The 57,671-nt window shown below is 54.4% G+C and carries 44 protein-coding genes and 1 tRNA gene (1 of these 45 running past the window's edge); 19 read left to right on the top strand and 26 right to left on the bottom strand.

Going from position 1 to position 57,671, the window contains the following annotated elements; translation table 11 throughout:
* Positions 1-57: the final stretch of a DUF1501 domain-containing protein gene (locus tag RID21_RS10750; RefSeq protein ID WP_350188782.1), read on the top strand. It extends 1,344 nt beyond the left edge of the window; 57 of the gene's 1,401 nt are visible here — the last part of the coding sequence; the start codon falls outside the window, past its left edge; the stop codon is at positions 55-57.
* 129 nt (positions 58-186) lie between these two features.
* The gene (gene queC / locus RID21_RS10745; RefSeq protein WP_350188780.1) at positions 187-882 is read left to right on the top strand and encodes a 7-cyano-7-deazaguanine synthase QueC; all 696 of its coding nucleotides are present in this window, start codon (positions 187-189) and stop codon (positions 880-882) included.
* 7 nt (positions 883-889) lie between these two features.
* On the opposite strand, the gene RID21_RS10740 is transcribed toward queC, so the two are convergent.
* Positions 890-1,846, bottom strand: a complete 957-nt coding sequence (locus tag RID21_RS10740) for a nitrilase family protein (RefSeq protein WP_350188778.1) — start codon at positions 1,844-1,846, stop codon at positions 890-892.
* Positions 1,847-1,930: 84 nt separating this feature from the next.
* Between RID21_RS10740 and RID21_RS10735 the strand changes: the two genes are divergently transcribed.
* Positions 1,931-3,415, top strand: coding sequence for a leucyl aminopeptidase (locus tag RID21_RS10735; protein WP_350188776.1), 1,485 nt, complete (start codon positions 1,931-1,933; stop codon positions 3,413-3,415).
* A gap of 17 nt (positions 3,416-3,432) precedes the next feature.
* Here RID21_RS10735 and RID21_RS10730 read toward each other — a convergent pair whose 3' ends face one another.
* Positions 3,433-4,881 carry a right-handed parallel beta-helix repeat-containing protein gene (locus RID21_RS10730; RefSeq protein WP_350188774.1) on the bottom strand — a complete coding sequence of 483 codons (1,449 nt, stop codon included), beginning with the start codon at positions 4,879-4,881 and terminating at the stop codon, positions 3,433-3,435.
* A gap of 97 nt (positions 4,882-4,978) precedes the next feature.
* The gene (locus tag RID21_RS10725; protein ID WP_350188772.1) at positions 4,979-5,710 is read right to left on the bottom strand and encodes a hypothetical protein; all 732 of its coding nucleotides are present in this window, start codon (positions 5,708-5,710) and stop codon (positions 4,979-4,981) included.
* A gap of 216 nt (positions 5,711-5,926) precedes the next feature.
* Between RID21_RS10725 and RID21_RS10720 the strand changes: the two genes are divergently transcribed.
* The 10 genes from RID21_RS10720 to RID21_RS10675 all read left to right on the top strand — a co-directional run bounded on the left by RID21_RS10720 (position 5,927) and on the right by RID21_RS10675 (position 15,041).
* Positions 5,927-6,832 (top strand): YihY/virulence factor BrkB family protein, encoded by a 906-nt coding sequence (locus RID21_RS10720; protein WP_350188770.1) that lies wholly within the window; start codon positions 5,927-5,929, stop codon positions 6,830-6,832.
* Between the two features lie 144 nt (positions 6,833-6,976).
* A complete protein-coding gene (locus RID21_RS10715; protein ID WP_155366819.1) occupies positions 6,977-8,356 on the top strand; it encodes a DUF1501 domain-containing protein in 1,380 nt (459 codons plus the stop codon).
* Positions 8,356-8,658: a hypothetical protein gene (locus RID21_RS10710; RefSeq protein ID WP_350188768.1), complete on the top strand. Its 303-nt coding sequence runs from the start codon at positions 8,356-8,358 to the stop codon at positions 8,656-8,658. The genes RID21_RS10715 and RID21_RS10710 overlap by 1 nt, the downstream gene beginning before the upstream one ends.
* A 54-nt stretch (positions 8,659-8,712) precedes the next feature.
* Positions 8,713-9,249, top strand: a complete 537-nt coding sequence (locus RID21_RS10705; protein ID WP_350188766.1) for a SelL-related redox protein — start codon at positions 8,713-8,715, stop codon at positions 9,247-9,249.
* Between the two features lie 129 nt (positions 9,250-9,378).
* Positions 9,379-10,419, top strand: coding sequence for an NAD-dependent epimerase/dehydratase family protein (locus tag RID21_RS10700; protein ID WP_350188764.1), 1,041 nt, complete (start codon positions 9,379-9,381; stop codon positions 10,417-10,419).
* Positions 10,420-10,468: 49 nt separating this feature from the next.
* Positions 10,469-11,530, top strand: coding sequence for a dihydrodipicolinate synthase family protein (locus RID21_RS10695; protein ID WP_350188762.1), 1,062 nt, complete (start codon positions 10,469-10,471; stop codon positions 11,528-11,530).
* Between the two features lie 217 nt (positions 11,531-11,747).
* Positions 11,748-12,131, top strand: a complete 384-nt coding sequence (locus tag RID21_RS10690) for a GlsB/YeaQ/YmgE family stress response membrane protein (protein ID WP_350188760.1) — start codon at positions 11,748-11,750, stop codon at positions 12,129-12,131.
* 161 nt (positions 12,132-12,292) lie between these two features.
* Positions 12,293-12,916, top strand: a complete 624-nt coding sequence (locus RID21_RS10685; protein ID WP_350188758.1) for a DUF3592 domain-containing protein — start codon at positions 12,293-12,295, stop codon at positions 12,914-12,916.
* Between the two features lie 132 nt (positions 12,917-13,048).
* Positions 13,049-13,133 (top strand) — tRNA-Leu (locus RID21_RS10680).
* A 309-nt stretch (positions 13,134-13,442) separates the two neighbouring features.
* Positions 13,443-15,041 carry a PAS domain-containing sensor histidine kinase gene (locus RID21_RS10675; RefSeq protein ID WP_350188756.1) on the top strand — a complete coding sequence of 533 codons (1,599 nt, stop codon included), beginning with the start codon at positions 13,443-13,445 and terminating at the stop codon, positions 15,039-15,041.
* Positions 15,042-15,081: 40 nt separating this feature from the next.
* Here RID21_RS10675 and RID21_RS10670 read toward each other — a convergent pair whose 3' ends face one another.
* Together RID21_RS10670 and RID21_RS10665 are read right to left on the bottom strand one after the other, a co-directional pair.
* Positions 15,082-16,773 carry a PAS domain-containing hybrid sensor histidine kinase/response regulator gene (locus RID21_RS10670; protein WP_350188754.1) on the bottom strand — a complete coding sequence of 564 codons (1,692 nt, stop codon included), beginning with the start codon at positions 16,771-16,773 and terminating at the stop codon, positions 15,082-15,084.
* 352 nt (positions 16,774-17,125) lie between these two features.
* Positions 17,126-17,767 (bottom strand): response regulator transcription factor, encoded by a 642-nt coding sequence (locus tag RID21_RS10665; RefSeq protein WP_350188752.1) that lies wholly within the window; start codon positions 17,765-17,767, stop codon positions 17,126-17,128.
* A gap of 847 nt (positions 17,768-18,614) precedes the next feature.
* Here RID21_RS10665 and RID21_RS10660 point away from each other — a divergent pair.
* The gene (locus RID21_RS10660; protein ID WP_350188750.1) at positions 18,615-19,208 is read left to right on the top strand and encodes a response regulator; all 594 of its coding nucleotides are present in this window, start codon (positions 18,615-18,617) and stop codon (positions 19,206-19,208) included.
* Between the two features lie 47 nt (positions 19,209-19,255).
* Here the strand turns inward: RID21_RS10660 and RID21_RS10655 are convergent, their stop codons facing one another.
* The 10 genes from RID21_RS10655 to RID21_RS10610 form a co-directional block, all read right to left on the bottom strand.
* On the bottom strand, positions 19,256-20,239 hold the full coding sequence (locus tag RID21_RS10655) for a nucleoside hydrolase (protein WP_502892611.1): 984 nt from the start codon (positions 20,237-20,239) through the stop codon (positions 19,256-19,258).
* A 120-nt stretch (positions 20,240-20,359) separates the two neighbouring features.
* The gene (locus tag RID21_RS10650; protein ID WP_350188746.1) at positions 20,360-21,154 is read right to left on the bottom strand and encodes a 3-keto-disaccharide hydrolase; all 795 of its coding nucleotides are present in this window, start codon (positions 21,152-21,154) and stop codon (positions 20,360-20,362) included.
* An 18-nt stretch (positions 21,155-21,172) separates the two neighbouring features.
* Positions 21,173-22,597 (bottom strand): neutral/alkaline non-lysosomal ceramidase N-terminal domain-containing protein, encoded by a 1,425-nt coding sequence (locus tag RID21_RS10645; protein WP_350188744.1) that lies wholly within the window; start codon positions 22,595-22,597, stop codon positions 21,173-21,175.
* 24 nt (positions 22,598-22,621) lie between these two features.
* Positions 22,622-23,938 (bottom strand): sulfatase-like hydrolase/transferase, encoded by a 1,317-nt coding sequence (locus RID21_RS10640; protein ID WP_350188742.1) that lies wholly within the window; start codon positions 23,936-23,938, stop codon positions 22,622-22,624.
* Positions 23,939-24,128: 190 nt separating this feature from the next.
* A complete protein-coding gene (locus RID21_RS10635) occupies positions 24,129-25,427 on the bottom strand; it encodes a DUF1501 domain-containing protein (protein ID WP_350188740.1) in 1,299 nt (432 codons plus the stop codon).
* A 52-nt stretch (positions 25,428-25,479) separates the two neighbouring features.
* Positions 25,480-28,725, bottom strand: a complete 3,246-nt coding sequence (locus RID21_RS10630) for a DUF1549 domain-containing protein (RefSeq protein ID WP_350188738.1) — start codon at positions 28,723-28,725, stop codon at positions 25,480-25,482.
* A gap of 137 nt (positions 28,726-28,862) precedes the next feature.
* Complete coding sequence (locus tag RID21_RS10625) at positions 28,863-29,630, bottom strand: 3-hydroxybutyrate dehydrogenase (RefSeq protein WP_350188736.1); 768 nt, start codon at positions 29,628-29,630, stop codon at positions 28,863-28,865.
* A 3-nt stretch (positions 29,631-29,633) separates the two neighbouring features.
* Positions 29,634-30,566: a 3-hydroxyacyl-CoA dehydrogenase family protein gene (locus RID21_RS10620; RefSeq protein ID WP_350188734.1), complete on the bottom strand. Its 933-nt coding sequence runs from the start codon at positions 30,564-30,566 to the stop codon at positions 29,634-29,636.
* 31 nt (positions 30,567-30,597) lie between these two features.
* Positions 30,598-31,797, bottom strand: a complete 1,200-nt coding sequence (locus RID21_RS10615; RefSeq protein ID WP_350188732.1) for an acetyl-CoA C-acetyltransferase — start codon at positions 31,795-31,797, stop codon at positions 30,598-30,600.
* Positions 31,794-33,833, bottom strand: a complete 2,040-nt coding sequence (locus tag RID21_RS10610) for an AMP-binding protein (protein WP_350188730.1) — start codon at positions 33,831-33,833, stop codon at positions 31,794-31,796. Before RID21_RS10610 ends, RID21_RS10615 begins: the two co-directional genes overlap by 4 nt.
* 324 nt (positions 33,834-34,157) lie before the next feature.
* Here RID21_RS10610 and RID21_RS10605 point away from each other — a divergent pair, with 324 nt between their 5' ends.
* Complete coding sequence (locus tag RID21_RS10605; protein WP_350188728.1) at positions 34,158-36,230, top strand: M20/M25/M40 family metallo-hydrolase; 2,073 nt, start codon at positions 34,158-34,160, stop codon at positions 36,228-36,230.
* An 11-nt stretch (positions 36,231-36,241) separates the two neighbouring features.
* Here RID21_RS10605 and RID21_RS10600 read toward each other — a convergent pair whose 3' ends face one another.
* Positions 36,242-37,375, bottom strand: coding sequence for a DUF481 domain-containing protein (locus tag RID21_RS10600; RefSeq protein WP_350188726.1), 1,134 nt, complete (start codon positions 37,373-37,375; stop codon positions 36,242-36,244).
* A gap of 621 nt (positions 37,376-37,996) precedes the next feature.
* On the opposite strand from RID21_RS10600, the gene RID21_RS10595 reads away from it, so the two are divergent.
* A complete protein-coding gene (locus RID21_RS10595) occupies positions 37,997-38,683 on the top strand; it encodes a hypothetical protein (RefSeq protein WP_350188724.1) in 687 nt (228 codons plus the stop codon).
* A 6-nt stretch (positions 38,684-38,689) separates the two neighbouring features.
* Here the strand turns inward: RID21_RS10595 and RID21_RS10590 are convergent, their stop codons facing one another.
* The 8 genes from RID21_RS10590 to RID21_RS10555 all read right to left on the bottom strand — a co-directional run bounded on the left by RID21_RS10590 (position 38,690) and on the right by RID21_RS10555 (position 50,930).
* Positions 38,690-41,605, bottom strand: a complete 2,916-nt coding sequence (locus tag RID21_RS10590) for an FG-GAP-like repeat-containing protein (protein WP_350188722.1) — start codon at positions 41,603-41,605, stop codon at positions 38,690-38,692.
* 116 nt (positions 41,606-41,721) lie between these two features.
* Positions 41,722-45,279, bottom strand: a complete 3,558-nt coding sequence (locus RID21_RS10585) for an efflux RND transporter permease subunit (RefSeq protein WP_350188720.1) — start codon at positions 45,277-45,279, stop codon at positions 41,722-41,724.
* A gap of 12 nt (positions 45,280-45,291) precedes the next feature.
* Complete coding sequence (locus RID21_RS10580; protein ID WP_350188718.1) at positions 45,292-46,590, bottom strand: efflux RND transporter periplasmic adaptor subunit; 1,299 nt, start codon at positions 46,588-46,590, stop codon at positions 45,292-45,294.
* A 60-nt stretch (positions 46,591-46,650) separates the two neighbouring features.
* Positions 46,651-47,106: a MarR family winged helix-turn-helix transcriptional regulator gene (locus RID21_RS10575; protein WP_145041781.1), complete on the bottom strand. Its 456-nt coding sequence runs from the start codon at positions 47,104-47,106 to the stop codon at positions 46,651-46,653.
* A 237-nt stretch (positions 47,107-47,343) separates the two neighbouring features.
* Entirely contained in the window at positions 47,344-48,579 is a 1,236-nt protein-coding gene (locus tag RID21_RS10570; protein WP_350188716.1) for a formylglycine-generating enzyme family protein, read from the bottom strand.
* 96 nt (positions 48,580-48,675) lie between these two features.
* Complete coding sequence (locus RID21_RS10565) at positions 48,676-50,013, bottom strand: HD domain-containing protein (protein ID WP_350188714.1); 1,338 nt, start codon at positions 50,011-50,013, stop codon at positions 48,676-48,678.
* A gap of 36 nt (positions 50,014-50,049) precedes the next feature.
* Entirely contained in the window at positions 50,050-50,712 is a 663-nt protein-coding gene (locus RID21_RS10560) for a nucleoside 2-deoxyribosyltransferase (RefSeq protein WP_350188712.1), read from the bottom strand.
* A gap of 2 nt (positions 50,713-50,714) precedes the next feature.
* Positions 50,715-50,930: a hypothetical protein gene (locus tag RID21_RS10555; RefSeq protein WP_350188710.1), complete on the bottom strand. Its 216-nt coding sequence runs from the start codon at positions 50,928-50,930 to the stop codon at positions 50,715-50,717.
* Between RID21_RS10555 and RID21_RS10550 the strand changes: the two genes are divergently transcribed.
* On the top strand, positions 50,929-53,040 hold the full coding sequence (locus RID21_RS10550; RefSeq protein ID WP_350188708.1) for a DUF2079 domain-containing protein: 2,112 nt from the start codon (positions 50,929-50,931) through the stop codon (positions 53,038-53,040). The genes RID21_RS10555 and RID21_RS10550 overlap by 2 nt on opposite strands.
* A 41-nt stretch (positions 53,041-53,081) precedes the next feature.
* Here RID21_RS10550 and RID21_RS10545 read toward each other — a convergent pair whose 3' ends face one another.
* Positions 53,082-53,255: a hypothetical protein gene (locus RID21_RS10545; protein ID WP_350188706.1), complete on the bottom strand. Its 174-nt coding sequence runs from the start codon at positions 53,253-53,255 to the stop codon at positions 53,082-53,084.
* A gap of 166 nt (positions 53,256-53,421) precedes the next feature.
* On the opposite strand from RID21_RS10545, the gene ettA reads away from it, so the two are divergent.
* Complete coding sequence (gene ettA, locus RID21_RS10540) at positions 53,422-55,095, top strand: energy-dependent translational throttle protein EttA (RefSeq protein ID WP_350188704.1); 1,674 nt, start codon at positions 53,422-53,424, stop codon at positions 55,093-55,095.
* A 118-nt stretch (positions 55,096-55,213) separates the two neighbouring features.
* On the opposite strand, the gene RID21_RS10535 is transcribed toward ettA, so the two are convergent.
* Positions 55,214-56,053: a hypothetical protein gene (locus RID21_RS10535; protein WP_350188702.1), complete on the bottom strand. Its 840-nt coding sequence runs from the start codon at positions 56,051-56,053 to the stop codon at positions 55,214-55,216.
* A gap of 360 nt (positions 56,054-56,413) precedes the next feature.
* On the opposite strand from RID21_RS10535, the gene RID21_RS10530 reads away from it, so the two are divergent.
* A complete protein-coding gene (locus RID21_RS10530) occupies positions 56,414-57,433 on the top strand; it encodes a Gfo/Idh/MocA family protein (protein ID WP_350188700.1) in 1,020 nt (339 codons plus the stop codon).
* Positions 57,434-57,671: the final 238 nt, after the last annotated feature.

Raw genomic sequence — 57,671 nt, 5'->3', positions numbered from 1 at the left:
CGGCTCGCCCGCCCCACGCCGGTCGCTGCCGGAGAACTGATCGAAGGCCTGTTCTAAGCCGGATTACGGAAATTCAACACGGGATCCAGAAATCAGGCGTGGATTTCAGCTCAGCGATTGCATCCATCTACCACTCCTGCTAGGTTTCACTTTTTAAGCGCACGATCCCTGCAGGAGTGTTTTTTTATGTCATCCGCTGCCCCCCGCGCTGTTGTGCTCGTCAGTGGCGGTCTCGATTCCGCGACCACGCTGGCCATCGCCGCCGATGCCGGTTTTGAACTGTATGCTCTCTCCTTTGACTACGGACAGCGGCACCGGCATGAGCTGGACGCCGCGAAAAAAGTCTGTCAGGCTTTCGATGCGCAACACTTCGTCACCTTCCCGCTGGACCTTCGTGTCTTCGGCGGCTCGGCACTCACCGCCGACATCGAAGTCCCCAAAGATCGCTCGGACGATGACCTGGAAGCCGGCATCCCCATTACCTACGTCCCGGCCCGGAACACGGTCTTCCTCTCGCTGGCACTCGCCTGGGCCGAAACATTGAATGCCTTCGACCTGTTCATCGGCGTGAATGCCGTCGATTACAGCGGCTACCCCGACTGCCGCCCCGAGTTCATCGAGTCCTTCGAGAAAATGGCCAACCTCGCCACCAAATCGGGAGTGGAACACAGCGGTACCTGGAAGGTGCATACGCCGCTGATTTCGCTGACCAAGGCCGAGATCATCAAAAAAGGGATGGAACTCGGCGTCGATTATGGCCTGACCCACAGCTGCTACGACCCACTGCCCGATGGCACGCCCTGCGGTCACTGTGACTCCTGCCAGCTCCGCGCCAAAGGCTTCGCGGAAGCCGGCTTTGATGATCCGGCGCTGAAATCATAATCCGTGCTCAACTGGAGGGCTTCAGCTCCCACCCTGGTTGGGTTACGGGAGGTTCCGCCGGTGGCTCCACGAGCTTGCCGTACAGATCGGGACGCCGGGCGCGGATGTAACGTCGCCCACTGGCCTGCGACAGTTTTTCCTCGGTGCACAATGCGATCGCGATGTCATCTCCGAGGTTCGTACACTCGGCGATGATCTCTCCAAACGGATCGAGAATCATCGAAAGCCCCGGCTTGACTTCCTGGTCATCCATGCCGACCGGGTTCGTGAAGATCGCATACACGCCGTTGTCATAAGACCGCGCGGGCAGCCAGCGCATCAGCCAGCCTTTCCCCTTGGGTCCCTGAAATTCCTGTCGCAGCCGTACTGGATCCCGGTCCCGGTTCTCCCACAGTTTCGGATCGACGAGTCCCCGCCCGGGCATCACCGACGGGAGGCAGCAGGTCACATGTGGCATAAAGATGATCTCGGCCCCCAGCATGGCTGTCATCCGCACGTTTTCGATCAGGTTATTGTCGTAGCAGATCAAGATCCCACAACGACAACCCCGCAAATCGAAGACCGCGTATTCACTGCCGGAAGAGAGATGCGAATTCACAAACGCATGCAGCTTGCGAAAGCGGGCCACCAGTTCATCCCCATCGACACAGACGTACGTGTTATACACGTCCCCCTCGTCCTCTTCGAACAGGCCGGCCAGAATGGGCACGCCAACTTCCCGGGAGATTGACATCAGTTCCTGTGTACTCGGCCCGGAAGGAACCGGTTCAGCCAGTGCCAACAGTTCTTCCTTGGAGAACGATTGCACGAATGTGTAAGCGGGGATACAACATTCATGGAAGCTGACAATCTCAGCCCCCTGGTCGACCGCCTGTTGAGCCAGCTCACGGATGCGCTGCAGATTATATGCCTTGTCTCCGTTACGATGTTCAAACTGGACGGCGGCGATCCTGATGTCTCTCATTGGGTTTTTCCTTCCGATTTGCTATGCTGTGAATTCACCCATCTTAATCTGATGTTTTCCAACGATAAAGGGATTTTAAAACTGATGGCGACACAATTGACGAATGACGCACTCTCCGCAATCGAAGCAGACTGGCTGATTATCCCCCTGGCCGAAGCAGCCCCGCTCCCCGCCGACGTGTCAAAACTGGACGAAGCGATCAGTGGTCAGATCAGCCGCCTGATCGAAGCTGAAGACTTCACGGGCAAACTGGCGTCGAACGCCACCCTGCTCGGATTAAGCGGAATCAAAACCCCACGCATCCTGCTGGCGGGACTGGGCCCCGCAAAAGACCTCTCGCTGGCAGCGCTGGAAAAATCCCTGATGACCGCCGCCCGTGCCATCTCAACCAAAAAAGAGATCCGCGCCGCGGTCCTGCTCCCCGAAGTATCAGAAAGCTCACTCTCCGCAGCCCAGATCGCCCGTCAGATCAGTACCGCCATGACCGTCGGTTCGGTGGGTCAGGATCTGTACCGGGCCGAACCTGGCCGCTTCCCCTTCCAGGAAGTGTCGATCGCGGGCGCGGACTCTGCTGAAATTCAACAGGCAATCACAGAGGGATCAATCCTGGGCGAAGCCGTTAACCTGGCACGCGAAGTGGTCAACCGTCCCGCCGGCGATATCTTTCCCGTCAGCTTTGCCGACAAGGTTGTGGCAGTCGCGAAGGAATGTGGTCTGGAAGCAGAGATCCTCGACGAAAAACAACTGGCAGACGAAAAGATGGGCTCCATGCTGGCCGTCGCCCAGGGCAGTGATCAGCCTCCCCGCCTGGCGATTCTGAAACATCAGGGTGGCGCTGCCTCCGCTCCCACACTGGCCCTGGTCGGAAAAGGAGTCACCTTCGACAGCGGCGGACTTTCACTCAAGCCCAGTGACGGCATGAAGACCATGAAATGCGACATGGGTGGCGCAGCCGCGGTCCTCGGTGCGATGACGGCCATTGCCCGCCTCAAGCTGCCCGTGAATGTCGTGGGCTACATGGGACTCGTGGAAAACATGGTCAACGGTTCGTCTTACAAACTGGGTGACGTCCTCAAAGCCCGGAACGGCAAGACCATCGAAGTCCTCAACACCGATGCCGAAGGACGCCTGGTTCTGGCCGACGTCCTCACGCTGGCCGTTGACCGCGGGGCCTCGAACCTGATCGATCTCGCCACGCTGACCGGTGCCTGTGTCGTCGCTCTGGGTGAAGATGTCACCGGCGTCTTCTCCAACACTCCAGCATGGTCACAGGCGGTCCAGGACGCAGCCAAAACCACCGGTGAATCGGTCTGGGAAATGCCCATGTTCCCCGAGTTTGGTGAGCAGCTTAAAAGCGATGTGGCAGACCTGAAAAACGTCGGTCTTCGCTGGGGTGGTGCGATCACCGCCGCCAAGTTCCTGGAAAACTTTGTCAGTGAAACCCCGTGGGTCCATCTCGATATCGCTGGCCCGGCCTTCGCTTCAGCCAATTTGCCTCACCGTGAAGGTGGCGCTACCGGCTGCATGGTACGCACACTGGTCGAAGTTGCCCGCGAATACAAAGGCTAAGCGAACGATAGCAGAGGCTACTCTTCGGATTCTCGTTCCAACGCCCCCAGATCGTTCAACGATGCTGCGGGGCGTTGTTTCATTCCCCGGGGACCTTTGAACTCCTGTTTTACGGGGAAATTTGCTTTCACGGCTTCCGGTAGGGCCCCCGCTTTATTCAGACAGGCGGACTTGGCAGTGAGGAAGAACAGGTTTTTCTCTTCGTCCTGAAATCCCGGATCGGCACCGGAATGAATTTCGTCTTCCGCACTGACCTTGCCGAAGCGAGTGGAATGCGCGGCTTTCCAGCCCCGTTTGATCCAGTTATGACTCAGACTCGCCGTCCCCGCTTCATCGAGAATCGCCAGGCTGCTGCCATCATGCGAGGTATAAAGAATGTTATTCCGGCAGTCCAGGTGTTCGCTCGCGGTTGACAGACGCACCAGCGTAGTGGACGCCCGCCGGGAAACCATCGTGTTGTTGTAGAGAAACAGGGTCCCCTTGCGATAATTGTCTTCGTCGCCACTGTCACCACCGTAGTGAATCATCTGCGTGTTCGAATCTTCTTCCCGTTTCACCAGCACGTTGCCATACACATACGTGGTCCGATAGCGGGGATCAAAGCGAATCGTATCGCTGCCCTCGGCATCGACCAGATCAAGCTGTCGGTTGCCGCTTTCGATCCAGTTGTAGCGCACGACCAGGCCGGCAGAGCGATCTTTGAGATTGTTCCCCAGGCAGTTTTCGCGAAGCGGACCGAGGTAGTTTCCCTGAAAGATCATCCCGGCTGCTTCAGTATAAACGTTGTGTTCGTAGTAGCTGTCGGCAATCCCGTTATGATAGATCGCACAGTTCTCAACGAGGATCTCTTTCGAGTCGGGGGCGATAAACAGACCGTTGCCGCAATCGTGCAGGAAGCAGTTGCGGATCGTAATGTGTTCCCCTTTTTCAATGAAGATCGCCGCGGCATTCTGAAAATACTTCTGCAGTCCGTCCGAACTGAAATAGAAGAAGGAGGGACGTGCACTGCGGATGTCGAGGTTCTCGATCACAATGTGCGCAGGCATCGTATCAGCAGGATCGCGGGCACCACCAATTTTGATGATGCCCCGCTGTTCGCCCCAATAGCGGAGCTGCGGTCGCGTGACGGCACGTCGACCATCGATGACAGGCAGGTCCCCTTTCTCGGAGGGAATGCCTTTGATCACGATCGGCTTCGCCTGGGTCCCCCGTCGACAGAGTACCCATTTACTCCGATAAGGCTGCGTCCGCCAGTGAATCTGGACCTCATCCCCCGGCGAGAGACTTTCCCAGGGAACTTTTTCCAGCAGGGTATACTTTTTATCGGGCCCCACTTCGAAGAGCTCCGCCTGACACTCCGTCGTCCTGGCAGAAACCAGAACTACGATGGAGAGAGTCAGCAGACAATTCAGAAGACGAACAGACAGAGAACCGGTTCCCTGCATTAGAGTTTCAGTTCGCTGCACGGCAAGGGTCCCTTCCCTTTCGGATCTGTTCTCAACTCAGGCCGGCACGTTCATTGTTGATAGACGGCCTGAGATTTCTGCTGCACTCCGCGTCTGCTTAGTGAACCTGAGCTGGTACCCACCGCACCGGACGGGCTCCCTGACCGGGCTGAGCCGAACTGGGAATGTTGGTCGGAGCATACAGCATGGAAGGCGGAACGGAAGACATGGGTTCTTCGGCAGCAGGTGCAGGCGCTGGTTTCTGAATGGCTCCCTTAGGTCCGTGATCGGGCGTAGGGGCAATCTTCTGAGGGACAACAGTTGCAGGCCCAGAGGGAGTACCGTGTCCTTCCGGTACGAATCCGCCGTGGTAGTCGCCTTGATAATCACCTTCATAGGTTTGTGGAGATTCATAGTACTGTCCCTGCCCTCCCTGCGGACCACACGTCGGGCAGTTGGACTGGGAAGAGAAGTTCGGCGTGGGGTACGATTCCATGGGATAGGTTTCCATGGGGCCTTCATCCCAGCCACCATAGCTGAAGGTTCCCGAAGCCAGTGTAGAAGGGAACTTCTTACCAAACCCATGCTTCTTGAAAGGACCGCAGGTATTGCAGCCACCGCAGGGATCACAGGTATTACACGGATCACAGGAATTACAGCATAGCTTTTGCATCCGCTGTGCGCGGTGCTTTGAAAGCGAACATCTGATATCATCCATGAAGTTGGTGGGGCCGTACATCTCACCACCGCAGACCATGCCGGTCGACGGATCGTAATAACCTGGTCCGGCGCAGCCGGTCAGAGGAAGACAGAATAAAATACCCACACTTAATTTCAGTAACGAATTCATTTGGAAAATCCGGTCAATCTCAGTTCGTAAAAGTGGTCGTCACTCGCGGAGTGACAGTCGCAGGATCCCCTGCAGAGAGAACCCTCTATCTCTGAGATCGACCTTTCCCAATGTTAACCTTTAATGATTATAGGAATTTTAACGATTTTTATTGTCGTTCAGCTGCCAGAGGTTCGCGTTGCCGTAAGCCGTTGTAATAGAACAGATTAAACAAACATGAACAAAACCGAACAACTTGATCTGAGCAAAATCGGCTTTCTCGCGATGTGGAAATTAGGAGGCCTGACTCCCTGGGATCTGGTCCGTCGCGCCTTTATCGGCTACAACCAGCACCGCCTTAGCGCCCAGAGCGCACAGTTCGCCTATTACGCCATCTTCACGCTCTTCCCTCTGCTGATGGTCCTGATTGGCTGTGTGGCTCAACTCCCCATCGAGGGCCTGATTCGCAGTATGGAGAATGCCATCAATATGGGACTGCCCCATGATCTCTCCCAAATCCTGTTCGACCAGATCGCCGACATCCAGAAGAAAACGACTTTCAGTCTGATCATGGGCGGGGTGGTCCTTCTATCCTGGGGGGGCATGCGCCTGTTCCTCACGATGGGTAAAGGACTGGATGCCGTGTTTGAAGTCGATCATCGCAGAAAGTTACTCAAAGCGGGCGGACTCTCCCTGTTGCTGACATTTTTTGTGCTGTTCCTGTTGTTACTTGCCATGATTCTGCTGGTGGTCGGCCCCGCGATGGCCCGCCTGCTGCTGTCCAATTTTGATATGCCCTGGCTGCACGTCCTGCTCTCAGCCGGTACCCGCTGGTCAGTTGCCTGCGGCTTCATGCTGATTTCGACCTCGGTCATTTACTGGGCCGTTCCCAGTGTCAGACTTCCCTGGAACATCATCACTCCGGGCAGCCTGTTTGTTGTTGTCAGCTGGGTGGTCATGTTGCTGGGCTTTCGTGAGTATGTCGAAAATTTTGCACACTACAACGAAACTTATGGCACCCTGGGGGGATTCATTGTGTTACTCGTCTGGTTGTATATGACCGGAGCGATTCTGATGATGGGGGCTGAAATCAACGGCGTCATTTATCGGGCGGCGAAAGAGAAGTCCGCAGCCATCAGCTGACCGTCCTGCTTCGCTGTTTGCCCTCTCCCCTGATTCCCGCTCTCTCACTTGAAACAGAGCGCTTCGTTATTGACGAAACCAGAGAGAGGATTCTAAAATACATCAACGTTCACTTATTTCTTAGTCGCGTTCTGGAGCGCAATTATGTTCCGTGTCGAGTTTGGCAAAAGCGGCAAATATTGTGACGGTCTCAGCCGTCGTCACTTCCTGCAGGTCGGTATGGCGGGCATGGGCTCGGCCAGCCTCTCACAGATCCTGCATGCGAAAGCAAACGCAGCTCAGAACGGCATCCCAAAGAAAGATACCTCCGTCATTCTGCTCTGGCTCGATGGCGGACCGAGCCACCTCGACACCTATGACATGAAGCCCGAAGCCCCCAGCGAATACAGGGGCATCTGGAATCCGATTCATACTAACGTCCCCGGCATGGACATTACCGAGTTGTTTCCGCTCCAGGCGAAATGTGCAGACAAGTTCTCGGTCGTTCGTTCTCTGCACCACAATACCGGCGACCACTTTACCGGCGGACACTGGATGCTCACCGGACGGGGAGGCGTCAGCGGTGGCAGCACACCCGGTCGGAATCCGTCTATCGCCTCGATGGCTACCAAGGTTCTCGGTCCGCGTGATCCGGGGATGCCGGCCTACGTCTCCGTCCCTTACGCGTCGAGCATCGGTTTGCGTCCCGGTTACTTCGGCGGCAACTTCCTGGGAGTCCAATACGATCCCTTCGAAACCGGCTCGGATCCCAACAACCAGAATTTCCAGGTCCAGAACCTGAGCCCCATCAACGGGCTCTCCCTCCAGCGGCTCAAAGACCGCAAAGACCTGCTCAAAACATTTGATCGCCTCCGCAGAGATGTGGACCAGTCGGGCATGCTCGATTCCATGGATCGTCTGGACCAGAAAGCTTACGACATGGTCACCGGCGAAAAAGCCCGCCGCGCCTTTGATCTGAAATCCGAAGACGAAAAGCTTCGCGATCAATACGGGCGCCACACCTGGGGACAGAGTGTCCTGCTGGCCCGCCGTCTGGTGGAAGCGGGAACCACCTTCGTCACCGTGCACTTCGGTGGCTGGGACCATCACTGGAACCTGCAGAGCGGGATGGAAAGTTATCTCCCCCGTGTCGACCAGGCCGTGAGCGCCCTGTTTGAAGACCTCGCACAACGCGGTCTCAGTGAAAAGGTGCTGGTCGTGTTGTGTGGTGAATTCAGCCGCACTCCCCGCATGAACGATGGCGGCAACGGTGGACCTCCATTAAGCCAGGGAACGCCCGGCCGCGACCACTGGGGCAACTCCATGTTCTGCCTGCTGGGCGGCGGAGGTGTCAAAGGGGGCCGGATTGTCGGCGCCACCAATCGTCTGGGGGATGCCCCTGCGGACCGTCCCGTCCGTCCCGGTCATATTCATCATACGATTTACCGTGTATTAGGCATGGATCCGGAAATGCACTTCCCGGATCACTCTGGAAGACCTACGATAGCCGTAGATCATGGTGAAGTGATCAGCGAACTCTTTTAGTGTCTCTACCAGTCAGTGTACCAGTGCCTCACGATTGTCCGAAATCTGATTCCCCAAACCACTCTGCTGGTCTGCGCCGGCGCTGGTCAGGCTTTCTGCTGGTAACCGGTGCCCTCAGCCTGGTCTGGTTCGTGGCACTCCCCCGCATCGCCCGGGTCCCGCAGATCCGTGCGAAAATAGAACACCTGGAAGCACACCAGATCGATCCCAGCGCGATGTACTACACCGATTTGGAAAAAGTCGAAGACACGGTGCAGCAAATCGATGACTTTCACCGCGAACATCCGAACGCGTTATGGTAAACTGGCACTCAGCAGTTAACTGAAACCCTCAGTGTCTAAGTAAAAGAGCGCATCATGGATCAGATCCCCTTTCAGGAAGCACTCGCGGCATTCCCTTCCTCCCGTGGCAGGACGCTGGCAGACCTCTCCAATGAGGCCCCCGTACTCGTCGTGTTCCTCAGGCACGGCGGCTGCCCTTTCTGCCGTGAGGTTCTGGCCCAACTGCAGTCCCTGTCCGCTGAACTCACAGAACGCGGCCTGCAACTTGCCATCGTCCATATGATGGAACCTCAACAGGCAAGCCAGTTGCTGGCCCGCTATCAACTGCAGGACGTCCACTCTTTCAGTGATCCGGAGCGCAAACTGTATGAGCTCTTCCAGGTCAAACGCGGCAGGCTTTCTGAAGTCGCCGGACCTGCAATCTGGTGGTCCGGCTTCAAGACGACAATCCTCTCCGGTCATCTGCCAGGCATCCCCGGTAAAGATGTGCAACAGCTGGGAGCAGCGCTGATTCTTGACAAGGGGCAGATCGTCGCCAGCCATTTTTCCCAGAACTCGGCTGATCAACCCGACTGGGATCAGCTGCTGGCCTGCGAACTCCCCCCGCATTGAGCCTTGTTTCGTGCACATTTCCAGTACGTTTCCATTTCCGGGAGAAACCTGCCATAATGCTTAGGAACCTTAAGTTATTGAACTCGATTTCATATCGCTCCCACACGACCACAAATACCCAGGGACACCATGCCTCAGGAATTTCCCGAAACAATTGAGAACGTCGCACAACTCGAAGAACTGCTCAGCCGCCCCACACCCGGCGTGATTGAAGCATTGCAACAGACTCCCGGCGATCTGATTCTGCTGGGCATCGCGGGCAAAATGGGACCAACGCTGGCACAGATGATCCTCCGCGCCGATAAAGCCGCCGGAATCACCCGGCGCGTAATCGGCGTCAGCCGCTTTTCGGATGAATCCAGCCGTCAGCCTCTGGAAGACCTCGGCATTGAAACGATCAAAGGAGATCTGCTCGATAGCGATTTCATCCAGAGTCTGCCTGACGTTCCCAACGTAATCTACATGGCGGGCATGAAATTCGGCGCCACGGGCAACGAATCGCTGACCTGGGCCATGAATACTTATCTTCCTGCCCTGGTCTGTAACAAGTATCGAAACAGCCGCATCACCGCATTTTCCACAGGCAATATCTACGGACTCGTCCCTGCAAACGGTTCGGGTTCGGTCGAAACCGATCAGCCCGATCCCGTGGGTGAGTATGCGATGAGTTGCCTGGGTCGCGAACGAATGTTCGAACATTTCAGCCGCACGCTGGAGATCCCGATGACGATCATCCGCCTGAACTACGCCACCGAGTGCCGCTACGGTGTACTTGTCGATCTCGCACTTCAGGTCTACCAGGAACAGACGATTGATGTTTCCATGGGTTACGTCAACGTGATCTGGCAGGGAGACGCGAATGCGATGACGCTTTGCTCGCTGCCCGATGCCACTACCCCACCGGCTTACCTGAATGTCGCCGGTCCGTGTATTCTCAAAGTGCGCGAGGTCTGCGAACGGTTTGGAGAACTCTTCGGAAAACCGGTGCACTTCACAGGCAGTGAAGCGCGGGACGCCCTGCTGAATAACGGCCAGTATGGTCATCAGAAGTACGGAGCCCCGCTGGTGGATGTCGAACAGATATTCGACTGGATCGCACACTGGATTCAAACCGACGGCCCCCTGCTGGGCAAGCCGACTCACTTTGAATCGCGTAGCGGCAAATTCTAAAGTCAGCTGACTATCACTTCCTCGCTTTGAATCAGGATGCAAACGAATTGTGACACCGTCCATCATTACGAAAACGCTCCAACAGGGAACCGCCATCCCGGCACATCCCCTGGCCCTGAATGCCTCCCGACAACTGGATGAACGCCGGCAAAGGGCACTTTCGCGCTATTACATCGCCAGTGGTGTGGGCGGACTGGCAGTCGGCGTGCATACGACACAGTTTGAAATACGCGAACCGGGTATCGATCTGTTTCAACCCGTTCTGGAACTGGCCAGCGAAGAGATGGACCGGGCCGATGCGACACGACGCGTTCCCCTGATTCGCGTCACAGGCATCTGTGGTCCCACCGATCAGGCCACACGGGAAGCCAGTATTGCACGAGAAGCCAGCTACCACTATGGTCTGCTCAGCCTGTCTGCTCTCAAGGAAGTGGATGAAGAGACGCTGATTCAACATTGTCGCGCCGTGGCTGAAATCATTCCCGTCTTCGGATTCTATCTGCAACCGGACGTGGGCGGACGACTGCTCCCTTACTCCTTCTGGCGGCGGTTCTGTGAGATTGAAAACGTGGCCGCGATTAAAATGGCCCCCTTCAACCGCTATCACACTCTGGACGTGATCCGCGCGGTGGCAGAATCGGGCCGCGAAGATATCGCCCTGTATACGGGGAATGATGACAACATCGTACTCGACCTGGTCACACCATTCCGTTTTCGTTCGGGAGAGAATGTCCTCGAACGCCGCATCCGGGGCGGCCTGCTCGGACACTGGGCTGTCTGGACCAGTCGGGCTGTGGAAATTCTCGATGAATGTCAACAGATCGCCTCCCGCGGTGAAGCCATTCCGCTTTCCATCATGCAGTTGAACACCGAAGTAACGGACTGCAACGCAGCCTTCTTTGACGTGGCTAACCGGTTCCAGGGTTGTATCCCCGGCATTCATGAAGTGCTGCGTCGTCAGGGGCTGCTGGAGGGAATCTGGTGCCTGAATCCCCAGGAAACCCTGGGCCCCGGACAGTTGGCTGAGATTGATCGGATCTATGAAGCTTACCCCCATCTGAATGATGATGCGTTCGTGGCTGAGCATCTGGACGATTGGCTCAGTGGTTAAGCTCAGTTAAAGTCAGCCACGTTTTGCGTCTCAAAAACGTAAATAACTTGAGCCAAATTCCAGTAAAACGGTTCGTAACCCAAGTTTCAGATCGGTCTTGACGATAATAACTATGTCGGGTAAGAAGAGCCTCTCCTCACCGGGCCAACCTGCTCATAGACACAATCCCCCCCTAAACACAAGATCTAAAAGCATTTAGCGACGAAGGACCGTCATAATGTTTGATGAGAACATGACTCAGATTCTGCAGGAAGCCGTCAACGAGATGTTAGTCTGGGTTGGCTTCGGCACGCTGGTAGGTCTGGCAGCTAAGGCGATCATGCCCGGAAAAGATCCAGGGGGTGCCGTCAGCACAATGTTAATGGGGATCGGCGGCAGTGTGGTCGGTTGTGGAACCCTGATGTTTTTCTGGGACGGAGCACGTGTCACGCCGATCAGTTCGATCGGTTTCCTGGCGGCCACCGGTGGTGCCTTCATTCTGCTGTTTTTCTATCGCATGCTGGCCGGTTCCTTTTTCGCTGAAGCCGAAGATGGCGAACGCTGGTTGCACCGTCGTCGCAGACGACGTCGTGCCCGTGGCCTGGCTGATGAGACCTATTAATCGGGGTCCAATCTGCCCGACGAGTATGAAAATTCGCCCATGTGATGTAGTGAAACGCATTGACAAAGACGCGAATGTCCACCAGAATCGTAAGCTGACATCTGCTCAGTCCCTTTGATCGCGAGTGGGCTGACGAGAGGCTACTCAGCTGAGGACGATTCATGAGAGCTTTAGCTCCCCACCCAGGAGATCCAAACTGGTTTCTACTGGCGAAAGCCCTGATTGGTGCCGCCATGGTCATCGGGGCACCGTTTCTGATCAAACCGACATTCAAGAAAATTAGCGAAGCCAGACAAAGCGCGAACTGGCCTCAGACGGAAGCGGAAATCACGCAATCTGAGGTCAAGACAGGTCAAAATCGTCGAAGACCTGCCTGGACACCAATCGTATCTTATCGCTATTCGGTTGATGGAAAAAACTATACAAGTTCAGACATCGCCTTCCGTAGTTTTGAGACTCCCATTCCCTCCCACGCCGAAGAGGTCGTTGATAAATACCCCGTGGGCTCAAAACACCCGGTATTTTATTCTCCGGAAGATCATTCCAAAGCGGTCCTGGAAAAAGGGTCAAACTGGCTCGTAAACCTGAGCCCATTGATCCCTTTGCTGCTACTGATCGGGGGAGGTTATATCGCCTATGACAACTCTATTTTTCTACGTTCTCGCTTGAGCAAACCGAAGAAAAAGAAGAAGAAAAAACGAGCGCCAACGAGCACATCTTCCTCTCCCGATTCGGCTTTGCAACGCCGCAGACGACGCATCAGGAAAAACCAGAACGGTGGTTAACCTCTATTTTTGATTGAGTAGAAAAGCAGCTGAATCTGACCAGACCGGTTATCGGCGGGGATCTCAGGTCCCTGTTTTTCCGGTTCTCGCTTGCAATACATAACCTAATAATCTATATACTCTTAAAGTCATGGCCGAGTGGCGGAATTGGCAGACGCACGGGACTTAAAATCCCGGGTCCGTAAAGGGCGTGCGGGTTCGAGTCCCGCCTCGGCTATTACTGTTTCTCTTTGCAGAACTGCTTTCTGCTTCCCCCACCTCAGGTGCTTCGCTTTCGCATTGACCTGCGCAGTGTCTGCCCTCTGCCGGTTACAGATACTCCTGCCCTCCCTGTTTCTATCTAACAGCGAAACCCAGTACATAAATCGGGGTTTATCTAAAAACCAAAACCAGACATAATCCTCCTGATAGCGACAGTTCATACAGACTTGAACATTTCCTGGCCTGAACTCCAGCTCCCTCTACATGAGGTACAGTGATCGGGTCGGTCAGCCCTTCAACACAACACAGAATGCGAGATCAGCACATGGATGTTGCTTTGACCACAATTCAGGATCTCAATTTTCTCCCCGAACTGCTTCAGCCTTCCACGCGCTTACAGATCAATGAAAAACTGCGACAGGAAATGCTGGAACATTGGGAGACAGAACGGTCTGCCCAGTTACAAATGATTCTGGATGTGAATCCGGACCTCTATTTTCATCTGAATTTACGAGGTGTCATTACCCGCTTCGTGAATGAAAAGAATCAGCACCACTTTCTGCCGGTCGAAACGGTACACCAGAGACATCTGCACGAGATCTTCCCCTCGTCTGTTGCCAGTCAGTTTGAAACGGCACAGCAGGAACTGATCCAGTCACAGGCCCCTGTCACTTTTGAATACGCGCTGGAAATAACACAGGCAATGCGCTGGTTCCAGGCTCGGCTGCTACCTTACCAGCCAGAAGAGACTCTGGTGATTATCCAGGACATCACACAAAGAAAAACCGCAGAAATTAAATTACAACACGTGCATGCCCGTCTGTCAGAAGCACAGCGACAAGCCCACATCGGCAGCTGGGAATGGGATACCCGGGAGAACACACTCTGGTGGTCGGAAGAGATCTATCGCATTCTGGGTCTGGGAGACTTCGATTTCCAACCCACAACGCAGACCTTCATGGAAATGGTGCATGCTGAAGACCGGAAGCTGGTCACCCGGGTGATCACCAACACTCTTGATAACAGGCTGCCGTTCAGTTTCGAGCATCGTATCGTGCGGCCACAGGGGGAGATTCGATACGTCCATCTTCAGGCAGGACTCAAACCGGATGCAACGGGTGAGAGTCAGCTGATGTACGGCACCATTCAGGACATCACCGAAAAAGTTGAGGCCAGCAGAATTGCCCAGGAATATCGTGATGAGCTGGCCCATGTCTCCCGTCTGGTCGTGAAAGGTGAACTCATCGCGGGGCTGTCACATGAACTGAATCAACCTCTCACAGCGATCGCCAATTACTGTGGTGCGATGAAAAGCCTGATGGAACAGGGAGAAGATGTCAGCCAACTCCGCGAAAAAATTGAAAGACAGGCACTGCGTTCCGGTGAGATTATCCGTAGACTGAAAGCATTTACTCAAAAACAGCCGCAACAAAGGTTCCTGTTTAATATTCACGACAGTATCCGCAGCGCTCTGCAGATCATCAACTACCAGATCCGACTCAAACAGATCGAAGTCAAAACCTGCTACAAGCATAAGTTTACGACCGTCTATGCTGACCGCGTGCAGATTGAACAGGTACTGGTCAACCTCTTTAAAAACGCGGTAGAAGCCATGGAACATTCCCCGGCTCCCCGCACGTTGACTATTTCAACGGCTTCCACAACCGACAGAATGATTCAGATATCCGTCTCAGATACCGGCTGCGGTGTTCCCGAAAGCTTCCGCAGTAAACTGTTTACTCCTTTCGCGACAAGCAAACAGTCCGGACTGGGAATCGGCCTGTCTCTCAGCCGCTCACTGATCCAGTCCGCGGAGGGAAAAATGTGGTTTCTTCCCAACCCCCGCAAAGGAGCAACCTTCTGTATCCAGTTGCCTGCCTGTCAGAAGCCCCTCGAACGTCCTCGCACTGAGCACAATCGGTAAATCAGAGCCGACGCTGCTCACGACTGAAACGACTTCCCGCTCAGTTATGATTCAGTTGCAGCATCGCCCGGGCGGGAAGGTAGCGTTGCACCATCTCATACAGGACATCGAATTTGACCGGTTTGCTGAGATAGTCTGTGCAGCCGGCAGCAAGGCATTTTTCCCGGTCGGCAACCAGGGCATGCGCCGTGATCGCAATCACGGGAACCGGTATTTCCTGTTCCCGTAAAATCCGTACTGCCTCATAACCGCTCATCACAGGCATCTGCATGTCCATCAGAATCAGATCGAAAGCAGCATTCTGTGCCACAGCGGTTCGAATTTGATCCACGGCTTCTTTTCCATTGGATGCCGTTTTGACATCCAACCCCATCTTGTTCAACAGGTATGTAAACAGACGACGGATCTCCGGCGTATCATCGACCAGCAAAATCTTCTCCGCATTACCACAGGACCGCTGGTCCATTTCAGGGCTTATGATGTCCTTCGTATTTGAGCCAGCAGTTTCGAACTGGAATCCCAGTCCGTGAGACAAGAGCTGATCTTCATCCGGTTCCAGATGCAACGTGACCGTGAAGACACTACCTCGGTCGAGTGTAGACTGTACGGTCAGATTGCCGCCCAGGATTTGTACCAGCTTGCGACTCAGAGTCAGTCCCAGTCCGGTGCCACCATAATTGCGCGATGTTGAACTGTCAGCCTGGGTAAACGGCTCGAAAATGGTTTTCAGTTTTTCAGCAGGGATTCCAATCCCCGTATCACTCACGCTGAGCTGTAGAATCCGATCCAGGGGTGACTGAACAGACATTCGCACATCCAGTTCAATATGCCCTGTATTAGTAAACTTGATGGCATTACTGATCAGATTCGCCAGGACCTGTTTCAAGCGACCCGGATCCGTCTGAATCGAATCGGGCAATGATTTCTGGTACCGCGTCTGGAGACTGAGCCCCTTCTGAGATGCCAGGGGCTGATATTCATCAATCACTTCCCTCAAGACCCGCAGCGGAGAGCAGTGGACTTTCCGGATGGCGAAGTCCCCCATTTCGATCTTGGAGAGATCCAGGATATCATTGATGACCTGCAGCAGATGCGCACCATTATTCTGAATAATCTCAATCAGTTCCTGCTGCTCCTGACCGGCGGAATGCTCTTTCAGGAGATCGGTGTATCCCAGGATGGCCGTCATCGGAGTGCGTATTTCGTGACTCATGTTCGCCAGAAATTCACTCTTAGCCTGATTGGCTCGATCAACGATGCTCATGGCGGATTTGAGCTGAAAATCCTTGCGTTTCATCTCTCTGCGAGACTGTTTGAGCCGCTCGACGTATTCATCCAGTTTGTTCTGCGACTTGCGCTGCTCGCTACAGTCTCGGAAAACACCGATAAATTGAATCTGGTCGTCGGGGTCGTCAACGGGCTTCAGGGTCAGTTCGGTCGCGAAACAGGAGTCATCCTTTCGCCTGGCCATTATATTCCGGGCAGTTCCGGATGCTGTTCCCAGTGATTCGACAATATAATGATCGAACTGTTCGAGACTGGATTCAGAAATCAGTTCTCGAATATTCTGCCCACTCGCGTCTTCGCGACTCCAGCCAAATAGATCGCTGATTGAATTGGTCGCCGCTAAAATGACGCCCCGCTCATCGACTGCGATGGAGACATCAATACTCAGTTGTAACAGCTGACTCGCAAATTGATCCACAACGGATCGACTTTGTCTGGATGTCATGACAGGCCCTTCTGTCTGGCAGAATGTTAATACGCTTTAGTTAGACATTTCCCCTTCAGATAATTCAGCTTGTGAAAGACCCCGATTTCTTGTCACTCACTGAGAGAGTTAAAATATGCTGATGTTCGGTTTATCGACTTTCGATCAGTCAAAATCGATGGGGGAATCCCCCCAATCCAGCTTCGGAATTTGTAGATCACGCCTCACTAATCGAGGGCAACAGATTAAAACCAGAGTGGTTAAGCAATGCTCCCAGCAGACAGGGAAAGCCATTAAATGGCTCAGTTAAGCCTGAACGATCAGGCAGATTATCCTACCGCGCAGTGGCTGGCGAAGTGTGGCAGAGTGGAACTCAGGCGTCGTTTCCGTCTTTCTGAAAACCGGGCATGTCTTTGATTTTGTATAGAATATGCACGATATCCGTCGCACTTGAAATGCCCAGCTTGTTCAACACATTGGCTTTATGTTTTTCCATGGTGCGGTAGCTGATGGACATCGCATTTGCAATCTGTTTTCCCGCCTGCCCATCTGCAATCAGGTGAAAGACCTGTTTTTCGCGTCGGGTTAAGTTGTCATAGAGTTCCAGATATTCCTGACTGTCCGCATCGGCAGGACCGCCTTCCTCATTGAGTTGTGATCTCGCGTATTCGATCGCTTTGATGCACTTCTCTTTCTCAAATGGCTTTTCCAGGTAGTCGCAGGCCCCGAGTTTGACTGCTGATACTGCTTTTTCAATATCTCCGTAGGCACTCATCATCACGACCGGATAGTACAGCCGCTGCTTGCGAATCAGCTCCATTGATTCAATGCCACAGATTTCGGGCATGACCAGATCGATCAGCACACAACCCGGAGTGGAATTCTCTTTCGATTCCAGAAATGCATAGACGTTGTGATACGTTTTTACTTCATAACCTGATGTGGAAAGTAGTGTTGCAATAGAATCCAGCACGTCAAGATCATCATCGATCACATACACAACAAAATCGCTCATTCGTGCCTCTAAAAGTGTGTCTGTTCAAAGTTGTCCTGGCATTTAATAGAGAGTCGTAGAATCAAGCCGTTCAATATCTACCTGAACGGGGAATGTATTTCTATCAATGACTCTCATTCACAAGCCACAGATCTCAGTTACTCTTATAATTCCATTTAGAAAGCAAAAGCGCTTTCACAGACGGAGCGAATTAATAGACTCCCCCGCTGTAAACACATGAGTCCGTTTTCCTTACTTTTCTATCTCTATGTCTATAATAAATACGTGATGGTTAGTCGCTGGGTGACTGTGTTTTCTACAAGTTATTTAATTTGAGATACTTGCCAGTTTTTTTCAACAGATCAAGTAGTACCGATTTCCAGTGTGGTTCTGTATCCAGGAATTGATGAACACAACTAGAACCAACTGAATGTAGAGGGGAGAAATACCGAGGAAACGATCCGTCGTCTCGAACTTCAGTTCTTTTCAAAATGCGGCTGAAACATAGCGTCTATCGCCCGCGGGCACGCTGATGATCAGCTTGAGAGCAGCCCTGATAACAGGAATGCTGGCTAAAACAGGTATGACCGGCTCAATTTAGCTGGTATCAGAATCGATTTGTCTTGGAATAAGATAAAGGAGTGAAACAGGCCCAATTACGTATAAATATAGCACCTAACAACACCCTATTCCACCTGTTCTACCTATACACAACTTCAAATTCAATAAGGAGGTGAATACTCTATCTGGAATTGGGTAATATCCCCCATTTTTATTTTATTTCTATAAGGCGATAGATGATTAAGTGAAAGACCCCCAAATCAAGTAGCTGACAGCGAATGATTTTAATTCACAGCAGGAATCGAAAATGAAAATACTGATTGTCGATGAAATCGGGTTCATACGTCAGAGTTTGAACCAGAAACTCTCCCGCCACAATTTTGACACGGTATCCGCAGAGAGTGGGGAAGAAGCGCTCGCCATTCTTAAAACAGATTTTTCTGTCGACGCCGTGCTCACCAGCCTCTTCCTGCCCTCCATGAATGCCATCGATCTCTACAAAGCCGCCTCCAAAATTGAACGTTTCAATGATGAAGGGATCATCCCCCCGCTCAACTTCTTTCTGATGGTCACCCGGGAGCATGGAACATCCTCTCCCCGCATGAAAGAACTGACCAGGGACGCGCTCGCGATCGGGTTTAAAGATATGTTGATCAAACCCATTGATACGGAACTGCTCGTCAACAAATTGCGTGGTTCCATGCGCTCTTCAGAACCACCGCCGGAAATTGCAGAGCCGGAACCAGTTGTTGCCGCCAGCACAACAGAAGAGACTCGACAGAGTACTCAGCGCATCGATGGCCTGGCAGTCATGCAGAACAGTCTGCATGCGCTGAAAAAAGAGATGTGTGAATCCATCGACATTCTACTGGAAGAAGTGAACCGCAAAGTCAGCAAATGACGGGAGGAGTGCCTGGAGTCTCTGCTCCCGGCCCCCTGGTTCAGACATCAAGGCGCGCATCGGGCAGGAGGCTGGCTGACCAGATCCCGCAATACTTCTCGCACGCGGATCGCCTGTTCGGGATTCATTTCCAGGTAACGATCGCGGCCCAGTTCTTCCGGCTGGAATTTCAAAAAACCGTCGTCTTCCACGGTCACCCGTCCCGGCTGTGACAACGTGAAATATCCGTCATCCGGCCGAACCGCATAGAGCACACTGGTCAGATCCCAGCTGGGACGATCGTGCTCGGGACCGCTGTGCAACAGATAGGCTTCCCGCACGATATGATGTGAGCGATAGCTGAAGTCTCGCGCGATGCTTTCCCGCGGATATCGAACCGCGATGCCAATTTCGAAACCACTCCAGATCACGGGAACTTCCCGGGGCCACTGGTTGACGAAACGCTGCATCGACTTGATTCCGTTGCGAATATTGGCTTCCAGGAAGTGCTGATTGCCGTCAATCGGTTCAAACGCGCCAGCCATCACGGATACCAAACTCACTTTCTGGCGGATCAGTTCCTTCCCACTCAGAGGGCTGATTTCATCGGCCTTTGATTCCACCAGATCTGCCAGATTCGCTGCCAGACCGACCTGAATCAAGACCACCGAATGATCCGGCTGTGCCATCAGCGTCTTGCGTAGAACAGTCACCGCATCTGGTAAATCTTCATTGGAGCGAACATCATGTGGATAGCGCCACTCTTCTTCGTCCTTTTCATTTACCAGCTTCAGGTAACGGCTCTCGCGACGTTGTGCATCCCGGGTCACTCCAATCGGAATCTCACCCCGCCCGTAAAACGTATTTACAGCATCTGTGAAGGGTCCGGTCAACGGGTTGATCTTGGAGATTGTGACAGCCAGAAGTTCGCATTCCCCTCGATCGGCCAGTGTATGCAGCATGGCCAGTGCCAGCACATCATCCACGTCTCCAGAAATATCGGTATCAAAAATGACCCGCACCGGCTCTCGGGCAACGCTCACTTCAGACATGATCAGCAGCGCCAGTACGATTCCACAAATTGATCTCAGACTCATTTCGTTAACCATTCACTTCAGCAATTAAGAATACGTTTCCACCGGGAGCAACCAGAAGGATGAAGCAAGGCCTGCTTACTTCTGCTTCTGCTGTTGCCGGGCCCGGTTCTCCATGATCCGCTGCAGCTTCAGCTGCTCAGCCGCCAGGGCCTCATCAGAAACAGCAGCCGGCTTGACCGGACTGCGTTCCAGCGATTCATTATCGGGAATCGTACGGAGTTTGAGACCGCGATACCAGACCGGATCACCATGATCCTGCAGATAAAGTGCACCGCCTCGGTCCGTCAGTTGAGCGCCCCGGTTTGCCAGCAGTTCCACATGCCAGGCATAACGGGGATCGGTGTAATCGAAGTCGATTACTTTCTTCCCGTTCAACCAGTGTTGAATGACGGACCCTTTACAGACAATTCGCCCCTGGTTCCACTCGCCAACCGGACGCGTCGCATCCTGTGAAGGAGGCATACAGAAGTAAAGCGAGGCGGCACTCGTGCGGGGATTTTTCCCATCTGCGTGTTTCTGATTATCCAGAACCTGATACTCATATTGTCCGGGCCGATAGTACACGCCGCTGTTACTTCCTTTGCCGACTTTCCACTCAAACTTAAGTTCGAAGTCGTCCGGCAGAGGTTGCTGCTTCAAAGTCAGACTTCCCCCTTTACCGGCTCGGGCAATCACCCCTTCCTGAACTTCCCAGTTGCCACTCTGGTCCCAGTTCTTCAAATCTTTGCCATTGAACAGTAACTCAAAGCCCTGCTCCTGTTCCTGCTTCGTCAGTTGATTGGGTGAACCGGGCTCTGCTGCGCACCCCCAGGTACAAAACTGAAAGAGGCACAAACAGGTTAAGATCGCGCTGGGTTGCAATAAATTCATCTCGATTCCTCAAACTGATTATTCTTGTTTCTGATCCACTTGTTTCAACATCGACAGTACCTGTTCGGTGATTTTGACCGAAGCATCCACTTCAAGATAGCTCCAGCTCGATCGCCAGGTTTCATAGCCTTGCAGGATGTGTTGTTCCGGTGTCGGCAGATAACCGTTATAGCCGTTGGCCAGGGCAATCACAAAGGTTGGTTTGAGCGGACTTTTCTGTTTGATTTCCAGGCCGATCTCTGCAAACACTTCGCAGGGAATCGCGACGATGCCCAATTCGCCGATCCGCAAGGCCTGCAGTTTCAGATTAACGCTCCCGGGCCACTGATCGATATTCACTGTCTCCTGGGCATAGACTTCATTAGTTGTCAACTTCTCAGGATCTTTCGCAGCCGCCAATAACGCTTTCGCATATTTCACTTCTTCCGCATTCGGCTTCCGAATTCCCAGGTCCAGTGTGCGTTCTTCCATCGCGAGCGTTACGTCCCGGCGGTACTTGAGATCCTTGACCGCCCGATACGTCCGATCCGCGATTACTTTCGCGACGGCGGTGATGCGTTCAAACACGCCGGCCCGTGGACGCGGTTCTCTGAAATTGATGTTATTGATATCGCCACTGGAACCGTTGGACATAATGCCGACAAACGTCTCATCGCCCCCCAGTCGTTCCTTGATCTGACGGGCGAATTCACCGAAATAGTCAGCTGACACCTGGTTCGGTGGCAGTCCTCCTACATAATGCAGCGAGTAATTCGCCAGCAGTGCCAGCGGACGCCCGTCGGCGTGTTGTACCGACAGGATTGAAATATCCGGGTCGGTCGGCCCCGCCGGTTTGATCAACAAGTCACTGCCGCGGGGCGGATTCATCCGCACCTTATCGGTCGTCTTTCCGAACGGATTCGGCCTGATCCCCCCCTCTTTCACATACCAGCGACGATTATTCACCTCAGCCGGTTCCGGTACCACGGCCCAGGCAACCTGTGCAGGTGCCAGGCTTGAGTTGGCCTCTATGATCGCCTGCGCAATACGTTCCGTCAGAAACTGCACATATTCAGGACTCGGCTTGCATTGTGCCAGCGGCGTCACTGCTGGCGCGGTGTGCGTGTGTGTCGCGGAGGTCAGCATGTGGCTGGTGGGGATCCCGGTTTTCTGAGCGGCGATTGCTTTCGCAGCATCAAAGATCTCCCGCGAAATCAGACAGATATCACAGACTACAAACGCCACCCGCGTGTCACCATTCTTTAAGACCAGTGCCCGGGCATGCAAGGTGTCATGCGCCCCTGTCGCCTGCCGATCCTGAAAACTGCCCACCATCGAAACCGGATACTTCGGCGGGTTGATATTCACTTTCGCCGCTCCCGCCTGGAGCAGATCATCCGCCGCTGCAGATACGGTTAGCGAGCAGGTCAGCAGCAGAGTGAAACACAAAATCAGTCGATACATCAGAGACTCCCTTAAGAAGATCGTTTATTTTTCCGGTTGTGGCGTCGCGGACTGGGTGACATCCTTTTTCCAGACCTCGAAAGCTGTCCGCAGGCTGTTAACACGCTCTGGCTGCTGCTCAGCCAGGTTCTTTGATTCCGAAAGGTCTTCACTGAGGTTGAACAGTTCCACCGGCGATTTCCGATCCTGATTCAGAACCAGCTTCCAGGGCCCCTGTCGTACCGCCGAACGGCCGTGGTAGTCCCAGTAAATTTTCCGTGAAGGCAATGTCTCTTGTACGGTTAATAACCCCGCCAGACTCACGCCGTCCAGTTGATGCCCCTGGGGAACGCGGGCTCGGGTCAGTTCCAGAATCGTAGGCATAACATCGATACTGATTGTGGTCTGCTCACAGACCGTTCCCGGGGAAATCTTGCCCGGCCAGCAGGCAATCGCCGGCACGCGGTGTCCCCCCTCCCACACACTACCTTTAAAACCGCGCAGCGCCCCGTTGGAACCTTTGTTATTCGCCCCGTTATCCGACAGAAAGAAGATCAGGGTATTGTCAGTCAGATCCAGTTCCTTGAGAACGGCGACTACTTTACCGATGCCCTTATCCATTTCGGTATTCATTTCTCGATAGGCATTCGCGATATCCTCGCGCTTGGCCGATTTAATTTCGCCGCCCCCCTCTCTCCGCATCGCCGGGTCATGCGGTCCCTGATAGGGATAGTGCACCGCTTCATGGGCGATATAGACAAAGAAAGGCTGCTGATGCTGCTCGCGGATGAACTTGATAGCATGCTCGGTAATCAGATGCGTCGAATACCCCTGCTCTTCCCGGTTGAGCTCGGCACCATGCCACCAGTCAAACACGCCGGTCTGATCGAGATGGGCAACGTAATCCACATTACCGCTGACGTAGCCCACAAACTGCTGAAAGCCGCGAAAGGTTGGGTTGTACTGCCGCTGATAACCCAGGTGCCATTTGCCGAACATGGCTGTCCGGTATCCGGCATCCAGCAGGCACTGCCCCAGGGTGACTTCATGCTTCTGCAGACCATGGTGGCGATTCTTTTTGGGGTCGGCATACACCACGCCATCAATGCCGGACCGCTGCTGATAGCGTCCCGTCAACAGTCCTGCGCGTGTCGGGCTGCAGACCGCACCGCTGGAATGAAAATCGGTAAACTTCATCCCGCGTGCTGCCAGCTGGTCCAGATGGGGTGTCTGACAATTCTTACTGCCATAGCAACTCAAGTCGCCATACCCCAGATCATCGGCCATGATCAGCACGATATTGGGCCGCTGCGATGTTTCCTCAGCGATTGCCAGCGCAGGAATGAGTAACGTGATTAGCATCAGCAATGATTTCAGCAAGAGCGCACCTCTCATTCAGTCAAAGCGAGTTTGAAATCAGTAAAGCCGCTTTACTGCTACTGAAAGCGATCAACGCGAGAGAAGATCGACAGCAACTACGCAGACTTGACCATCGCTTTATTAGACTGGAGTGAGTGACTGAAATCAATCTCACATCGCGCTACCGCACGTCTCAGGCAAAGAGTTCATGCATAATCCGACCGTGGGGTACCAGCATCGTCGGTCGGCCGGTGTTGGTGTAATACTCTTTCAGTGGATCGATGCCCAGTGCGTTATAGATCGTGGCGGCAATGTCATCTGGTGAGATCTCGGTCTGGTCATCCGGTGCATCGCCGGCTTTGGTCGTCCCGCCGATCATCTGTCCCGGCTGCACTCCCCCGCCGGTCATCAGGCACCAGTTCACACGGGGATAGTGATCGCGGCCCGCGTTCTCATTGATCTTTGGCGTTCGCCCGAATTCGCCCATGATCACCACGAGCGTTCGCTCCCAGAGCCCCTTCTGCTTGAGCATTTCCAGTCCCGCGGTCATCCCCGCATCCAACGGCGGTATCAGGCGTCGATGCCCGGCAAAGTTTTCGGTATGCGTGTCCCAGCCCTGGTAGGTCACAGTCACAAAAGGCACGCCATATTCGATCAGACGACAACCCAGAAAGACAGACTGGCTGAATTCATCGGCACCAAACATCTGGCGTAATCTGGGGGATTCCTGCTCGACATCAAAGGCGGACCGGGCTCGTTTGGAAGTAATCATGTGATAGGCCTGGGAACCAAACTGATCGAGTGCGTCCAGTAACTGGCTCTCGGTCTGTTCCCCTTTGAACCGGCGGTCCAGCTTGTTGAGCAGTTCCTGCCGCTGATTGACTTTTTCCAGCGTCAGACCTTCCGGCAGCGAAATCCCCCGCACCTGGAAGGGCTTTCCCGGTTGAGGTACCGTGTTCGTCTTAAAAGGCGCAAAGGCATCTCCCATGTAGCCGGCGTTCCACTCCGTTTTGGGAATCGCAACATAGCCGGGCAGATCGGGGCGGCTGGGAATCTCTTTGGTAATCACTGATCCCAGCGAAGGATAGATCAGCGCAGGCACAGGTCGATTTCCGGTCGAAATCCAAGACTGTCCCTGGGGATGTGCACCCGCGGAATGAGAAATCCCACGCAGCAGAGTGAACTGATCGGCCACCTTTGCGTATTTCGGCAAATACTCACACACCTGATGCCCCGGCATACAAGTCTGGATGGATTTGAACTCCCCCTGCGTTTCTACAGGCGCTTCGGGCTTCATGTCCAGCGTATCGAGATGCGAAACCCCACCCGCCAGATTCAGAAACAGAACCGCATCTGCCGACGATTTCTTCCGGGCGGGAGCCTCTGCCTGGGCGGCTGACAATTTCAGGAACCCGGGCAATGACAGACCCAGTCCTCCCAGGAACCCCGCCTGCAAGACATCACGTCGCTTGATCTGTTTCTGCTGTTTCATAATTCCATCCTCATGCGCTCTGTCGATCGCATATTATCCCAATCCGCAGGGACTAATGATTCGTAATGAATTCCTGCGTGTTGAGTAACGCCCACATCAGGTCCTGAAGTCCTTCCTGAATCGTTTTCGTCGTCTGAAGATACTCCAGGCTGTCGTGCAGTTCTGACTCTTCCGGCAGACGGGAAAGCGTCCGCAGGTAGGCTTCCCGTACCACTTCTTTCCGAGCCGCAGCATCCAATGTCTGTTGTTTTATTTCTGCCAGCCAACCATCCGAGCGGGTCAGTTGACTCAGCATCTCGGCATCATTCCGCACATAGAGCGACTGTAACAGCGTCGGCTCATCCTGGCGTTCACAGTCACAGTTGGTGGTCCGCAGAGGTTTGCCGAAAACCAGCAAAGAAAAATCAATCGAACGTGCCTGGAACGAAAGCGGGTGTTGAGTAATCTTACGTCCGTCCATTTTGCTGACGTGCTGCAGTAACTTCTTGTCTCCCGCCGTTGCCTGTTGAATCGCATCGATGGCCACTTCCGCCGGCAGTCTTCGCAGCACAGCATGACTGAAATTGCGGGTATCTTTCCGATTACTCTCATTCGGTCGCCAGCTGAGCTGATACGTCCGACTGTTAGCAATCGTCCGATGCAGCCACTTCATATCGTAACCGCTCTCAATGAAACCCTGCACCAGATAGTCCAGCAGTGCCTTGTTACTGGGAGGATTCGCCTGATTCAGATCATCCGGCGGATTGATAATTCCCACGTTGAAGTAATGCGCCCAGATCCGGTTCACGAATGCTTTCGCAAAATAATGATTGGGCTCATTCAGCATCCACGCCATCAGCACTTCACGCGGATCCTGAATCTGACTGATGTTGATCTCTTCTCCCCCCAGCAGTTTGGCAAGCTGCTGATCCCCCTGCGCGGGTTCAATGTAAACTTCCCGCCACGGAATCGACCGTCCCTCGGCCGCAATCCGCAGATAACTCTGTCTGCGCAGAGCTGCGGTATTGAGCTTCACCGGCACGCCCAGCATGTTCCGCGTCTCTTCATGCAGGACGCGGGCATCGGGGGGCACACCGAATTTGATGCGCGTGAAAAACTCGGTAAACAGCTTGAAATCCTGCTGCGACCACTCGTCGAAGGGATGCTTGTGGCACTGGGCACAATCCAGCCGCATACCCAGAAACGTATAACCAAAGGCAAGCGTCTTATCCGAAGGCACCGTCATGTTCGAACGCGCCCAGTAGTGGGGCATCGAATTATCCAGGGCTGTGAAGTCGGCCCGGTCTTTCACACTGGTGAACTCACTCTGTTGTGCCATGAACTCTTCAAAAGTCTGGCCCGGCAGTCGACTCGTACCCAAAATGATTCCCGAGACAATTTTATCCCAGCCGACATTATCTTCCACCCGACGCCGGATCCAGGCATTCCACTGGCCGGCCACCGGCTGTGCCATTTCGGTCCCGCCCAGGTAGCCCGCGTTACTGCCGGTCAGGTCAGACAGCTTCAAACTCCACCAGGCCACGTAACCGGGTCGCGCGAGCAGTTCTTCGATCTTCTGACTGCGTTTCTCGGTAGATGGATCTTTGAGAAATTTTCGAATCTCGTCTGGAGTCGGAAGCGTGCCCGTCATATCCAGGCTGACGCGTCTGAGAAATTCTTCGTCGGTACACAACCCGGAAGGCTGGATTCCCAGCTTCTGCAGTTTGTTAAGCACATGCCGGTCCACAACGGTCGGCGTGGTGACCTCGGGATATTCGCCCGGCTGATATTCTCGCACCGGCTGCAGGACCTGCGTGGAAAAGATTCCGTTATCGTAATACGAAATGACATACGTATCGCCGGGAGCTTTCGCCTGAATCACACCTTCCGGAGTGACTTCCGCGACACTGTCGTCTTTGGATTCAAAGCGGGTCAGGCAGGTCACATCTTCACGCGTCCCATCTGACCAGACGGCGATGGCTTTCAACGTCGCCGTCTCCCCCTTTTTCTTAAAGACGATCTGTCGGGGCGTCACGTCCAGCCGCACAAAACGGGGTCCCTCCGGTGAAACCGACGCGGCTCCCGCAGCAATCCAGTCGTGCAGCAGCTGTTGTTCCCAGCCGCCAGGCGGCAAGCGCAGCCCCCCTTCATGCTCATCTTCCGAGGTCGGCTTGTTCAATACCAGGCTTTGCTTCGGGTGCTGTTTATCGATCCGCTCCAGCAGATTGTCATGGTCCAGCTTGAAGTCATAGCCGAACATCGACAGTTGAAATCCGCCGCGCCCCTGAAACGAGCCGTGACAGTTGCGACTGTTGCAACCCAGTCGCCCCAGCAACGGGATCACATGCTTTTGGAAATCGGGAACCAGCTTTTCCCCCGCTATAATCCGTTCTTGAATCGGAGACAGCAGTGGGTGATCTGTGGATGGATCCTGCTGTTTCTGCTCCGTCAAAGCAGCCAGTGTCTCCGGGGCAGTTGTATCTTCAGTGAACAGGGCTGTCTTCGAAAGTTGAGTTTTCAGTTCTGACAGAGCCTCCGAGGTCAGCCCCGTGTGATAGACTTCCAGGCCTTTCAGATGTGAAAGTTTTGAAAGTGCACCGGGCGCTTCAGGACCGAGTGTGCAACGATTGAGACAGAGGTATTCCAGCGCGGGCAGCTTCAATTCTGCCAGCTGTGTGCCCCTGACCTTCGTTCGCGCGAGGTAGAGCGTCTTCAACTGCGGAAATGCATTGAGCGCAGACAACCCCGCATCGCTGACCTGGGTTCCCGAAAGCAGCAGGACTTCCAGATGCTGCAGTCCTTTCAGAGAAACCAGTCCCTGGTCGGAAATCTGCGTATTGCGCAGTGACAGCACCTTGAGCTGCGTCAGTTGTGAGAGCTGTTTCAGTCCCGCATCGGTGAGCTTTGTATTGTCGAGGTAAAGTCGCTCCAGACGGTTCAACTTACGGAGATGCTGCAACCCTGCATCCGTGATCTTCGATTCTGAAAGCAACAAGGTATCCAGGTTGGTCAGGTCCTGGAGATGAGGCAGTACTTCATCCCCCAGGTGGGGGCAGACCAGGGCCAGATAATCCAGCTGATGAAACTGTTCGAGGTGAGCCAGCTTTTCGGCGGTGACGTGCGGCTTGCTGAACCGTACCAGGCGGACCGTGCCATCTTTGTTCTGCTGGAGATTCGTAAAAATCCCACGCAGTTCCCTGATGGCGAGCTCCTCGGGCGTCTGCGCCACAACGGGAGCGTCTGTTTCCGCTGCAACCACCTGCAACGGAAGCATCGGCAATAACAGCCACAAGGATCTGATCGGACGTGGAACGCGCATACTTCACCTCATCACACAAGTCGGGTAAGGTGTTCTGTGAGCCGCTTACATAAGCACAATCTAATACGTCGTGTCCCTGTTAGCAATGTTAAATAATTGCCCGCCCGGTAAAAACGGAGATCAGAGCCTAAACATGGCTATTGGGCCGTCCAGCCGCCATCGATGGTCCAGCAGGCGCCGGTGATGGATTTGGCCTGCTCCGAACAGAGATAGCTCACCATCGACGCCACCTCTGCAGGCTCAATCATACGGCCCGTCGCAGAGGCTTTAAGGAAGACCTGACTTTCGACCTCTTCAATGCTGATCCCCAGGGTCTCCGCCTGGGCCGCGATCTGCTGTTCGACCAGAGGCGTTCGCACATAGGCGGGACAAATCACATTGGCAGTGATCTGAAACGGTCCCCCTTCCAGGGCTGTCGTTTTCGTCAATCCCACCAGTCCATGCTTCGCAGCGATGTAGCCCGCTTTATTGAGCGAGGCCACCTGCGAATGAATCGAGCCCATGTTGATGATGCGCCCCCACTGTCGCTGTTTCATTCCAGGCAGGACATACTTTGTCAGCAGAAAAGGCGCTGTCAGCATCACCTGCAGCATCTTCTCCCAGACCGCTTCCGGAAAATCCTCCAGGGGCGAAACATGCTGAAAGCCCGCATTGTTGACCAGGATATCCACGCCACCCCACTCCCGGGTCACCCGCTCCACCAGCGTCTTGCACTGCGTCTGATCCGAGAGATCCGTGGGAACAAACAGCTTCCGCTGTCCTGCCGCGGACAGCTCTACGAGATATTCAGGCTCGTGCAGATCGGCGATCACCACATCACAGCCTTCATGGAACAGCGTCCGGGCAATTTCCGCCCCGATGCCGCTGGCAGCGCCGGTAATCAAAGCAACTTTGGCTTGTGTCATGGTTTATTCCTCTTTCAGAATCTGCTGAATCCGCGCCAGCTTCTCATCGCGCCAGGCAGCCCGCTCGGCTCGCCCCTGTTGTTCCAGGTACTTCTGCGTGCCCGCCACCGCTTTCTCTTTGGCTGACTCGGGAATCCGGGTCCAGGTCTGCATGTCTTCCCAGTATGCTTCGAACGAAGCCCCGATGGTATCGAAGAACTTCTGGTAACCGCCCTCGCCGCCCCCCAGTTCATAAATCAGGTGCTGTCCCATCAGCGCCCAGCGCAGACCCGGCCCCTGGCAGAGGGCGGCATCAATGTCTTCCACACTGGCCACCCCTTCATCCAGTAATGCCAGCGACTCACGCCAGATCGCCGCCGCCAGTCGGTTGGCGATGTGACCCGGGACCTCTTTATTGAGGATCACGGGATACTTGCCCAGTTGCTGGAAGAAGTCGCGTACCCGTTCGACGGTTTCTGGCGCTGTCTGTTCGCCGGGCACCAGTTCCACCAGTGGGATGAGGTGCGGCGGATTGAAGGGATGCGCAATCAACGCGCGTCCGGGGTACTGCAGCACCGACTGCATCCGCGTCATCAACAGTCCCGAAGAACTGCTGGCCAGAATGGCGGTCTCGGGAGCAGACTGTTCGAACTGCCGATAGACGTCGGCCTTGATCTCGTAATCTTCAATCACCGATTCCTGAACGTATTCCACATCAGTTAACAACTCCTGCATGGAGTCAACCAGTTGCAGATTCTGGAGACCGACGGCTTTCGCTTCCTCGCTGAGCAGTTCCAGTTTGACCAGCCGCTGGAGATTGTTCTCCGCTACGCCGAGGGCCTGCTGTTTCACTTCCTCGTTCACATCATAGATCCGGACTTTCAGCCCCTGAGCCGCGAAAAAAGAGGCCCAGCTCGCCCCGATCAAACCTGCTCCCAGAATCCCAATTTCCTGCATGCTGTAACGCCCTCTTTCTTAGATAGTCACTTCAAGCGGACTCTAATAACATGGCGATTCCCATGCCGCCCCCAATGCAGAGTGAGGCAATGCCGCGGGCCGCCTGCTGTTTCCGCATCTCATGCAGCAGTGTTACTGCCACGCGGGCTCCGCTGGCCCCCAGGGGATGTCCCAAGGCAATCGCCCCGCCGTTGACGTTCACACGGGCTTCATCCCAGCCCAGTTTCTTGCCGACCGCCAGGGCCTGTGCGGCAAAGGCTTCATTCACTTCCAGCAGATCGATGTCCGCGAGTTTCAACCCCGCGTCCTGCAACAGATCTTCAATCGCATTGGCCGGCCCCATCCCCATAAACTGTGGATCCAGTCCCACATTCGAAAAGCTGCGAATCCAGGCCAGCGGTTGCAGCTTCTGTTCTTCGACAAACGCTTCCTCCGCGATCAGCAGCGTCGCAGCACCGTCGTTGATCCCCGAGGAATTCGCAGCGGTCACGGTCCCCCCCTCTTTTTTGAAGGACGGACGCAGGCACGAGATCGTTTCCAGGTTCGTCTCTTTCCGCGGGTGTTCGTCGACGGAAACCAGCTGCGGTTCCCCTTTGCGCTGTGGCACCGAGACGCCCACGATTTCCTCGTCAAACTTTCCCGCTTCCAAAGCGGCCTGGTAACGTTGCTGGCTCTGCACCGCAAAGCGGTCCTGGTCTTCCCTTGTCACCTCGTATTTCTCTGCCAGGTTCTCGGCAGTAATGCCCATGTGACAATCATAAAAGGCGTCCCACAAGGCATCGTGGATCATGGAATCGACGAGTTGTTGATCGCCCATCCTGAATCCGCTGCGAGCCCCTTTTAACAGATAGGGAGTGTTGCTCATGCTCTCCATCCCACCCGCCAGAACGACACGCGACTTGCCACACAGAATGGACTGCATTCCCAGAGCGACCGACTTCAGACCGGATCCGCAGACCATGTTCACGGTCGTCGCCGGGACATGATAAGGAATGCCCGCGTGCACGGCCGCCTGTCGCGCCGGGTTCATACCACAGCCGGCGGTGAAGACCTGCCCCAGGATGACTTCATCCACCTGCAGTGCGGTCAGGTGACTCCGCTTGAGTGTCTCCTTGATGGCTGCCGTGCCCAACTGGACTGCCGACAGATTCTGAAAGGCACCGTTGAAGGCACCAATGGGTGTGCGGACGGCTCCCAGAACGGCGACCCGCTGTGCTCCCTGCTGACTCATGTTTCTGAACCTTGAAATAAATCACGTAATTTCCGCCGCATCACTTTGTTGGATGCCGTGCGGGGCAACTGTTCGATCTCACGCACCGCCTGTATTTTAAACAGCGGATTGAGCTGACTGCGAATGATCTGCTGCATGCTGGACTGCAGTGCCTCTGCCTCGAAGTTCGTTTCCGGCTGCATGACCACATAAATCACCAGCAGACTCGGACCGCCGCCCGCCGGGGGCACCGCAATTGCAGCCACTTCCCGCACGCCCTCCGCCTGGGTGAGCAGCTCCTCAATCTGCACGGAGCTGACTTTGATTCCCCCCAGGTTCATCGCATCGTCAATCCGTCCCTGCGCCCGGAAATAACCGTCGGGTAACGCTTCGATCTGATCGCCGTGTCGACGCAAGAGTTCCCCCTCCGGTCCTGGCGGGATGTCCGCAAAGTAGACCTCGTGGTGATCGCGGTTGATCAGGCGGGTCGACAAGCCAATCACGGGAGGCACGAAGAAGACTTCCCCGTTTTCGGTCAGGTGACCTGATTCATCCAGCAGCAGCCAGTCGAAGCCGACCGCCGGACAGGCAAACAGACCGGGCACTCCCGGCTTCAATACTGTCCCCGTAATGTAACCGCCGCCGGTCTCGGTTCCGCCACAGTATTCAATCACGGGACGATAACCGGCCCGCGACATCAGCCAGAGCATGTCGTCCGGATTCGAACACTCCCCGGTCGAACTGAAAACCTTGATCTGCGTCCAGTCCAGCCCGGCGACACTATCCTGGCTCCGCCAGGCAGAGACGATACTGGGGACCAGGCCCAGCATGGTCACACGGGCGTTCTGTACGAACTCACAAAACCCACGACTGGTCGGCACCGCATCGCTCAATGCAAGGGTCGCATCGTTGATCAGCGTGGCATACACCAGCCAGGGGCCCATCATCCAGCCCAGATTGGTCGGCCAGCAGACGACATCGCCAGCCTGAATATCATGATGCAGAAACCCATCGCCGGCAGATTTGATAGGCGTGGTCTGATCCCAGGGAATCCCTTTGGGATTGCCCGTCGTTCCGGAAGAAAAGAGAATTGTGGTCTCATCGTGCGGGTTACGGGGTTCGCAAGTCAGTTCCCGGTTCTCTGAAAGAAACTCCGACCAGGGCCGGTCCCCTTCCCGGAGCGGCACCTGTAGCGTCTCCTGTTCGGGTAGCACGATCGCGGGGAGCCGTTGTTCCGCCCCCAGCTTGGTAAAGAGGGGTAACTGCCTGCTGCCGCGGGAGATGACATCCTGGATGAAGATGAGTTCCGGTTCGGTAATCTTCAACCTCACCTGCATCTCCTCGGCGGAGAAACTGTCGGCAATGGTCACCACCACACAACCGGCGGCGATGATTCCCAGAAAAATTGCCACCGATTCCACTGTCATCGGCATCATGACGGCGATCCGGGTTCCGGGTTCGTAACCCGCTGCCCGCAGTCCATTGGCCACCTGCGCGGTCAGCTGTTTCAATTCGGTATAGCTGAGTTGCTGCAGTTCCGAACTTCCTTTCTGGAAGCAGACGGCTGTCTCGTCGGATTTATTGCGAAAACAACTCTCGACGATATTCAAACGTGCCCCGGTCAACCACTGGACCTGCTCGATGCCTGCCTCGACGTTCATAATCTCACGCGGGGGCTCCTGAAACCGGATCCGCAGGGAATCGATCAGCTTCTGCGTAAAAAGGCTTCGATCGTGCACCGACCAGGAGTGCAGATCTTCCATACTGTGCAGATTCAACTCGTTCAGCCAGCCGGCCAGATTAGATGACGCCAGCTCCCGCTCCCCCGGAAACCAGGCCGGGGCAGGCGTACCACTTTCGAGCTGACTCTGATAGACGCTCTGATACAACAGCTGATGGACGGCGAACGGGAGTTCGGGAGTGAGGAAATCTGTGACCAGCGTCTGCCAGAGTTCATTTTCGTGCTGTGAAGGTAAGGCCTGCAGTCTCTGTTGCAGCTGAACCGCTGTTTCAGGCGAGAGACCACAGTTTTCGAGCGCTGCCGCTGTGATGTCCATGAGTGATTCCCAGTTCAATTGTGCATCCCGTAAGCGACATGGTCCATGTACTCACGGTGAGGTTCTCTTTAAGACTCTACCCGTTCCGCCGGCAATTCGCCAGTTCAGGCCGCTGCTTCGTAAACGCAACAACAAAAAAGAGTTGGGAACAAATATGTTTTTTGATTTATCTTTATTAACAGGCTTCCATTCAGCACGGGAATTGCGAAAATGATAATATCGGGTGCCGCCTTAGAGTAGTGCGTCCCGCTTCCAACAGTCTTCCAGACGAACACGTAAAGACAACAGGCCCCCTTTTCAAAAACCTGTGGAGAAAGAGGTTATATGTCTGTTCTGAACTCGAATCGGATTTCCAGATTACTCGCAACCGGATACGGTCTGCTTTTCGTATGTGGCGTCAGCCTTTCACTGATCACCGGCCCTGCCAGCCTGCGGGCCGAAACTCCGACCAAACCCGCCAGTGCGAAAGCCAAAACGGAAGTCGATTCTGCCGGCGGTAAACGGATGCTGGACGCGATTAAATACCTGGCCTCCGATGAACTCGAAGGGCGCGGGGTCGACACACAGGGCATCAACCTCGCTGCAGACTATATCGTCAAAGAATTCAAAGCAGCCGGCCTGGATGTGACAACGGTTGAAGAAAGTGCCTTTCAGAAATTCACCATCAACACGGGCAGCAAACTGGGTCCGTCCAACGAACTGCAGTTGACCGGACCAGACGGCAAAACAATTCCCCTCGCCTATGACCAGGATTTCCGTTCCTGCTCGTTCGGCGGCTCGGGAAAATTTGATGCGGAAGTCGTCTTCTGCGGATACGGTATCGATGCCCAGGACGCGAAATACAATGACTATGCCAACGTCGATGTAAAAGACAAGGTCGTCATCATTATGCGTCGCACTCCCCAGCAGGGCGATAAAGAGAGCCCCTTCGCGGGGGCCCATGGCATTTCACGTTATGCAGCACTCCGCTACAAAGTGAGCACCGCCTTCGGTAAAGGTGCCAAAGCGATCCTGTTCGTCAATGATTACTATTCCACGCAGGAACACAAAAAAGAGGCCCGCGAACTGGAACAGGAGGCGATTGAAGAACTGATTCTCGCCACTGAAAAATGGGAAAAAGCAGCGAAGGATAAAGAGGAAACCAGTGCTGTCACCCTGAAAAAAGCCCTGCACGATGTACAGCAGGCACGCAAGAATCTGAAAGAGGCGCATTTCGACCGCCTAATGGAATTCGGGTATGCCGGCAGCGGAGATGGCCGTTCGATCCCAATTGCTCACATCACCATCGAAAAGTGTAACGAACTCTTCAAGGACGCAGGGAAACCAACGCTGCAGGAACTCGAAGGTAAAATCGATGAAACACTGAAGCCGGAAAGCTTCGCGTTACCCCAGTGGAAAGCCCAGGGCGAGATTTCGGTCGAACAGATTCGCACGGAAGTCAAAAATGTGATTGGCGTGCTGGAAGGCAAAGGTCCTCACGCTGATGAAACCATCGTCATCGGCGCGCACTATGATCACGTTGGTTACGGCGGTGAAGGTTCACTGGCCCCCGGTTCGACCGATGTCCACAACGGTGCCGACGACAATGCCTCGGGAACCGTGGCCCTGATCGAGCTGGCTCGCAAGCTGGCAGCCCGCAAGGATCCCCTGCCCCGCCGCCTGGTCTTCATCGCCTTTACCGGTGAAGAACGGGGGCTGATCGGCTCGGCACATTACGTCAAAAATCCCGTGTTTGACCTGAAGAACACCGTGGCGATGCTCAACATGGATATGGTCGGACGTTTGACCGACGACAAGCTGACCGTTTTCGGTACTGGCACCGCCCCCCGCTGGGAAACACTGGTAGAAAATACTGCGAAAGCCTACGACCTGAAACTCTCACTCAAGCCGGAAGGGTTCGGTCCCAGTGATCACAGCTCCTTTTACGGCAAGCAGATTCCGGTACTGCACCTCTTTACGGGAACTCACAGCGACTACCATCGCCCCTCCGATGACTGGGACAAAATCAATATCCCGGGCATGGAACGGATCATCGGGTTTCTGGAAGAAATCGCTATCGCGACTGCAGAGAGCCCCGACCGTCCTCAATACGTGAAGATCGAGCGTCCCGCCGCGACCATGCGTTCCGGAAACCGGCCTTACTTCGGCAGTATTCCGGACTTTGGTGGAGAAGGCCCCGGCTATCACATTTCGGGAGCCTCTCCCGGTAGCCCGGCTGACAAAGCGGGCCTCAAAGCCGGCGATGCCATCATCAAGATGGGCAAGACGAAAATCGATGGTCTGGATGACTTCGACCTGGCGCTGCGGATGTTTTCCGCCGGCGAGGAGGTAGAGGTCACTGTCCTGCGGGACGGAAAGCGAGTCAAACTGACCGTGAAGCTGGGTAAACCCAAATAAGCGTTATCTGTTTATTTTCGTGTGTAAACCAGGGAGACCGTTCCGGTAAAATCGTTCTTCTTACGGCCCGCGTTGGGATAAGAGTTGTAGACCTGCAGCAGTCCCAGCCGCAGGTTCCAGCGGTCTTTGTTGTCCAGCTTGAACAGGATCCCCGTTTCGCTTGTCAGACGGAGAATCTGGATATTGTCCACACTGGGAGTCCAGGTCTGTTTGTGCTCGAGTTTCGCATGATCGCCTAAGGGCCAGTGGAATTCGATTTCGGCAAAGACGTCGAGCGTGGTTCGTCGCATACTGGGATCGTTATAAATTTCGTGCGTACCACCAGGACCAACACGCACGATCAATCGGCGATCTTTTTCATTGACAAAACGGTAACCAAGACCACTGGAAATCGTACCCCGCCAGTCCAGATTCTCAAACTCATCGTAAACGTTCTTATTCGTTACGAAGACAATCCACTTCGTGGTGCGCGCCACGTCCAGAGTCGCATTACCGTACCAGCGGTTGGCATCGCGAATACCATTGGACTGCCCCCAGCGACCGCCAATCTCAAACAGAAACTGGTTGTCATCATCAGACTTTTCCAGTTGCAGTGCAGTGGTAACATAATCCCGCTGAGTATTCCCTGCCAGAAAGGTTCCGCCGATCTCCATCCGCTTGGTCCAGATTTCAGCGTATTCCCAGCAGGTGTCATAATAGTTTTCCACCCGATCCCAGGGAGCCGTATTCTCATCTTCGACATCTCCGAACTCCGGTGAAACGCCGATCGGCTGGGGAACGGGGGTCTGATTGATCATGGCCGGCAGCGGGGGAAGTTCCACGTTCTCATTACTGACCAGCAGCTCCTCACCTGGAGGCGGAGTATCCGGGTCGGTCGCCAACTCGGCGTATTCAAGCCGATCCACATCTTCCAGCGAAATCTTACGGACACTCCCATCAGGCAGTTGAAACAGGATCTTGCCCGACTCGAAACCGACACTTTCTCCCGCCAGGAACTCCCCACTTTTAAGATAGAGCGTTTCTGCCGGAACCGGTTCTGCAGCAGACAGCACATTACCCAGGCTGCAGACCATCAGCCAGAGCATCAGTATTCGCAGGCTGTACCAGCGATAGTTTCTTCCTGTAATGAGGTGGGAACAACCCATTAGACCGTCCGTGGCTGGATCACTCAGTGATAATTAGTTGGAGTTTGGTTTAGATTTGTGCGAAAGGGGTTAAGAAGGGAACGGGATTTTAGTTAGGACGGCAAATCAGTGCAATGTGTATCTCTGAAGTACGTCTATTTGATCACCAGAGCGAATCTCCGATTTATCGCAGGTTGCGTTTTTGCATCTAACTCCTTTTAAAACAGACATTTATATAAACAATACCTGATTACATTGTCTGAATTTTTTCAAGCCGCCCCCTGTCCTGACGATCGAGCCCGTCTGATCGATTTTAGCGATTCTCGATCTCGGAAACCCGCTCTGAATATTGCCTGATCGCTATAACCGGATCTTTTCCCTGTCTGGAACTCTTTCCTTATCTCCTGCTGCCCGCTTTTTTGACTGCGACTCCCTGAAAAAGCAGAACAGATCAGGACTACTTCGGACCTCCCCTCATTTCGCATGCTAGAGTTTTTTTGATTCCCGCTCGTTTCGAGCCTGCAAGAGCGAGCAGCGGATCAAGTTAAAGCAAACATCAATTCATATCAAAGAATATAAAACGGCACTTCAAGCCAACGGCGATTACAGAATCGCCTCTCGTGAGGGGGAGAAGATTTAATCATGGGATTCTTGAAACGATTTTTGAAGACGACCTATCGAGACAATACTGCGGGGAAATCGCGCAGCAGTTTCGAAAGTCTTTCAGAAGACCAGTTGGAAACGCATTTAAATATCGCCAAGTACGGTAATTTCATGCTGACCGATGCAATCCGTCCTTCCTACGACCTGGAAGTGGTACCACAGGCCGGTTACCGACATGACGTTTACACCGACAAGGAATCCGGAATCAAAATTCCGGTTCTAATGGCTTCCGCTTCCCGCGAAGTTCTGTTCGACCTGTTTATCGATCTGCTCGATCCGCTGGGTCATGAAGTCGATGTCGTACTGGAAACCAGTCACGACGGCGGGCACAATCAGCATCAGGACCTCTACCGGGAACACATGGATCTGCCCGTCCTGAAAAGTACGCTCTACGATTACGAAGATCTGCTGCTCAACGATGGCTGTGCCGGCATTGCTGTGCTCAATCCATTGATCCCGCTGGAAGTACAATTCGACGAGCATAAGCTGCTCATCATGTATGGCCAGGGAATTGATCAATTTGAGAGCATTCTGGATGAATACGGGATTCCCCACGATCCGGAACTCAAATTTATCACCGAGGCAGAACACGTTCACTCTTCCAGCGACGAAGCGATCGAAGAACTGGATCAGTTGAAGTACCGTCTCGGCATCGATTTTGAATAAGAGACCTTATTCAAAGCTGCGGATCCGAAATGGTTCTGCCTGTCCTTCAATCAGATGCAGTTCCTGATTCGCAGCGATTCCGGTAAAGCGTTGTTTGAGTCCGGATGGCCAACTGACCTCCATCTCTGTGACCTGCTGGTCAGGTCCCAGGCCAAATACCAGTGCCCTTTCATTACTCGCCTGGTATCCGTCTCCCGCGGTCAACTGACGCATCAGCGTCTGCCCGCTTGCTTTCAGACGGACTGTCGTGCCGATGGCATCCCGATTCGATTCGGTCCCCGTCAATCGCACTACCAGTCGATTCCCCGTGTCCTTTGTTCGGTTCTTCAGTAATACCACCGGTTGATCGAGACTGGATACAGCAACTTCCTCGCGACCATCCCGGTTCCAGTCCAGCCGCGCCATGCCCCGCCCCAGTCGTGGTTTTTGAAAGAACTCGCCCAGTCCGTCCGCTTTCAATTCTTCAAATCTCCCCTGCCCCTGATTTTTCAGAAACTGGGGCCGCATCTGCCAGGGTGTCTCCATTTTGCGCAGATCTTCGACATGCCCGTTAACGACAACCAGATCCTGTAGACCATCCAGGTCGGCATCCAGGAACTGCGTGCCGAACCCGAGCAGGTACAGACTCGATTCCGCCAGATTCGCGGACTGGGTTGCATCTACGAATTCATCCGGGCCGATCTGCCGATAGAGCGTATTCGTCTCTCGATAATAGTTGGTGATGAACAGATCCATTAGTCCATCCGCGTCCGCATCCCCGGCGGCAATGCCCATGCAGGCTTCGGTACGTCCCTGGGCATTCAGAGCCAGGCCCGACAAAAGTGCCTGCTCGGTAAAGTGAAATTTTTCAGAGCCTTGATTGACGAAGAAGAAATTCGCTACTGCATCATTGGCAATGAACAGACTGGGATAGCCGCTACCGGTAAAGTCGGCGGCGATAATGCCCAGGCCTTTCCCGGCGGGTACTTCAATCCCTGAGTCTGTAGTGAAGTTTTTCAGGGTACCGTCTTTTGAATTCAGATAGAGCTGATCCTGGGCAGCAGGAAAATTCAAAGGCATGCAGGAGCGACTGCTCCCATCCGCATTCTGACAGACTCGGTCAAACACATCCGCGCCCGAGAGATAATTGACCGCATAGATTTCAGGGGCTGCATCGCCATTCAGATCCGCCATCAGACAACTCGTGGTCCAATCATCCGCGGAACCACGGGCCTCTTCCACTTCGGAGAACGTGCCGTCCCCGTTATTAAGATAGAGTCGGTTCTGACCAATGTTACCGATGTAAACATCATCAAAACCATCCTGGTTCAGGTCGCCGATGGTCACTCCCTGGCTGAACCCGTTTTCCTGAATGCCGGTTTGCGCCGTCACATCGCGGAAAGTGCCATCGCCCTGATTCAGGTAGATCCGATCGAGGTATTCGATCGCCCGCTCATCAACGGGCCACCGCGTACCCTGCGTCAGGTACAGATCGGGCCAGCCATCCCCATTGAAATCGAGCACTCCCACTCCGCCGCCAGTGAACTCGTACATCTTGTGCCGCGTCTCAGGCCAGGGATGTCCGTTAAAATATTGAAAGTCAATCCCCGCGTCCGTGGAAACATCGGTAAACGCGATCTGTGAATCAGTTTTAGCAGCTTTCTTCCCGGAATTTTGAGCTGCCATGTCCGGAGTTATTTTTGGTGATTCCGGCAGGGACAGATCGCGAATGGGATTCAGTCCGGGGTCCGTTCTCACCAGAGGTAGTTTTTTGAGTTCCCCCTGGAGTTCGTCTATGGTCTGTTTCGCCCAGCTGAGATAAGGGTCGAGCAGCAAAGCGGCCCGGCTCCAGCCATAGGCTTCCCAGACCAGCCCCAGTTCACGGGCCAGTTGAACGGTTTTCTCAGCGGCGGGCAGTTCTTTGTCACCGTAAACGACTTTGACCAGTCCTTCATAAGTCTGCAGTTTTCGGGAATATTCGAGCAGCTGTTCCGCCGCTTGGGGATCTCCGGTCTGCTTCAACAGCTGACCCAGCTGATAACAGGCGGTAGGGTTCGTTGCATCCCGTTTGAGTGTCTGTGCAAAGCAGTGAATCGCTGCCTGCTGATCTCCCTGCTGCTGGTACCACTGCCCTTCGACACTCCAGATGTCCGGGTGTTCGCGGACTGGTTCCGGTAATTCAGACTGCCACTTTTGAAAGGCATTGGGAACCTGTAACTTAAGCAGAGTCTGACCGAGCAGCACCTGTGCCTGGCTTAACTCGGGCTGGGTTTGAATCAGTTTCAGCAGTCGCTGCTGTGCCGCCGCATATTTCTGTTCATCCACATCGAGTCGGGCCAGCATGAGTTGCACGAGAGGATCGTGAGGCGCGGCCTGTTCGTAGTCGGCGAAGAGTTGCGGGTTCTCTAATGAACGGTCACTCATCGACAGCAGATACAGCACGACGGGATTCAGCTCTTTCTGCTGGAGCAGTTTGATGCGAATCGGTACCGCTTTCCAGGTCTGCGTTGACAAGCCATAAATGAACGAGAGCCGTTCCAGGATCAGCGCGTCATCGGGAAAAAACTGGTAGGCCCGCTCAAACTGATCGAGGGCGAGAGAGAGCTGCTTTAACTGAAACAGATAGTACTCTCCGGAACGGGTGCGTGCCTGGTAACAATCGCGGCTCTGATTATCGGGGACGCGATCATAGTACTGAATCGCAGCTTGGAAATCGCCCTCTTTAATAGCAATTTCTGCGAGCAGCATTCCCGCATCGTCAGCGTGTGAGGGAGACTCCAGCACCGGGAGCAGTTCTCGCTTCGCTTCAGCATACTGCTGCTCACGAAAGGCGTGCGCGCCTCGTTTCAATTGTGCAGACGGATCAGGTTCGAACATTCCGAAGAACCAGAGTGCCAGCCCGATCGTGATCAAAACCAGGAGAACTACAGTCAGTCGCAACAACTTGATGTGCCTTTTCAGTGCCAACAACCGTCAGGGTTGTGGGCTGCCAGTGTCAGTTAGAGGGTCAGCTCCCCTATTGTAAAGGGGAGTCTGACCTGACACCATGGGCACGTTATTTAAACCGTGACATTCTCCTTCTCCTGCGCATCGACATCAGATGCGGTTGCAGGCTGGGTTTTGAACTGCTTAGCGACACTGGGTCTGAACAGATTGATGACCGAATGCTTGGCATCCATCGTCAGACTGAACAACGTCGGCACCAGGACCAGTGTAAACAATGTCGAAACAATCAGGCCACCGAGCACCACACTTCCCAGCCCGCGATAGAGTTCACTCCCGGCACCGGGAAACAGCACCAGGGGCAGCAACCCGAGTACAGTAGTGGTCGTCGTCATGAAAATCGGTCGGATACGTGTGCGGATACTTTCCAGAATCGCTTCGCGAGGCGTCATCCCATCTTCATTGATATGGTTCAATGACTGGTGAATGATCAGAATCGGGTTATTCACCACGGTACCAATCAGGATCACGAAGCCGAGCATCGTCAGTACATCCAGGGTCTGCAACATGAACAGGTTCAATACACTGAGCCCCAGAATTCCGCCGACGGCCCCCAGGGGCACACTGAAAATAATTACAAACGGATACAGCCACGATTCGAACAGCGCTGCCATCAACAGGTAAGTAATCATCAAGGCCAGCAGTACGTTGAACTGCAGTGCCGCCCAGGTATCGCGGAGCTTATCAGCAGTACCCGAAAGCATAACCCGGTAACCGCCATCCAGTTGACCACTGTCCCGCATGGGCTGGACAATTTCATCCTGGATTCTCTGCATCGCATCTTCCAGTGCCATTGCTTCAGGCGGGGAAACTTCGATGGTAATCGCCCGCTGGCGTTCGCGATGATTCACCTGTTCCGGTCCGCTGGTAATTTCCACATTCGCTAATGCTTCCAGAGGCACCAGAGATCCCATGGGGGTCGCGACCGAGAGGGCTTTCACGTCCTGCGTATTCTGAATGTGGCGGGACTCCCCAACGATTGAGAGGTCAATTTTATCGCCTCCCAGATAATAGTCACCAGCAAAAGCACCATCGATCAGGGCATTTGCTGTATATCCCAGATCAGCACTGCTTACTCCCATTTCAGCAGCCTGTACCAGTTTGGGCTGAATATGTACTTCCGGACTGGACAGGTCCAGACTGGGAACGGGACGTACCTGGGCGTCGGGGATCATCCCTTTCACCTTCCCCAGAATCTGTCCGCCCATGCCTACCAGTTTCTGCAGATCGGGTCCGATGATTTCGACTTCGACAGTACGTCCGCCGGTCAAACCCTGTTCAAACAGACTTGACTGTTTCGCGACTGCAAAGGTCCCTTCCAGCTTGGCTCCCGCCTGCTGGACCAGAGGAATCAGTTCGCCTACACGTTGGGAATCATGTGCGCGAATCCCCATAAAGACCATGCGTCCGCGGGCCACGAAAAAGAAATCGCCGATCACCGGATAATCAAGGCTTTTGGCTTCTTCGCTTTCGGGGTCAACAATATCCCAGTAAGGTCGCAGGTCTGATTCGACCTCTTCCCCCAGTTCCATCAACTGGTTCATGTTGTAGCCGGGAGGGGGAAGCAGAATACAGAAAATCAGATTGCGGTTTCCTGTCGGCAGGTATTCCACTTTAGGCCAGAGCTGCCAGCTGATGCCGAAGGCCGCTCCCACCAGAACACCGGTCACTACCAGGCGTCTCAACAATCCTTTCTGAATCCAGCTGTTCATTCCTACAACGGACTTCACAAACAGGGCGCCCGCAGATTCAATCGGAGTGATGATCACTCTCTGCAAGCGGCCTTTTCTCTGAGGTTCCTCAGGCTCGGGATTGTCGACGACCCGCATATCCTCAATGTCCTGTCCCTCCCGTTTGTGTAACAGACGGGCCGAGGCAGTGGAAATTAATGTCATCGAGACCAGCAGCGAGAGTCCTACCGCGGCACTGATCGCCAGGGCAATATCCTGGAACAGCTGACCGGCTTCTTCCTGGATAAAGACCACCGGCAGGAAGACGGCGATTGTGGTCAGAGTGGAAGCCAGAACCGCCCCCCAGACTTCCTGGGTCCCTTTGATGGCTGCTCGGAACGGAGACTCACCCAAAGAGTATCTGCGGAAAATATTTTCCAGAACCACCACCGCATTATCCACGAGCATCCCGACCGCGAACGCCAGACCGGCCAGACTGATCACGTTCAACGAACGTCCCATCAGCCCTAGAATCAGGAAGGTGCCGATAATACTGGTGGGAATCGCCAGACCGACCACCAGGGCCCCGCGAGCAAACCAGAAGCCGGCCCCAATGATCAGCGCCAGACAGACTGCGAAGAACCAGGGGGAGATATAGGCAGCCGCGACGGCTGACAGAATAATAAACGGCACCACAATCAGGGTGCGAATCCCGAGGTGCAGGAACGACATCAGAACGATCATCGTCAAAGCACCACCGATGAAGATATTGTTCTTTACCAGGTCAACTGAGGAATAGATATAGTCGGTTTCATCATAAACCTGCACCAGCTGTAAGCCACGGGCTTTGAGAATTGTTTCGTCAATCTCTTTGGCGGCTTCGCGGAGTCCATTCATAATATCCAGCACGTTGGCGCCGGTTTCGCGGATACAGTTCACCGCGATACTCGATTCGCCGAAGCGACGTACCAGACCATCCGGTTTTTTGTAACCCAGGCGGACTTCAGCAACGTCCCGTACATACACCGGCGCGCCATCGCGGACCGCCAGCAGCTGATTTTCTACTTCTTCAATATTGCGGAACTGCCCCAGAGTACGCACTACCCAGCGGCGTTTACCTTCCCAGAAATCACCGGCAGAAGTATCTTCATTCTGGCCGCGCAACACGCGACGCACATCGGCGATCGTCAACTGGCGGGCGGCGAGTTGTTCGGAGTCGACAACCACCTGCAGTTCATCTTCCAGACCTCCCAGCACGTTTGACTGGGAAACGCCGGCCACACGTTCGAAGCGGGCTTCGATTTCATCTTCCGCAAAACGCCGCAGCTTGGTGACTTCGATATCTTCCTTGGGCAGAATTTCTCCGCGGACATCAGGATATTCATCAGCCAGCATTCGCAGGCGCAACATCGCCAGTCCGGGATTGGGAGTTTTTCGAATCACTTCCAGACGGTCTTTGAGTTCCGGATGCTTATCTCCAAACGCAACAATTTTCTCTTCAGACGGTAGACGGCTGCTGAGAATGAACCAGGCAATCGGACGGTCCGCAGCGTTCGCAGTACTGATGATGGGCTGATCGGCGTCTTCCGGGTATTCGGGAACCTGCTGCAGGCGTGAGTTGACCTTAAGCAGGGCTTCATCCATGTTGGTACCGACCAGGAATTCCAGTGTAATGGTTCCCTTGGAGTCGGCACTTTCCGAACTCAATTTGGTGATGCCTTCCACACTCTTGAGCTGTTCTTCCTGTTCCAGCACAATTTCGCGTTCGACTTCCTGGGGACTGGCACCGGGCCAGCGTGTTTCGACAGTGATGGTGGGGCGCTGAACTTCGGGGGTCAGCTGCATCGGCATACGAGTCAGAGCGACCAGACCGAAGAGGACCGTCAGCAGCACACCAACGGTCACTTTGACCGGATTATGGACAATGGCTGTAATCAAATTCATGATGGTTCCTCATTAACCCTTGATGTCGATAGCTTTGGACTTGGGTTCTGCATCGGGAGACAGAACTTCAGAAATCACCACGTCCTGTCCGGGTCGCAGACGCTCGTTACCACGGATCACAACCTGCTGACCCGGCTTCAGATCTCCCTTAACCTGTATCAGGCGACCTTGTGCCACCCCAACCTGCACCGGCACTGCCCGGGCTTTGCCCTGCTTTTTATTATCTGCAGCAGGATCGACGACATAGACCATTGGTGTCGGGCCGCCCAATACCAGGGCATCCTTGGAAACCAGCAGCGCTGACTGCTGAGGTCCGGTAGGCAGAACCGCACGGGCCAGCATCCCTGATTTCAACAGGGGACCGCCATCTTTAGTAATTGTATTTTTCAGACGGACTTTGACGGGAAACGTACGGGCACGGACATCGGCCTGCGGTACGATTAAGGCAACTTTTCCCGTAAAGACCTGGTTGGGAATCGCGGGGACTTCCACCCGGACTTCCATTCCCAGCCGCACGTGGGGGACGTGATTTTCCAGCACCTGCACACTGACATCGACCTGATCCAGGGCGATGACTTCAGCCACAAGTTCGCCAGAGTTCACCCACTGACCGACTTCAGTATGTTCGGCGACCACGTATCCATCGAAGGGAGTAATGATCGTGTGTTTGACCACTTTACTTTCGAGTTCGTCAACAAGCGCCTGCTGCATGGCTACGCGAGCCCGAGCCTGATTAATTTTCTCTTTGCGAGGCCCCTCGACAGCCAGTTGATAGGCGGACTGTGCTTCTTCGAACATTTCGTCAGCACGAATCGATTCGGAAACAACCTGCTGAATGTCATCATCGTTGACTGCTTTACGGGCATACAAAGATTCCAGACGTTTACGGCGTTTCGTCTGGTATTCACTCTCTGCCCTGGCCGCCTGCATCAGTGCGCGGGCCCGTTTGATTTCATCCGGACGCGAACCGTTCTCCATCTCTTCCAGTTCGTGCTTCCGCAGTTGCAGCTCTGCCTGCTCCGCAGCCACTTCCAGCTTGATGGTATTCGTTAACAGCTGGGCCAGCGGTTGTTTCGCTTTGACAAAATCCCCTTCGTTCACAGGGAACTCAGCCACACGACCGCCGACGGCACTACCGATCACACTGCGTTTAATAGGGAGCACCGTTCCGACAAACGTCTGTCCCGAAGCAACATCCTTCTGGACGACTTCTGCCACCGCAACAGGGGCCGGCCCCCGCTGGGCACAGACAGTCTGTGCATTAATGATTAACACAGCGAGTGCTGCGACTTTAACGGTTGCAAATCTCATAAACTTCCTCAACGTCATATCAAGTAGTCGTAAGTAGTCAGCTTCATCCTGAATCTTGTTTCAGACCGCCTCAAACTCCGGGAGCTTGACCCCCAGATTTTCCTGGACCTGCATCAGCAGGGATTTCAGTGTCTCCACCTGCTCGGCAGTCATGCCTTTGGTTGCTTTCTTTCGGAGCCGCTTCAGACAGGAAACCATCTTGGACCAGATCGGTTTCGCTTCCGGCAGGACTTGCAGAACTTTTCGCCGCCGGTCTTCCGGATCACTTTCGCGTTTGATCCACTGATCGCGTTCCATCCGATCCAGAATCCGCACGAGAGTCGGAGGTTCGATCATCATTCGCTCGGCGAGTTCCACCTGCGACAGGGGACCTGCATAAACCAGCCAGCCAATCACCTGAAACTGTCGGAAGGTGATCCCGTAGGGAATCAATTCCTGATTCAACGCATCCTGATAGGAATGCGAAGTCATCGTAATCCAGTAACCGATGCTCTCTTCAAAATCGTATTGCAACATCAGCACCTCCTTCGGAGTGAACGCCCCTGATTGATTAGCCAGGCTAATTATTAGCCCTGTTATAATATTCAGGCATACCCTGTCGCAATAGCGAATCGCTGGTATACAAGGGCTTTAGACCGATTGCTGCTGAAATCAAGCGAAAAATGCGAGGTAAAGCGGGAAACTCAAAGTGGACCTCAAGGGCATCAATCAGTGCCCTGAACAGTTTCAGGCGGGAGAGACTGCGTAAAAGAATTAAAACGCGTTCGCGGGGCGGGCGTTTTTGTCAGGCTGCTGGCCTGCCGGAGTGAGGTTCAAGACACAGCGAAAACCGACGTCCGGGCCGGGCGTCCGCATGTTTTCCCCGGCCCGTTTCCAGGCTTTCCAGGAATCTTTCGCGCCACGGGCCACTCGTTCCCCCGATACAACGGGGAGTTTGGGACCGGTCCAGTCGCGGACGACGCCGGCATCGGAGCGGGCCAGCGCCGCTTTGTAGGCATCGGGAGAATACCAGTCATCGCACCATTCCCGGGCGTTGCCCGCCATGTCGTAAACTCCGTAGGGACTCTTGTCTCCCGGAAAACTTTTCACCGGATCAATTTGTCCGGGCTGGCGATTTTTGTGCCAGAGCGGGCGACCGTCGCCCCAGGGATACTGGAAGCCCAGTTCGCCCCGCGCGGCTTTCTCCCACTGCGTTTCCAGGGGCAACTGCTTGCCCATGGTTCGCGCGTAGTTGATGGCGTCGGTATACGCGATTCCCATCGCCGGGAAGTTTCCTTCCGCCTGATCATTGCCCGCTGGTTCGGGAATTTTGCCTTTCGCGGCGATCATTTCCGAACGCCAGCGGCGATATTGTTCGAGTGTGACTTCGTGCAGATCGATATAAAAGGCATTCTGAAAAATCGAAAACTGTGGTTGTGCATTCGGATCGCCGGATTCGACTCCCTGAATCGAAACGCCGGCAGGGACCAGCGCCATCTCGGAATAATCGCGTTCACAGCGAATCCGCCGGGGTAAGCCTTCTGCAGAATAGCCATACTCTGTTAATGCCGTGAACCCTTTGGGAAGTTTGAATGCAGAATTGGGCTGGGTTGCCTCCCCCGTCGCCTCTGGCTGAATGACATTAAATGTGGAGGCATTCAATCCCGGTGCGGCAGGGGGCACCACCGCAAACTCTTCTCCGCGGGCGCGATTGGGATCGGGCTTCTGAATCTGGTAATTATGCAGGTAATCGACTACTTCAAAATGATCCTCCGGATCTCCCTCCAGTTCCGCTGGCTGTGCAGGGCGGGACGGCTGCGGTTCCACTTTACGAGGCTTTAACTGCGGTGCCCGCATATTGGAACGAGCCGAGGAAGTTGACCTGGATTTGTCCCCTTCAGTAAAGCTCCCCACCTTGCCTCCACCGTCGCCACAACTGGACAGCAGCAGTGCGAGCAGGCAACATGACACAGAAAAGCGAAATCCAGTGGTCTTCGATAACAGAGGCATGATTAGTACCAGGGAAGCAGAGTGAGTCAAACTAAAGAGACAGACTCTCCTGATTCTAACAACCACGAGACGGATTAACAGCCCTTTTCAGGCCGTTCAACCGTTTTCCCTGACGGCGGCGACCAGCAACGATTTGAAATCGTTCATCGTTTTACATTCTGTCGCAATCCGGGGATGCGCAAAGACGCGCACCCGTTTGACGAAATCATCAAACTGCTTGCGTGCCAGCGTATCCACCACAGGAGAGACGACGTGCAGCGGCTGATATTGTGCTTCGCGCGGCGAATAGATCTCCACGTTGAATTCCACTTCCCGATGCGTGGGGGGTGCGTCGATCAGAACGTCGGTCGCATCGACCTGCTGCTTTAACCGCTGTGTAAGGCGCGCTGCCAGTTGTTCGCTCCAGTGGACCAGCGAAGAGACCGGTCGATGCGCAATCAGTTCGAAGACTTCAGACGACTCATAGAAACTGAATTCAGCCACCCGTTTATAGAGCACACGTTTGTTACTGAAAATGCCTTCGACGAGACGTTCGCAGTCAGTCCCCTGGGCTTCCTTGCGGAGTACAGAAATGGAATCGGACTCGGTGAGCTGGAAATATTCCGCAAGATCCAGCCTGGGATAGAGGTGATAAAACGCGCGGGCAAACATCGTACTCGCCGCACGAACCGCGTGATGCCAGTAGACTTCGCTGAACATCACATAACGGGCAAATACCATCAACTCGGCTGCCGTTTTGCCCTTGGAACCAATCGCCAGTCCATCACCGCACTCGTTAACCATCAACGACTGGATCAGTCGTTTTTTATCGTAGTTCCGACCATAAGGCACGCCGGCGTGGAGACTGTCGCGATCGAGGTAGTCCATCTTGTCGATGTCAATCGGGCCGGAAAGGATCGAACGCACCAGACGCATGCGGGGCGTATCCGAACTGGGCACCAGAATATCCAGCACTTCCGAAGGTTCAATGCCCCACTCTTCCCGCAGGATCTTAGGCAGTTCGTGCCCTTCCGAGAGAAACTCCCTGGCAAACTGCTCGTGCCGGGGAATGCCTTCCAGTGACATATCCTCAATCAGATGACAGAACGGCCAGTGTCCCAGGTCGTGCAGCAGGGCCGCTGCAATCAGCACTTCCGCCGTATGCTCGTCAACGGTCGCCGCGAAACGTTCATCCCGTCCCAGTTGCCAGAGATACTGCAGTGCATTCTGATAAACACCCAGCGCGTGTTCGAAACGCGTGTGTGTAGCACCGGGATAAACAAGCGCCGTGAACCCCAGTTGGGTGATGTGCGACAGCCGCCGGAACTCGGGCGTATCGACCAGCGCCCGGACGCGACTGGTAAAAGGCACGTCCTGCTGATAGGGAATCCGCACCAGGCCACTGCCTGACTGCAGGTTGGAGAGTTCAGGAATCTCGACATACGGGTGGTTCATGAAACGTCAATTCCGTTTTACGATTTCGTGAGCCTTTCAGGCGAGCAGCGAAGAACGATCGTTCGGCGCAAACAACTCCTCGACGACAGAGGCGATCATTTCGTTATCTTCCTGCGCCCCTTCGGAACACATGGCCTTCCACAGTACCTGGCCGGCCTGCACTGCTTTCTGAACCTTGGCAGGCAACGCGTCCACTTCCAAAGGAGGACGCAGATCATGATTCAGGATCGCCGTGGAGAGAGCATGCGGAATCTGTTCGATTTCATCGACCGATTCAAATTCGACCAGGCCTACCAGTAGCGGATTATAGCGTCCCTGGATCAGCGAGCGGACATCATCTTTATAAGCGATCAGCGGCTTGCCCAGCATCCAGGCCATGGCGGCTTCGGAAACAGCGCCTTCATCGGGAACGCGTCCGTTGAGATTCCAGACCATCGCCTCGCATTCCACAACCAGCTGGTAGACATCCAGCGAGAAAATGGCTTCATGCAGAAACTGAGCAGCCGTCGGTGCATCCCAGTTGCGTTCGACCAGCACATCCAGGATCAGTCGAAATTCCATCCCGTCGCGATGAGGCAGGTAGACGGTATAGCCGGTTTTGGTTAAGAGATCTGCAATCTCTGTCATCTCGTCCCGCTCGGTCCGATTAAACAGAGGACCTGCGCAGTACACGCGCATCTGTTCGTTAGAATGTTTCATGGTCAAACCTGTAATGCTTCCCTGCTGAAAGAAAACCATTTAGAATAGTGAGATAGAGGGGATTCAGAGTTCATTGTAACAACGTCCTGTTTTTTTTCACCCAAACCGGATTCTTTTCCGCCAGCATCTCCCAAATTTGTCAGAGCAGCATTCAACAGCGCTGCCTGAATCGTCGCAAGCCAGTTAGAACATACCCAGACAGTCTGCTCCAAATTCATGAATCACAGCGCCCCTACTCCTCCCGCAATCGACAGCCGCCGATTTACTTACGCGCTGCTCTGCGTGCTACTGGGCCCCGGTGCGGTGACACTCGCCCTGCAGACGATCTTCAGCAGTCAGGACCTGGCCGGGATGTATGTCAGCGTTCCACTCTGGGAAGCACTGCTCTCAAGCTGGGACGCGACGCTCGATCCGGCCACACAGACGGTTGGTATTCCCTTTTTTCCACTGATGGGATACCTGCTCCTCACCGCAGCACTGACCTGGCTGGCGGGGGGCTTCCTGATTTCCCGCCTGCAGAAGTCTGCGTTCGCTGCTGCGCTGACGGACTGGGGCTGCCTGGGTTATCGCTGGTGGTTTCTGCCCGGCGTCTGGGAGTTGCTCAGAATTCTATTGTTTATCATTGGCTGGAGCAGCGGCGAAGGTCTGCTGCTGGCAACCTCGCAGTTCTGGTTCGCGATTACGATGGCGGGCTGGCTGGCCACATTGGTGACGCTGCTGTTTCCCGCTTCCCAGAGTGAAGCTTCGCCCGAAGAACTTTCCACAGAACCAAAGTCCTCCCTGCCCGTTAGCGTCTGGCTGCTGATGGGCGTTTTCGTATTGATCTTCACCTGGATGAACTGGCGGCTTTACCAGGGCCTGCTGATTCCCCACGGCGATTCAGCCATGTATGAAGAGCATCTCTGGAATGTCCTGCACGGAAAAGGGTTTCGCAGTTACCTGGATCAGGGGCTGTTCTGGGGAGAACATATTCAATTCATTCACCTGCTGCTCTCGCCGCTGTACCTGATCTGGCCGTCCCACCTGCTGCTGGAACTGAGTGAAACCGTAGCCCTGGCTTGCGGTGCGATCCCCCTGTACCGCATGGCGACGCGACACAGCGGTTTTAAAACGGCGGGCACAGCGATCGTCGCAGCCTACCTCTGTTACTTCCCCCTGCAGTTTCTGGATATCGCCATCGATCTCAAAACATTCCGACCGATCTCCTTCGGCGTTCCCCTGCTGCTGTTCGCCCTGGAAGCGATCGAACGGAAGCGCTGGAAATCCGCAATCGTCCTGCTGCTGCTCTGCCTGGCTGCCAAGGAAGACTATGCGATTATTCTGGGACCTTTGGGGCTCTGGATCGCCTGGCGCGCGTTTCAGGAAAATAAACCGGCATCGAAAGCACAGAAATCCGTGCTGCTGAAAAGCATCGCCCCAGGCATCGGTCTGTCAGTGTTTGCCGTCGTTTATCTGGCACTGGTTGTGAAAGTTCTGATCCCCTGGTTCCGCGGCGGCACACAGGTGCATTACGTGGGTTACTTTCAGAAATTCGGCAATTCCCTGGGCGAAGTCGTCAGCAACATTCTGTTCAATCCGGGACTGCTGCTGGGCGAACTGATCCAACCCGACACATTCATCTATGCCCTGGCACTACTCGTCCCCCTCGGCCTGCTGCCCCTGTTCTCACCGGGTCGCCTGCTGGTGGGGCTGCCTCTGTTCGGACTACTCTGTCTGAACGAACTGGCCCACGATCCGCGACACCATTTCCATGCTCCCATCGTCCCCATTCTCTGCTGGGCTGCCGCTTATGGAATCGGCAATGTCACGACGGTGCTGCGTCGCTGGAAATTGGAACCCGCAACCCTGACACAGACACAGACCTGGGCCACGCATTTCCTCTGGAGTTCCTCCCTGGCAACCGGACTCTTTTTCAGCCTGGGTCCCGCGGGCCTGGTCTTCTGGGACTCTGGTTCCAACTGGTACTGGGGACGGCTGTACGTCCCCGGAGAGCGGTCGCGTCAGTTCGAAAAAATCGCAGATCTGATTCCCCCGGAGAGCAGAGTCGCCTCGACCGATTTCGTACATCCCCGCTATACCCACCATGCCCGCTCATACGATTACAGTAACTACCGGCGGAAAGTAAACGACTACGAAGCAGGGGTTCCGGAAGACACCGACTATATCGTCATCGACACCCAGCACCCTTACAGCGAGATCAAAACCCCAGATCAGATCCCCGAATATCGCGATCACCCTGAGGAATGGGAACTGTTGCCGGACAAGACCGACGGGTATTTCATTGTCCTGAAACGAAAACAGCCCCCGAAATCCGCTGCCAGCGAGTGATCGACGCCGATTTTCAATCAAAATTCGGATAAATGGGGGCTTCACCCGGTAAAATGAACGGTAATAATAGCCCGTGAACCCACCGCGAGACTGACAGGCGGCTGTTTTCCAGTCTCTCCCAAAATGACCTGTTCCAGGTCATCCGACTTTCCCGAATTCCCTTTCCCGTTTTCAAAAAATCGCTTCCGCAGCAGTGTTTTTTGAATATTTCGCAAGTCAGCCCCTGTTTCGAGTGACTTGCGAACCTGGTCCAGCTATGGTATCTCGCGTGTGGCAGACCGGTTTTCCACCGAGGAAAGCGGTCCTGATTCTCACAAATGCGTTCTCACTATTTTCATTGGTCACTGTTAGCAGAAGTCCCACAGGGCAAGAGACGGAGACATGGCACAACAATACATCATGCAACTGGAAGGCGTTACCAAAGTCTTTGAACAGAAAGAGATTCTGAAAGACATTTGGCTCTCATTCTTCCCTGGCGCAAAAATTGGTGTTCTGGGGGTCAACGGTGCTGGTAAAAGTACCCTGCTGAAAATCATGTCGGGGGAAGACACCAGCTTCCAGGGGGATGTCCGCCCTGCCAAAGGCATCAAGATCGGTTACTTCAAGCAGGAACCGGATCTGGATCCGAAACAGACAGTGGAAGAATGTATCGCCGAAGCGGTGGCTGAATCCCAGGCGATCCTCGACCGCTATAACGAAGTCAACATGAAGTTCGCCGAAGATCCTTCTCCCGAAGAGATGGAAAAGCTGATCGAAGAACAGGCGACGCTGCAGGACCAGATCGATGCAGCCAACCTCTGGGAACTGGATCGTACGCTGGAAATCGCCATGGACGCCATGCGTGTTCCTCCGGGAGACGCCATCATCGGCAGTCTGTCCGGGGGTGAGCAGCGGCGTGTTGCCCTCTGTAAAATCCTGCTGCAGAACCCTGACCTGCTGCTGCTGGACGAACCGACCAACCACCTCGACGCCGAATCGGTAGCCTGGCTGGAACGTTACCTGCATGACTTCCAGGGAACCGTTGTGGCGATTACCCACGACCGATACTTCCTCGATAACGTCGCCGGCTGGATTCTGGAACTGGAACGGGGCCGTGGTCTGCCTTTCGAAGGGAACTACTCTTCCTGGCTGGAGCAGAAACAGGCACGTCTGAAAGTCGAAGAAAAACAGGAATCGAAACGGCAGAAGTTCCTCAAACGCGAACTCGAGTGGGTCCGCATGTCACCCAAAGCACAGGCTTCGAAAAACAAAGCCCGTGTGCAACGCTATCAGGAACTGGCTGCGGAAGAATACGAAAATCGCGACGATGCTTCCGATATTCAGATTCCGGTTTCCCGGTCGCTGGGCAGCAAGGTACTCGTGGCAGAAAACCTCACCAAAGGTTTCGGCGACAAACTGCTGTTTGAGAATTTCACCTTCGAACTCCCCCCCGGTGGTATTGTCGGCGTGATTGGTCCGAACGGAGCCGGTAAAACGACGCTCTTCAAAATGATCATGGGACTCGAAGAGCCGGACAGCGGCACACTCGAAATCGGCGAATCGGTTGAACTCTCTTACGTCGACCAGAGTCGCGATGCCCTCGATCCCAAGAAAACCGTTTACGAAGAAATCTCCCAGGGACACGATCACCTGGTCGTCGGTAAATCGAGCGTGCATTCCCGCACTTATGTCGGCCGATTCAACTTCAAGGGACCCGACCAGCAGAAACTGGTCGGCGAACTCTCCGGCGGGGAACGTAACCGCGTGCACATGGCGAAACTGCTTCGCTCGGGTGGTAACCTGTTGCTGCTGGACGAACCGACCAACGACCTCGACGTAGATACCCTGCGTTCTCTGGAAGAAGGGCTCGAGCACTTCAGTGGTTGTGCACTGGTGGTCAGCCACGACCGCTGGTTCCTCGATCGTCTGGCGACACACATCATTGCTTTTGAAGGTGAGAGTAAAGTCCGCTTCTTTGAAGGCAACTACAAAATGTACGAAGCACGGCGACACGAAGAGCTGGGAGCTGAAGCCGACTCCCCGCACCGGATTCAGTTCAAACCACTGTCACGTTAAACAACAACTGACATTTGAGACAACAAAAACAAAAGGGGCAGTCTTTCGTTGACTGCCCCTTTCTTTTTTTAACGGGTGAGATTCAGCGTCGCTCGCCTCGAACGCGGCTCAGAGTTGCTTACTGAGTTGATTTCGTTTCCTGATCCGAAAATGGATTACGTTCTGCCACTGTCTGGCGATGGACTTCGGTACGGGCCACTTCCACGACTTTGCGTGCAGCGATGAGTTGCTCCGGTTTGAAGTAAGGTACGCCGCCGCCCACGATTTTGTGTTTCCTTTTGCTGGCAAGGTCCTGCCAGTCCAGGTGGCTGGAGAGGTGCCAGGCGATGGCCTGCATCATTTCCCAGTCGTCGCGGCGCGGATTGAATTTCTTGAGCAGAAGCACCAGCGCCTTGTCCTCCACCTGTGATTCGATGGGCCGCAGCTCATATGTTTTTCTGCTGGAAGGGCACGGCTTCCCATGCTCCAGGCAGACAGAACGCAGACGCAGGCGAACGGTCTTTTCTGGCGGAATGGTAAAGAAGCCCTGGAAATCCAAATTCTGATTGTTACTCATCGGTGCCAGATTGCCACCGACCGCCTGGGAATCTCCCGTCATCGGTTGATTGAGTCCCTGCAGGTCCTGTAACAATCCCTGACCGAGTCCCGGTTGTTGTCCCGGACCAGCCTGCGCCAGAATGTGTACGGAAGAAACCGCGGGAGGTACCTTGACCGTCAGTGGTTCGGAAGTCTTGTTAGTGATGAAGACCGAGGAATTGTAGGCGCTGATGGGATAGACCCGTGCCGACAGGGTCTGTTTCTTCAGCCCCTCAAACAGCTCAACCTGGGGTGCATCTTTACTGAGTGAGAGTTTCGTGATGATATCTCGCCGTGGTGTTCCTTCCAACGAGGGGGCCGTGGCGCCACCGATGGTCAGTAAGGCGCAGGCAATTGCTAACATCTGTATCCGTTTGGTCATTTTAACTCCTGTCTACCAGATTCTGCCCGCCTGAACCCGGAATAGTGTTCAATGCTAGCCTATCGCTAGCAGGCATATGTACAACGAAATGCACACAAGAAACGTGTCCACTTCTTTGAGCGTCAAAATAGAGATGTTATCTGGAGCGCGATACGAAAACTGACAGGTAAACTGAACGACGAACACTTTACAGAGTTCAAAAACTCTGTGATATTGAGCAAAACTTTCTCAGGCATCGAAAGATAGAAAAGAAATGAAATAAAAGAAAAAGCTGCTCAGCCTCAACGATAACGACTTGGTTTGAAGATTTCAATTTTTTTTTCATAAATCTTACTACTTGGATTCATTGGACCGCCGACTATGAAAGACTCAAACCGGACTGTGCGCTGGGGCATCCTGGGGACAGCCCGTATTGCCGAGAAGATCAGCATTGCTATTCACCAGGCAGAGAATGCCGAACTGACCTGCATCGCCAGCCGCGACGCCACCCGCGCTGCCGACTGGGCAGAAAAGCATCACGTCAAACGCAGCGTTGCCAGCTATGATGCATTGATCCACGATCCCGACATCGATGCCGTCTACATCCCGCTCCCTCCGGCACTGCATGGCGAGTGGACCGTTCGCGCCGCCCGCGCGGGCAAACACGTATTATGTGAAAAGCCCCTGGCGCTGAATGTGAACCAGGCGCGCGAAATGCGACGCGTCTGTCTGGAAAACGAAGTTCAGCTGATGGACGGCGTGATGTGGTATCACCATCCCCGTGCGCATGAGATGCTCGAACTGATTCGCAGCGACGCGCTGGGCGAACACCGCAGGATCACTTCCGCTTTTACCTTCAACTGGGATACCGTCCCCGAGGGAGATCTCCGCCTGCAGCGCGATCTGGGAGGCGGTTCCTTAGGTGACCTGGGGTGGTACTGTATTGGAGTCGCCCTCTGGGCTTTCAATGAACTGCCCACCAAAGTCTTCGGCACCGCACGACCTTATAATGACGTTGATTATAATTTCTCCGGAATCATGTGGTTCAGCAAAGATCGCATCGCATCCTTTGATTGTGGTTTTGATGTCAACATGCGGAAGTGGTTTGAACTGGCCGGCACAAAAGCCTCACTGATCTGTGATGACTTCACCCGCCCCTGGGAAAACACCAAACCCGCCTATGAAGTCAAAGACTCGCAGGGAAACCGTACCCGACACGAAACGGCTAATCCCCTGCAGGAAACGTGCATGATCAACCATTTCTGCGACATTATCCGTTCGGGACGACTGGAGCAGCAGTGGCCCGACCTGGGGATCAACACCCAGCGGGTACTCAACGCGCTGGACTACTCGGCGCGTACGGAAACCGTCGTCAACCTGACTGACTTCTTTCCCAAATAAACGCTTCTGAGCCGCGCATTAAAAAAGCACCCTGACCAGATTCGCTGATCAGGGTGCCTGAGGTGGAGACCTCCGCCTCGATGCATGCCTGCTTCCCGTTGAGGAAACATTATCTGTGAGCAGAACTGCTGTTCCGCGATCGCTTAATAGTAGTAGCCGTTTCCTTCGCTGCGGGGCGGACGATCACAGACGATGTCATTCTCGCCGTCACAGAAGTCCGCCTGATCGCGGAAACTGC

It is taken from the genome of Gimesia sp. (assembly GCF_040219335.1).
Classification (GTDB): Bacteria; Planctomycetota; Planctomycetia; order Planctomycetales; family Planctomycetaceae; genus Gimesia.
This window is presented reverse-complemented; position numbering and strand designations above follow the sequence as displayed.

Excerpts from the sequence above, each read along its gene's own strand:
- RID21_RS10645 (WP_350188744.1), bottom strand. The coding sequence starts at position 22,597 with ATGTATCGACTGATTTTGTGTTTCACTCTGCTGCTGACCTGCTCGCTA.
- RID21_RS10575 (WP_145041781.1), bottom strand. The coding sequence starts at position 47,106 with ATGTTGCAATACGATTTTGAAGAGAGCATCGGTTACTGGATTACGATG.
- RID21_RS10595 (WP_350188724.1), top strand. The coding sequence starts at position 37,997 with ATGGGATTCTTGAAACGATTTTTGAAGACGACCTATCGAGACAATACT.
- RID21_RS10705 (WP_350188766.1), top strand. The coding sequence starts at position 8,713 with ATGGATCAGATCCCCTTTCAGGAAGCACTCGCGGCATTCCCTTCCTCC.
- ettA (WP_350188704.1), top strand. The coding sequence starts at position 53,422 with ATGGCACAACAATACATCATGCAACTGGAAGGCGTTACCAAAGTCTTT.
- RID21_RS10605 (WP_350188728.1), top strand. The coding sequence starts at position 34,158 with ATGTCTGTTCTGAACTCGAATCGGATTTCCAGATTACTCGCAACCGGA.
- RID21_RS10635 (WP_350188740.1), bottom strand. The coding sequence starts at position 25,427 with ATGAAACAGCAGAAACAGATCAAGCGACGTGATGTCTTGCAGGCGGGG.
- RID21_RS10675 (WP_350188756.1), top strand. The coding sequence starts at position 13,443 with ATGGATGTTGCTTTGACCACAATTCAGGATCTCAATTTTCTCCCCGAA.
- RID21_RS10670 (WP_350188754.1), bottom strand. The coding sequence starts at position 16,773 with ATGACATCCAGACAAAGTCGATCCGTTGTGGATCAATTTGCGAGTCAG.
- RID21_RS10570 (WP_350188716.1), bottom strand. The coding sequence starts at position 48,579 with ATGCCTCTGTTATCGAAGACCACTGGATTTCGCTTTTCTGTGTCATGT.
- RID21_RS10665 (WP_350188752.1), bottom strand. The coding sequence starts at position 17,767 with ATGAGCGATTTTGTTGTGTATGTGATCGATGATGATCTTGACGTGCTG.
- RID21_RS10580 (WP_350188718.1), bottom strand. The coding sequence starts at position 46,590 with ATGAGATTTGCAACCGTTAAAGTCGCAGCACTCGCTGTGTTAATCATT.
- RID21_RS10550 (WP_350188708.1), top strand. The coding sequence starts at position 50,929 with ATGAATCACAGCGCCCCTACTCCTCCCGCAATCGACAGCCGCCGATTT.
- RID21_RS10660 (WP_350188750.1), top strand. The coding sequence starts at position 18,615 with ATGAAAATACTGATTGTCGATGAAATCGGGTTCATACGTCAGAGTTTG.
- RID21_RS10700 (WP_350188764.1), top strand. The coding sequence starts at position 9,379 with ATGCCTCAGGAATTTCCCGAAACAATTGAGAACGTCGCACAACTCGAA.
- RID21_RS10720 (WP_350188770.1), top strand. The coding sequence starts at position 5,927 with ATGAACAAAACCGAACAACTTGATCTGAGCAAAATCGGCTTTCTCGCG.
- RID21_RS10565 (WP_350188714.1), bottom strand. The coding sequence starts at position 50,013 with ATGAACCACCCGTATGTCGAGATTCCTGAACTCTCCAACCTGCAGTCA.
- RID21_RS10625 (WP_350188736.1), bottom strand. The coding sequence starts at position 29,630 with ATGACACAAGCCAAAGTTGCTTTGATTACCGGCGCTGCCAGCGGCATC.
- RID21_RS10735 (WP_350188776.1), top strand. The coding sequence starts at position 1,931 with ATGGCGACACAATTGACGAATGACGCACTCTCCGCAATCGAAGCAGAC.
- RID21_RS10640 (WP_350188742.1), bottom strand. The coding sequence starts at position 23,938 with ATGCTAATCACGTTACTCATTCCTGCGCTGGCAATCGCTGAGGAAACA.
- RID21_RS10615 (WP_350188732.1), bottom strand. The coding sequence starts at position 31,797 with ATGAGTCAGCAGGGAGCACAGCGGGTCGCCGTTCTGGGAGCCGTCCGC.
- RID21_RS10610 (WP_350188730.1), bottom strand. The coding sequence starts at position 33,833 with ATGGACATCACAGCGGCAGCGCTCGAAAACTGTGGTCTCTCGCCTGAA.
- RID21_RS10535 (WP_350188702.1), bottom strand. The coding sequence starts at position 56,053 with ATGACCAAACGGATACAGATGTTAGCAATTGCCTGCGCCTTACTGACC.
- RID21_RS10585 (WP_350188720.1), bottom strand. The coding sequence starts at position 45,279 with ATGAATTTGATTACAGCCATTGTCCATAATCCGGTCAAAGTGACCGTT.
- RID21_RS10740 (WP_350188778.1), bottom strand. The coding sequence starts at position 1,846 with ATGAGAGACATCAGGATCGCCGCCGTCCAGTTTGAACATCGTAACGGA.
- RID21_RS10560 (WP_350188712.1), bottom strand. The coding sequence starts at position 50,712 with ATGAAACATTCTAACGAACAGATGCGCGTGTACTGCGCAGGTCCTCTG.
- RID21_RS10530 (WP_350188700.1), top strand. The coding sequence starts at position 56,414 with ATGAAAGACTCAAACCGGACTGTGCGCTGGGGCATCCTGGGGACAGCC.
- RID21_RS10655 (WP_502892611.1), bottom strand. The coding sequence starts at position 20,239 with ATGTCTGAAGTGAGCGTTGCCCGAGAGCCGGTGCGGGTCATTTTTGAT.
- RID21_RS10690 (WP_350188760.1), top strand. The coding sequence starts at position 11,748 with ATGTTTGATGAGAACATGACTCAGATTCTGCAGGAAGCCGTCAACGAG.
- RID21_RS10685 (WP_350188758.1), top strand. The coding sequence starts at position 12,293 with ATGAGAGCTTTAGCTCCCCACCCAGGAGATCCAAACTGGTTTCTACTG.
- queC (WP_350188780.1), top strand. The coding sequence starts at position 187 with ATGTCATCCGCTGCCCCCCGCGCTGTTGTGCTCGTCAGTGGCGGTCTC.
- RID21_RS10650 (WP_350188746.1), bottom strand. The coding sequence starts at position 21,154 with ATGAATTTATTGCAACCCAGCGCGATCTTAACCTGTTTGTGCCTCTTT.
- RID21_RS10555 (WP_350188710.1), bottom strand. The coding sequence starts at position 50,930 with ATGAATTTGGAGCAGACTGTCTGGGTATGTTCTAACTGGCTTGCGACG.
- RID21_RS10715 (WP_155366819.1), top strand. The coding sequence starts at position 6,977 with ATGTTCCGTGTCGAGTTTGGCAAAAGCGGCAAATATTGTGACGGTCTC.
- RID21_RS10630 (WP_350188738.1), bottom strand. The coding sequence starts at position 28,725 with ATGCGCGTTCCACGTCCGATCAGATCCTTGTGGCTGTTATTGCCGATG.
- RID21_RS10620 (WP_350188734.1), bottom strand. The coding sequence starts at position 30,566 with ATGCAGGAAATTGGGATTCTGGGAGCAGGTTTGATCGGGGCGAGCTGG.
- RID21_RS10725 (WP_350188772.1), bottom strand. The coding sequence starts at position 5,710 with ATGAATTCGTTACTGAAATTAAGTGTGGGTATTTTATTCTGTCTTCCT.
- RID21_RS10600 (WP_350188726.1), bottom strand. The coding sequence starts at position 37,375 with ATGGGTTGTTCCCACCTCATTACAGGAAGAAACTATCGCTGGTACAGC.